This is a genomic window from Sphingobacterium multivorum (genome assembly GCF_900457465.1).
GTDB lineage: Bacteria > Bacteroidota > Bacteroidia > Sphingobacteriales > Sphingobacteriaceae > Sphingobacterium > Sphingobacterium multivorum.
On record NZ_UAUU01000005.1, the window covers coordinates 1 to 57,671 of the forward strand.

46 protein-coding genes, 6 tRNA genes, 3 rRNA genes and 1 pseudogene (1 of these 56 running past the window's edge) are annotated in these 57,671 nt (G+C 40.4%); 18 read left to right on the top strand and 38 right to left on the bottom strand.

Annotated features, from left to right (window positions below; genetic code table 11):
• Positions 1-958, top strand: a 958-nt coding sequence (locus DTA23_RS06445; RefSeq protein ID WP_146753016.1) for a transposase, incomplete at its 5' end; no start/stop codon positions are given.
• Between the two features lie 201 nt (positions 959-1,159).
• On the opposite strand, the gene DTA23_RS06450 is transcribed toward DTA23_RS06445, so the two are convergent.
• Positions 1,160-1,474: a hypothetical protein gene (locus DTA23_RS06450; protein WP_146753017.1), complete on the bottom strand. Its 315-nt coding sequence runs from the start codon at positions 1,472-1,474 to the stop codon at positions 1,160-1,162.
• A gap of 375 nt (positions 1,475-1,849) precedes the next feature.
• Here DTA23_RS06450 and DTA23_RS27465 point away from each other — a divergent pair, with 375 nt between their 5' ends.
• A complete protein-coding gene (locus tag DTA23_RS27465; RefSeq protein WP_112374183.1) occupies positions 1,850-2,068 on the top strand; it encodes a hypothetical protein in 219 nt (72 codons plus the stop codon).
• A 450-nt stretch (positions 2,069-2,518) separates the two neighbouring features.
• On the opposite strand, the gene DTA23_RS06460 is transcribed toward DTA23_RS27465, so the two are convergent.
• From DTA23_RS06460 to DTA23_RS30205, 6 genes are all read right to left on the bottom strand, one after another.
• Positions 2,519-2,602 (bottom strand) — tRNA-Leu (locus DTA23_RS06460).
• Positions 2,603-2,890: 288 nt separating this feature from the next.
• Entirely contained in the window at positions 2,891-3,556 is a 666-nt protein-coding gene (locus tag DTA23_RS06465) for a Ppx/GppA phosphatase family protein (RefSeq protein ID WP_370445062.1), read from the bottom strand.
• Between the two features lie 364 nt (positions 3,557-3,920).
• Entirely contained in the window at positions 3,921-4,463 is a 543-nt protein-coding gene (locus DTA23_RS06470) for a hypothetical protein (RefSeq protein ID WP_070570475.1), read from the bottom strand.
• 75 nt (positions 4,464-4,538) lie between these two features.
• Positions 4,539-4,985 (bottom strand): phosphoenolpyruvate carboxylase, encoded by a 447-nt coding sequence (locus tag DTA23_RS30195; protein ID WP_370445063.1) that lies wholly within the window; start codon positions 4,983-4,985, stop codon positions 4,539-4,541.
• Entirely contained in the window at positions 4,945-6,606 is a 1,662-nt protein-coding gene (locus tag DTA23_RS30200) for a phosphoenolpyruvate carboxylase (protein WP_370445064.1), read from the bottom strand. The genes DTA23_RS30195 and DTA23_RS30200 overlap by 41 nt, the downstream gene beginning before the upstream one ends.
• Positions 6,545-7,117 (bottom strand): hypothetical protein, encoded by a 573-nt coding sequence (locus DTA23_RS30205; RefSeq protein ID WP_370445065.1) that lies wholly within the window; start codon positions 7,115-7,117, stop codon positions 6,545-6,547. Before DTA23_RS30205 ends, DTA23_RS30200 begins: the two co-directional genes overlap by 62 nt.
• A gap of 384 nt (positions 7,118-7,501) precedes the next feature.
• On the opposite strand from DTA23_RS30205, the gene DTA23_RS06480 reads away from it, so the two are divergent.
• Complete coding sequence (locus DTA23_RS06480; RefSeq protein ID WP_239468716.1) at positions 7,502-9,694, top strand: FUSC family protein; 2,193 nt, start codon at positions 7,502-7,504, stop codon at positions 9,692-9,694.
• A gap of 31 nt (positions 9,695-9,725) precedes the next feature.
• The gene (locus DTA23_RS06485) at positions 9,726-10,706 is read left to right on the top strand and encodes a YpdA family putative bacillithiol disulfide reductase (protein WP_070570470.1); all 981 of its coding nucleotides are present in this window, start codon (positions 9,726-9,728) and stop codon (positions 10,704-10,706) included.
• On the opposite strand, the gene DTA23_RS06490 is transcribed toward DTA23_RS06485, so the two are convergent.
• Entirely contained in the window at positions 10,699-11,316 is a 618-nt protein-coding gene (locus DTA23_RS06490; protein WP_112374184.1) for a TetR/AcrR family transcriptional regulator, read from the bottom strand. The genes DTA23_RS06485 and DTA23_RS06490 overlap by 8 nt on opposite strands.
• Positions 11,317-11,420: 104 nt before the next feature.
• Between DTA23_RS06490 and murB the strand changes: the two genes are divergently transcribed.
• From murB to DTA23_RS06505, 3 genes and pseudogenes are all read left to right on the top strand, one after another.
• Positions 11,421-12,437 (top strand): UDP-N-acetylmuramate dehydrogenase, encoded by a 1,017-nt coding sequence (gene murB, locus DTA23_RS06495; protein WP_112374314.1) that lies wholly within the window; start codon positions 11,421-11,423, stop codon positions 12,435-12,437.
• A gap of 260 nt (positions 12,438-12,697) precedes the next feature.
• A pseudogene (locus DTA23_RS06500) lies at positions 12,698-13,206 on the top strand (RNA polymerase sigma factor).
• Positions 13,207-13,236: 30 nt separating this feature from the next.
• Positions 13,237-13,482 (top strand): cytochrome b5 domain-containing protein, encoded by a 246-nt coding sequence (locus tag DTA23_RS06505; protein WP_112374185.1) that lies wholly within the window; start codon positions 13,237-13,239, stop codon positions 13,480-13,482.
• Here DTA23_RS06505 and DTA23_RS06510 read toward each other — a convergent pair whose 3' ends face one another.
• From DTA23_RS06510 to mgtE, 5 genes are all read right to left on the bottom strand, one after another.
• Complete coding sequence (locus DTA23_RS06510) at positions 13,483-14,397, bottom strand: PfkB family carbohydrate kinase (protein ID WP_070570461.1); 915 nt, start codon at positions 14,395-14,397, stop codon at positions 13,483-13,485.
• A 57-nt stretch (positions 14,398-14,454) separates the two neighbouring features.
• Positions 14,455-14,528, bottom strand: a tRNA-Asn gene (locus tag DTA23_RS06515).
• Positions 14,529-14,616: 88 nt separating this feature from the next.
• A tRNA-Asn gene (locus DTA23_RS06520) sits at positions 14,617-14,690 on the bottom strand.
• 51 nt (positions 14,691-14,741) lie between these two features.
• Positions 14,742-14,815: transfer RNA gene (locus DTA23_RS06525), tRNA-Asn, on the bottom strand.
• Between the two features lie 247 nt (positions 14,816-15,062).
• Complete coding sequence (gene mgtE / locus DTA23_RS06530; RefSeq protein ID WP_112374186.1) at positions 15,063-16,439, bottom strand: magnesium transporter; 1,377 nt, start codon at positions 16,437-16,439, stop codon at positions 15,063-15,065.
• A gap of 809 nt (positions 16,440-17,248) precedes the next feature.
• On the opposite strand from mgtE, the gene DTA23_RS06535 reads away from it, so the two are divergent.
• Positions 17,249-17,728, top strand: a complete 480-nt coding sequence (locus DTA23_RS06535) for a hypothetical protein (protein ID WP_146753018.1) — start codon at positions 17,249-17,251, stop codon at positions 17,726-17,728.
• On the top strand, positions 17,707-19,935 hold the full coding sequence (locus DTA23_RS06540) for a TolB-like translocation protein (protein ID WP_112374188.1): 2,229 nt from the start codon (positions 17,707-17,709) through the stop codon (positions 19,933-19,935). Before DTA23_RS06535 ends, DTA23_RS06540 begins: the two co-directional genes overlap by 22 nt.
• Before the next feature lie 11 nt (positions 19,936-19,946).
• Here DTA23_RS06540 and DTA23_RS06545 read toward each other — a convergent pair whose 3' ends face one another.
• The 3 genes from DTA23_RS06545 to sppA all read right to left on the bottom strand — a co-directional run bounded on the left by DTA23_RS06545 (position 19,947) and on the right by sppA (position 24,154).
• Positions 19,947-20,816, bottom strand: a complete 870-nt coding sequence (locus DTA23_RS06545) for an endonuclease/exonuclease/phosphatase family protein (RefSeq protein ID WP_083296135.1) — start codon at positions 20,814-20,816, stop codon at positions 19,947-19,949.
• A gap of 164 nt (positions 20,817-20,980) precedes the next feature.
• Complete coding sequence (locus tag DTA23_RS06550) at positions 20,981-22,171, bottom strand: phosphoglycerate kinase (RefSeq protein WP_070570453.1); 1,191 nt, start codon at positions 22,169-22,171, stop codon at positions 20,981-20,983.
• A 216-nt stretch (positions 22,172-22,387) separates the two neighbouring features.
• Positions 22,388-24,154: a signal peptide peptidase SppA gene (gene sppA / locus DTA23_RS06555; protein WP_070570450.1), complete on the bottom strand. Its 1,767-nt coding sequence runs from the start codon at positions 24,152-24,154 to the stop codon at positions 22,388-22,390.
• A gap of 239 nt (positions 24,155-24,393) precedes the next feature.
• On the opposite strand from sppA, the gene folK reads away from it, so the two are divergent.
• Together folK and DTA23_RS06565 are read left to right on the top strand one after the other, a co-directional pair.
• On the top strand, positions 24,394-24,897 hold the full coding sequence (gene folK, locus DTA23_RS06560; RefSeq protein ID WP_070570448.1) for a 2-amino-4-hydroxy-6-hydroxymethyldihydropteridine diphosphokinase: 504 nt from the start codon (positions 24,394-24,396) through the stop codon (positions 24,895-24,897).
• On the top strand, positions 24,878-25,105 hold the full coding sequence (locus DTA23_RS06565) for an Hpt domain-containing protein (RefSeq protein ID WP_112374189.1): 228 nt from the start codon (positions 24,878-24,880) through the stop codon (positions 25,103-25,105). The genes folK and DTA23_RS06565 overlap by 20 nt, the downstream gene beginning before the upstream one ends.
• Positions 25,106-25,217: 112 nt before the next feature.
• On the opposite strand, the gene pssA is transcribed toward DTA23_RS06565, so the two are convergent.
• Positions 25,218-25,904 (bottom strand): CDP-diacylglycerol--serine O-phosphatidyltransferase, encoded by a 687-nt coding sequence (gene pssA / locus DTA23_RS06570; protein ID WP_070570444.1) that lies wholly within the window; start codon positions 25,902-25,904, stop codon positions 25,218-25,220.
• A gap of 74 nt (positions 25,905-25,978) precedes the next feature.
• Positions 25,979-27,478: a transcription termination factor Rho gene (gene rho, locus DTA23_RS06575; RefSeq protein WP_112374315.1), complete on the bottom strand. Its 1,500-nt coding sequence runs from the start codon at positions 27,476-27,478 to the stop codon at positions 25,979-25,981.
• A gap of 303 nt (positions 27,479-27,781) precedes the next feature.
• Between rho and DTA23_RS06580 the strand changes: the two genes are divergently transcribed.
• The 3 genes from DTA23_RS06580 to DTA23_RS06590 all read left to right on the top strand — a co-directional run bounded on the left by DTA23_RS06580 (position 27,782) and on the right by DTA23_RS06590 (position 31,850).
• Entirely contained in the window at positions 27,782-29,509 is a 1,728-nt protein-coding gene (locus DTA23_RS06580) for an MFS transporter (protein WP_112374190.1), read from the top strand.
• A 241-nt stretch (positions 29,510-29,750) separates the two neighbouring features.
• Entirely contained in the window at positions 29,751-30,614 is an 864-nt protein-coding gene (locus tag DTA23_RS06585; protein WP_046671899.1) for an N-acetylglucosamine kinase, read from the top strand.
• A gap of 417 nt (positions 30,615-31,031) precedes the next feature.
• Positions 31,032-31,850, top strand: coding sequence for a UDP-2,3-diacylglucosamine diphosphatase (locus DTA23_RS06590; protein WP_112374191.1), 819 nt, complete (start codon positions 31,032-31,034; stop codon positions 31,848-31,850).
• A gap of 93 nt (positions 31,851-31,943) precedes the next feature.
• Here DTA23_RS06590 and DTA23_RS06595 read toward each other — a convergent pair whose 3' ends face one another.
• Positions 31,944-32,627 (bottom strand): metal-dependent hydrolase, encoded by a 684-nt coding sequence (locus tag DTA23_RS06595; RefSeq protein WP_112374192.1) that lies wholly within the window; start codon positions 32,625-32,627, stop codon positions 31,944-31,946.
• Between the two features lie 10 nt (positions 32,628-32,637).
• Entirely contained in the window at positions 32,638-32,952 is a 315-nt protein-coding gene (locus tag DTA23_RS06600) for a YbaB/EbfC family nucleoid-associated protein (protein ID WP_046671896.1), read from the bottom strand.
• Positions 32,953-33,138: 186 nt separating this feature from the next.
• Between DTA23_RS06600 and DTA23_RS06605 the strand changes: the two genes are divergently transcribed.
• Positions 33,139-33,765 carry a substrate-binding domain-containing protein gene (locus DTA23_RS06605; protein WP_112374193.1) on the top strand — a complete coding sequence of 209 codons (627 nt, stop codon included), beginning with the start codon at positions 33,139-33,141 and terminating at the stop codon, positions 33,763-33,765.
• Positions 33,766-33,836: 71 nt separating this feature from the next.
• Here the strand turns inward: DTA23_RS06605 and DTA23_RS06610 are convergent, their stop codons facing one another.
• Positions 33,837-34,922 (bottom strand): DUF8457 domain-containing protein, encoded by a 1,086-nt coding sequence (locus DTA23_RS06610; protein ID WP_146753019.1) that lies wholly within the window; start codon positions 34,920-34,922, stop codon positions 33,837-33,839.
• 215 nt (positions 34,923-35,137) lie between these two features.
• Between DTA23_RS06610 and DTA23_RS06615 the strand changes: the two genes are divergently transcribed.
• On the top strand, positions 35,138-35,719 hold the full coding sequence (locus DTA23_RS06615) for a thymidine kinase (RefSeq protein ID WP_112374195.1): 582 nt from the start codon (positions 35,138-35,140) through the stop codon (positions 35,717-35,719).
• 252 nt (positions 35,720-35,971) lie between these two features.
• Here DTA23_RS06615 and DTA23_RS06620 read toward each other — a convergent pair whose 3' ends face one another.
• From DTA23_RS06620 to DTA23_RS06680, 13 genes are all read right to left on the bottom strand, one after another.
• Positions 35,972-38,695 (bottom strand): carboxypeptidase regulatory-like domain-containing protein, encoded by a 2,724-nt coding sequence (locus DTA23_RS06620; protein WP_112374196.1) that lies wholly within the window; start codon positions 38,693-38,695, stop codon positions 35,972-35,974.
• A 127-nt stretch (positions 38,696-38,822) separates the two neighbouring features.
• Positions 38,823-40,286, bottom strand: coding sequence for a cardiolipin synthase (gene cls / locus DTA23_RS06625; RefSeq protein ID WP_046671891.1), 1,464 nt, complete (start codon positions 40,284-40,286; stop codon positions 38,823-38,825).
• 57 nt (positions 40,287-40,343) lie between these two features.
• Positions 40,344-41,060, bottom strand: coding sequence for a sulfite exporter TauE/SafE family protein (locus DTA23_RS06630; RefSeq protein WP_239468718.1), 717 nt, complete (start codon positions 41,058-41,060; stop codon positions 40,344-40,346).
• A complete protein-coding gene (locus tag DTA23_RS06635; protein WP_046671889.1) occupies positions 41,038-41,460 on the bottom strand; it encodes a FixH family protein in 423 nt (140 codons plus the stop codon). Before DTA23_RS06635 ends, DTA23_RS06630 begins: the two co-directional genes overlap by 23 nt.
• Before the next feature lie 11 nt (positions 41,461-41,471).
• Positions 41,472-42,860, bottom strand: a complete 1,389-nt coding sequence (gene ccoG / locus DTA23_RS06640; protein ID WP_112374198.1) for a cytochrome c oxidase accessory protein CcoG — start codon at positions 42,858-42,860, stop codon at positions 41,472-41,474.
• A gap of 15 nt (positions 42,861-42,875) precedes the next feature.
• Entirely contained in the window at positions 42,876-43,790 is a 915-nt protein-coding gene (locus DTA23_RS06645; RefSeq protein WP_112374199.1) for a cbb3-type cytochrome c oxidase N-terminal domain-containing protein, read from the bottom strand.
• A gap of 3 nt (positions 43,791-43,793) precedes the next feature.
• The gene (locus tag DTA23_RS06650; protein WP_046671935.1) at positions 43,794-43,991 is read right to left on the bottom strand and encodes a hypothetical protein; all 198 of its coding nucleotides are present in this window, start codon (positions 43,989-43,991) and stop codon (positions 43,794-43,796) included.
• Between the two features lie 4 nt (positions 43,992-43,995).
• The gene (gene ccoN / locus DTA23_RS06655) at positions 43,996-46,134 is read right to left on the bottom strand and encodes a cytochrome-c oxidase, cbb3-type subunit I (protein ID WP_112374200.1); all 2,139 of its coding nucleotides are present in this window, start codon (positions 46,132-46,134) and stop codon (positions 43,996-43,998) included.
• A gap of 596 nt (positions 46,135-46,730) precedes the next feature.
• Positions 46,731-46,842, bottom strand: a 5S ribosomal RNA gene (rrf, locus tag DTA23_RS06660).
• Positions 46,843-46,980: 138 nt separating this feature from the next.
• Positions 46,981-49,861, bottom strand: a 23S ribosomal RNA gene (locus DTA23_RS06665).
• Positions 49,862-50,092: 231 nt separating this feature from the next.
• Positions 50,093-50,166: transfer RNA gene (locus tag DTA23_RS06670), tRNA-Ala, on the bottom strand.
• An 11-nt stretch (positions 50,167-50,177) separates the two neighbouring features.
• Positions 50,178-50,251: transfer RNA gene (locus DTA23_RS06675), tRNA-Ile, on the bottom strand.
• Between the two features lie 122 nt (positions 50,252-50,373).
• Positions 50,374-51,902: ribosomal RNA gene (locus tag DTA23_RS06680) — 16S ribosomal RNA — on the bottom strand.
• Together the 16S, 23S and 5S rRNA genes with 2 tRNA genes alongside form the textbook arrangement of a ribosomal RNA operon.
• Before the next feature lie 529 nt (positions 51,903-52,431).
• On the opposite strand from DTA23_RS06680, the gene DTA23_RS06685 reads away from it, so the two are divergent.
• The gene (locus DTA23_RS06685) at positions 52,432-52,662 is read left to right on the top strand and encodes a hypothetical protein (protein ID WP_112374201.1); all 231 of its coding nucleotides are present in this window, start codon (positions 52,432-52,434) and stop codon (positions 52,660-52,662) included.
• Positions 52,663-53,557: 895 nt separating this feature from the next.
• Complete coding sequence (locus DTA23_RS06690) at positions 53,558-54,580, top strand: LacI family DNA-binding transcriptional regulator (protein ID WP_112374202.1); 1,023 nt, start codon at positions 53,558-53,560, stop codon at positions 54,578-54,580.
• 142 nt (positions 54,581-54,722) lie between these two features.
• On the opposite strand, the gene uxuA is transcribed toward DTA23_RS06690, so the two are convergent.
• From uxuA to DTA23_RS06710, 4 genes are all read right to left on the bottom strand, one after another.
• Positions 54,723-55,883, bottom strand: coding sequence for a mannonate dehydratase (gene uxuA, locus DTA23_RS06695; RefSeq protein ID WP_112374203.1), 1,161 nt, complete (start codon positions 55,881-55,883; stop codon positions 54,723-54,725).
• A 12-nt stretch (positions 55,884-55,895) separates the two neighbouring features.
• A complete protein-coding gene (locus tag DTA23_RS06700; RefSeq protein WP_070567614.1) occupies positions 55,896-56,714 on the bottom strand; it encodes an SDR family oxidoreductase in 819 nt (272 codons plus the stop codon).
• Between the two features lie 79 nt (positions 56,715-56,793).
• On the bottom strand, positions 56,794-56,982 hold the full coding sequence (gene ccoS, locus DTA23_RS06705) for a cbb3-type cytochrome oxidase assembly protein CcoS (protein ID WP_075991720.1): 189 nt from the start codon (positions 56,980-56,982) through the stop codon (positions 56,794-56,796).
• Positions 56,983-56,987: 5 nt separating this feature from the next.
• A protein-coding gene (locus DTA23_RS06710; protein WP_112374204.1) for a heavy metal translocating P-type ATPase crosses the window boundary here: on the bottom strand, positions 56,988-57,671 show its 3' portion. Its footprint extends 1,710 nt past the window's final position; only the last 684 of its 2,394 coding nucleotides appear in the window; the start codon falls outside the window, past its right edge; its stop codon occupies positions 56,988-56,990.

Below are 57,671 nucleotides of genomic sequence, written 5' to 3' on the forward strand. Positions count from 1 at the left end.
ACCTCCCGATCTGACAACAATTGACCGCGAAAAAGTTCAGGCTACGGTCGATAACCTGAACCGGGTCTTGTCCGATAAACCTTCGGTAAGCAAGAAGATGAGGGCAAAGTTGCGCTATGCGACTAAAAACTACCCGGCCAAGATTGTTCAATATGAAGAGCAGGAAGTAACGCTTGGAGATAGAAATAGTTATAGCAAGACAGATCCCGATGCTACTTTTATGCGCATGAAAGAGGATCATATGAAAAATGGCCAGCTCAAACCAGGTTATAACATTCAGATATCTACTTCCAATCAATACATCGTCAATTACACCATACATCCCACCCCCACAGATACCACAACGCTACCCGGTCATCTGGCACAACATGAGGCGAGCTTTGGGGAAATACTGAAAACCATTACCGCAGATGCTGGCTATGGCAGCCAGGAGAACTATGCGTTACTAGAAGGGAAAAACATTGGGGCCTATGTGAAATATGGTATGTTTGACAAGGAGCAGAAAAAGAGTTATTCGGGCAAGAAGCCATTCTCCGTTGATAAACTACATTATAACCCTGCAAAAGATTGCTATATCTGTCCAATGGGACAGGAAATGAACTGCATAGGTCTATTTACACAAAAGACCTCCACAGGTTTCGAGCAAAAAATAAAAAGATATCAGGCAAAAAACTGCACAAACTGCCCATTGAACGGTGCTTGCCACAAATCACAGGGCAATAGAATCATCCAGATAAATGAACAGCTTGAGGCTTATAAAGATAGAGCATACGGATTGCTTAACAGCGATGTCGGTATAGCCAAAAGAAAACAGCGATGTCACGATGTCGAACCAGTCTTTGGAAACATAAAACAGAACCACGGGTTCCGAAGATTTATGCTCCGCGGTAAGGAAAAAGTGTCCATAGAATGGGGTTTATTGGCTATAGCGCAAAATCTAAGGAAAAAAGCAGCTTAAAAAGCTACTTTTTGTTCTTTTTCTTCCCAAATGAACAGTTCTGTGAAATAATCAACAAACAACTCACAAATCTATCGCATAGCCATATTTAATAAAAAGCTGCCTCAATAAATTTGAGACAGCTTCTTAAATTAATCGTTTGTAACAGCGCGAAAACGCCGAAACCTATCTGCCGGTTGAAACCAACAGGGATCGACTGCATTAAACACCCCAAAATGCCCTGCATGCTTTAAAGAAAGATCCACAACCACCATTTGTATAGGTGTCTGAAGTATGTGTACCGACCAGTTGCGCCGTGTCATAATCATAAAAACTCAACACAAAAATACAGTGTGTCAATTTTCCTTCGCTTTCTTTGACCTCTTCGGTGACTTTCACGAGTGTATTCGTGTTAGGAAGACGGTAAGTCGTTGTCTTAGCATTGACATTTTCTTTCGGTGCCTTTTCCGTTGTCTTTGCAGAAGCGGCTGTAGATAGCAGTGCAACAGCCATCAAACTCATCATTAATTTTTTCATTGTTTCTATCTTTTTATTAAACCATAACATGCTTTTGAAGCAAGTCTTTATTTTATGGAAGTAAAAATAAAAACACCATTAATTAATTTTACGGTTATTTATTATCTGTTGCAGTTCGTTCAATATTCGTGGTTTTTAGTCTATTATTCGCAATACAACTGTTTGTTAGGGTAATCTTAACCGCAAGTCCTATTTTTACAAATTGCATGTCTCTACCATTATTTATATTTTTAGAAATCTGATTCAAAATATTCTGTGGTTCAGCTGCCTAATTATAACAGCATCGGACAAATTCGGTAACAATATCCAAATATGCCGGCGCAAATGGCGGTAAAATTAGGGTAGCGAGCTGCAAACATTATTATTTAAAAGAAAATGGAAAATAATCGAGAAAGCAGAAAGATAAGGGACAAACAAAGAAAACAAAACGATAGAGGTTCTCGCGGCTTACACATGATTTGGCGCGTTACCATACTCGTTTATATTGTTGTCCTACTCTATTTTCTAGTTACTTGTGGCGGTAATGGCGCTAACTGGTTTTCCCGGAAAAACCTATCTATACAAGATAAAGACCACGAGCAAGTTACAGAATAGCTTCTTATAAGATTTAGGGTCCATAAACATCAAAACGACCTCGGTACAAAACAACAGATAGGCAATAAAAGGGAGCAAACAGACTGTCAAAACGACTACATTTGGACTTTATTACCAAGAAAACTAGCCAAACTAAAGTCCGACAAAAACTATCAGTTACGAACCTGGTACCAGCAAGGTATACTCCTTTAAAATCATCCACATACAGCCCTGAATGGATTAAGACCTTAGTTCTACGCTAAATAATCTTTAGTTTCTTAACGCGTATTTTATATTCATTCAATGTTTTGAAAAGCGGGAAACAAATAAGGCTTTATTATTCTCAAATTTATCATATGCCTTCAGCTTGATCCCAAAAAATCAAACTGTGCTCAATTGCCCCTATGATCTGAGTGACAATATTTTTGTTCATAAAAAAAGGAGACAACTATTGACTAGTGTCTCCTTAAGTGCCCAGGAGCAGATTCGAACTGCCACGCCCATGCGAGCGCCACCCCCTCAAGATGGTGCGTCTACCAATTTCGCCACCTGGGCTCATATTCACCTTTGGTATCACAAAAATAAAGATTTTTCGCTCTTTACAAGTCGAAAATCGCTTTTTTACAGCATTATTTTACTAAATTCCTATTGATCAAGGTTCTAATTACACCGTCGACAAGCCCAACCCTTGGAACAATGATTTGTTTTAGACGACCATGCTTCATAATCGTTAGAAAAAATCTCACTCGCAGGAATAATGACATCGGCACGATCTTCGTTTAAACCCAATAAGATAATGCGTTCTTTCAAAGAAAATGAAGATAAAATGCTCATACACGGCTTTTAATTTAGCATAGGATAATGGTTTATCCAATTTTCATTGGAAAGGCGCGCAAGCTTATTAATATTGCCGCCAGTACCAATACCAACCACTTGCTTATACATATGCGTATTGCTACGTACCCATTCCCTCAGTTCATCCCAGGTTTCTGCCTTGTCCTGATTGTCGAGGATACGGATTGTGCCCAAGTTGAAGGACCTGGAATTAACCAAAACACCATTGGCAAATAACGATAATTCTGTACTACCCCCACCTACATCAATGTAAAGGTAAACTTTGTCCTTTTCCATCTTATTATCCCAATGGCTATTGTAAATAATCTCTGCCTCCTTTGCCCCTTCTATAATATCGATGTTGATACCGTTTTTCTTGACCTCCGCAACAATATCAGCGCCATTTCGTGCATCACGCATGGCCGAAGTCGCGCAGGCCATATAATCCTCCACGTTATAAACATCCATCAACTCCCGAAAGGCCTTCATCGTTTTAACCAAACTCTCGGCTTTCCTAGGTGAAATTTCCTGATGAATAAACGCATCATCCCCCAAACGAAGTGGAACACGTAACAGTGTATTTTTCTTAAAATTATATTGGTCTTTCTGTCCAATAATGTCAGCTATCAAAAGACGGACTGCATTGGAACCTATATCTATTGCGGCGTATCTCACTTTATATACGATTTCATTAAATTACGCTAAAATAAACACAGTTATTAAAAACTGTGTTATATAAATGTTAAGTTATCATTAATTTAACAAATAACAAACGATTATTCCATGGAATTTTTGTGTACACAACACTGATATGTCTTACAATAACTAAAATTTCCATTTTATCAAGAATACAAACTCATTTCCTGCCAAAATCATCTCGCTGGCAATCAACTGAGTCGGAATACAGATAGCACATCCTATCGAAACTCAGTACCTATCACAATTCCATGCAGAAAATCTAGTATTGTCAACAAAAAAATCATAAAAAAAGGAATATTCATCTTAATGAATACTCCTTTCCTTTTATTTATCTTATTTCTTAGTGATGGTGTTCTTCAACTTTACCGCCAGCTAATTTGTAGATCTCTTCCACTTTTTTCAAAGACTCCTCCGAAAGGTGAATAACATCCTTGTTTGTATTGTGCTCTTCATGAGACAATCTAGTATTGATCTCACCTTGTTTTTCAACCACTAGCGCTAAAAATGCTTTATCATTGAATGCCGCTGTACTGTCCGAACCAATTGAAGCAGGAACTTGAAATGCAGGCACGCCACGTTGCGCATCGCCAACATGCAATTCTTTTGCTAAATTGTCCAATTCTGGTAACACTGTTGCGTAAGCTTCTTTAATCTTTGCAGCTACATTTTTCACCTCTGCTGAGGTAGATTGTTTTGCAGCTACATCAGCAAGATTTACCAAGTAGTTTCCATTTTCGCCAACGAATTTAATCATTGCAAAGGCATCACCATCCGCTAAGGATGCATTAGAGTATTGACGCTGTCTATCTGCAGCTGTTTGACCACAAGATGCAAATAATGTACCCGCACAAGCCGCAACAATAAATAACTTATTAATCTTCATATCAATTTTGTTAACTATACAAAAGTAGATAAAATATATGTTCTCCGAAACCCTATCCGTGAAAAGAAAGAAAAATTACGCAACATTTCTTCCGGCATTCACCACGCCAAAGATTGTACGCGCTATTAATTTCGAATAATCTTCACGTTGTGCATCAGTCAGCTGATCCGAATTCAATGCACGAATCGCAAAATGCTGTATAACCAATAACGGTAATACAATTCCCTCGCGCGCTAAAATAGACTCACGATCCACAGGATAGTTTTCCATCAATTTTGAGGTTCCGCTCAGCTTTAACAGATATTCTTTTGTTATTTGGTACTCGGCATACAAAGTTTTCCAAAAGTCACCATAAATAGGATCATCTTTCATGTATGCTGTAATATCAAAGTTGGACTTTGTCATCGACATCATACAATTGTCGATCAATGTTTGGAAAAATCCAGATGACACATACAATTGCTGCACGTCTTTCCAAAGGTTATTTTTTTTCAGCCCATTGCAATGCTGTTCCGACACCATAAAACCCAGGAATATTTTGTTTCAGCTGGCTCCATGAAGTTACGAAACTAATCGCCCGCAAATCTTCCAATCGCAATTCACGGCCTGAGTTACGTTTTACAGGTCTACTTGAAATATTGATCGACGATAGCGCTTTCAATGGCGACATCGTTTCCAGATAAGGTAAAAACAATTCATTCGTCCGTAGATCCATAAACTTATGATGACTCAGCTCAGCCAGCTTATCAATGATCTCCTGTTGATGTTTGGTTAAGGTATCGCCTACGCGTTGTTTCAAATCTGAAATAATTCCAGCGTGCAACAATTGCTCTATATTAAATCGTGCCGTATCTAAAGAACCATACTGACTACTGATTGTTTGTCCTTGAATCGTCAATTGAATATGATCGTTGGCAATCTCTTTACCCATCGATGCATAAAAACGCTGTGTCTTACCACCGCCACGTGCCGGAGGTCCACCACGACCGTCAAAAAACACCAAATCGACATCGTACTCGCGAGATATCGCCGTAAGTTCGATTTTTGCACGATAAATCGACCAGTTCGCCATCAAGTATCCACCGTCTTTGGTACTATCTGAATAGCCCAACATAATGGTCTGTTTGTTTCCTCTACGCTTCAAATGCGCTTTATACTCCTTGTTACTATACAAGGTTTTCATCACATCTGCTGCTCTCGTCAAATCATCAACGGTCTCAAACAAGGGTACAAAATCGATCGTTAAAGCATCCTTCTTCCATCCAGACCACAAGAATAACTGACGCAGTCCCAAAATATCACTTGCCTGTTGGCAATTGCTGATGATAAAGCGTTGCGCAGCTCGCTCAGAACCGGAACGTTGAATCTCCTTTAACAATTTGATCACACCAGATGTATCTTTCGTCAACGGATCTGCATCTTCTCCCACCGTTAAGTCAAGTTCTTTGAATTTTAATGCTTTTTGCTTATCATTTTCACTGAGCTCCAGATAATCCAATGGCATTCCAGTCTTTTCCTGATTGTGCTGAATCAGATAATTGGTAGCCTCACGTAATATCCGACTGTCTTGTCTGATATCCAATGTGGTAAAGAAACAACCAAAAGTCATCACTTTGCGGAGTAAGTCATCAACGATTTCTACAAAAAGTCCATTGTGATATTCCTCCAAAACATTTTTGATTGCTTTCAGATTTGTGATAATATTATCAGTTTCGTCTGCTGGATGTTCGACTGGATTAAAACTGTTTTCGTAGAACAATGTTTGGAGATTTTCCATATATTCCTCTACACCTCTAAATGTGATGCGCCGTCTAACAATACGAAAATCCCTATAGTAACATCTAAACAAAATGGTACGTAGCAATGCGGCAACTTTCTTGGTGCTATCAACACTTACGTTGGGATTACCATCACGGTCACCTCCAGGCCAAAAGCCCAGTTCAATCAATTGTTTGACTTCTTCGGTATCCACGTCCAATTCATCATCAATAAAAGACTGAATTTCCGATGCTACTTTATAAAATACGTTTTCCAAAAACCAAGCTAAGCTCGCAGCCTCATCAACTGGAGTCGGTTTATTTTTATTGATGAAAGGCGTTTTTACCCAGTTGCTGTAGCAATAAATGTATACTATGGATATCATTGGTCTTGATTGCATCGATCAGGTCGTTGATAATACCCAATACTGGTCCCGGATAGAATTGCGTAGGATGTGCAGTCAACACAAGACGTACAGAAAAATCCTTCAATTTTGACACGATCTTACGGCGCATATCATCGCTGCCTTCGGCATTTTTTATTAATGCCCCCAAGACATTTTCGTCATCGCCACGGCCCACCATCTGAAAGGATGAGTCTTCGATCGCATCAAATAAAACAACCTGACGCTCTATATATTGAACAAATCTAAACAACAAATCAATCCGTTGTTCTTCCGAAGAAAATTCTTCATGCTGATCGAAGAAACTTTTTATGATCTCATCAGGAGTTAAATGCTGATCCACACCCTTTTCACATTGCTTTGCAAAAAATGGTAATAAAGTACCTGTATCTTTAACACGTTGAAATGGCAATGTTAAAAACAAACTTTTGAAAAGCTCAAAGCGTGTCAATACCTCGTCCTGAAAGACGGCTTCATTTTTACTTTGCTTCATATTTAAATCTTTGAAAGTGGTCAAGAGAGTTTAGGTGACTCTTGAAAATTTGTAATGTCTCTGAAATAACCCTATGGTTCCAAATATAACAATATTATAGCTAAACAAATAAAAAATATAAATTAATCAAAAAAACAATTGAAATATTATAAACATACTAACAAATTTTAGTAAATTTTCATTTTTAACACATTAATGCAATGCAGTATAGCAACGAAGACCTTGAGAACCTGATCCTGTTAAGCCCCGCTACAAAATGAACCATCCCTGATCTGACAGGAACGGAACAGCTATCTCGCTTTCATCCGTACTAAAAAGGGCAAACATAGCCGAACAATTGTTTTTAATATGAAAAGCAATTTATCTAAGTTTGTACTATACATTATGAAACAGACACAAGAAATAAAAAGTTTTTTCTATAGCCAATATTTTGCGGATGGACTCCGAATTACCATCGGATGTATTGTGCCTGTCCTAATCTTTGCAACTATCGGGCAATTTACCAATGGAACCATTGTTTCCCTGGGAGCGCTCTTGGTAGGTCTCTCCGATACGCCCGGAGCACCTAGCCATAGAAGGAAAGGCATGATTGCGGGTGCGATTTTGACTACGTTAACTTTTATTTTAACCAATATAGTTAATCAAAATGTCTATCTACTGGCGATTTTTATCGGCGTAGCCTGCTTTATATTTGCCATGTTTGCAGTATTCAATAGCAGGGCCGCCAACGTAGGCCTTATGTGTATTCTGATGATGTTGATCCATGTGCAGATTCACTATCCTCTTGCTGAAGCCATCAACTATTTAGGCTTCTATACATTAGGTGGTCTATGGTATATCGCCATTAGTCTTTCCATCACCCAGGCACGCCCTTACAGGCTCGCCGAACAGGAGCTATCCGAAACAATTCGCTATGTGGCTGATTACATCCGGCTGAAAGCTAATTTTTACGATGCTAAAATTGATAATGATAAAAACTACCTCAAACTGATCGACAAACAAGTTGAAGTCAATCAGCATCAGGAAAACCTACGGGATGTATTGTTTCAAAGTAAACGATCAATTAAAGACACCACAAAGGTGGGACGTTATTTAACCCTCGTCTTCAACGATATTGTCGATCTCTTTGAGCAAAGTATGGCGGCACACTATGATTACAACACCATCAGCGAACGCTTTGGTCCTACCGGAATCTTGGAAGATTTCAAAAACGTGATCCTAAAATATACCAATGAGCTTGACAATTTGGCTTATCAGCTCAATACCAATACACAGCCAAAACCACTGTACGATTTCGATTCGGATCTCAGTCGCCTTCACACTAAAATCGATCAGCTGGATAAAAATCAAGAGTATAGCACCTTTGCTTTACGCAAAGTGTTGATCAATTTGCGTGATCTGGTTCGCCGAATCAAAAATATCTATGGTTACTCGCATCTACAACCGGACGATGTCAAACGAAAAGAAATTGACGACGCAAAACGCTTTGTCCAAAGTTCTGCAATTGATTTCAAAAAGTTCCGCGAAAATCTTACCCTAAAATCCACCATCTTTCGACATGCGTGCCGCATGGCAATTGTCATGTCGGTCACTTATTACGTGTTTGAGGTCACCAATATCACAAATAATGTATATTGGATTCTCCTGACTATCATGGTTATCCTAAAGCCTGGCTTCGGGCTCACAAAGGAGAGGAATATCCAGCGTCTAATTGGTACAACGATCGGTGGACTCATCGGAGCCCTCATCCTGTTAACCATTCATGACCCAACGGTCCTTTTCGTTCTACTGGTATTCTTTTTTCTGACGGCATATAGCTTATTCCGGGTCAATTATGTCATTGCCGTACTTTTTATGACCCCTTATGTATTAATTATGCTGAGCTTCGTCAGCGCCAATACATTGGACGTCACCAAAGAACGCATACTGGACACCTTTATCGGCGGCATGATTGCATTCTTATCCAGTTATATTATTTTTCCAAATTGGGAAAGCATGCAAGTCAAGGAATCCATGCGAAAGCTACTGATAGCCAACTACAATTACATCTTTCAGGCATTGAAAGAAATTGCAGGCCAAGCGCCTTCCATCACCGACTACAAACTAACACGCAAGGCAGTCTATGTGGAAACAGCCAACATGGGTTCCACATTCCAACGTATGCTTACGGAACCCAAGAAACGTCAAAAATATAGTAAGGAAGTCAACAAATTCGTCATATTCAACCATATTCTAGCTTCTTTTTCGGTGACATTGATGAACCATCTCGACGAAATGGACAATAATTATATCAATAAGGACCATGTCCGGACAATTCGAAAAATATTAAGCTCCTTGGAGCAATCCATTCAGCTGCTGCATTCTGCCGATAGTGTCAATGCATTTGTTCCTTTGGCAATCGAAATTCCAAACAACCAATTTGATAATACAGATGTCAGTTCAGTTGATGGACAGTTATTGAGCGAACAGCTGGACTTTCTCAGTAAAATTGCACAGGACCTCCATAAAATAGTTCAGGATCTTCACGCTAAAAGCACAGCAATGTCAGAAAATGAACTGCCTAAAGCTTTAAGCTGATTTATTCTTTAAAATTCTCGACATTTATACCATGAGCGATACGATAACACGGTACGACCTGATCATAGTTGGCGGCGGGCCAATTGGCTTAGCTTGCGCCTTAGAAGCCAAAGAAGCAAATTTAAACTACCTTATTCTCGAAAAGGGCTGTTTGGTCAACTCATTATATAATTACCCCCAAAATATGACCTTCTTCTCTTCCTCCGAAAGATTAGAAATAGGTGATATTCCATTTGTCACCACCAATCCCAAGCCAAAACGCATGGAGGCGCTGGAATATTACAGACGTATACAGCAAAAGTTCGCACTGGATACCCATCTTTTTGAAGAAGTACTGGAAATTAAGAAAGAGGACACGGAGTTTCTGGTCAGCAGTAGCAAAAGCATATACCTGAGCAAGAAAGTCATCATCGCCACGGGTTTTTATGACATACCGATGTTGCTCAATATCCCGGGCGAAGAACTTCCCAAAGTGAGGCATTACTACGACGATCCACATTATTATAGCAGCCAAAAGGTGATCGTTGTCGGCGCCAGTAATTCATCCATTGATGCCGCCCTTGAAACCTACCGAAAAGGAGCACAAGTTTCTTTGGTAATCCGCGGTAGCGAAATCAGCCGCCGGGTAAAATATTGGGTAAAACCTGATATTGAAAATCGAATTGCCGCGGGTGAAATCGATGTCTATTATAACAGCCACTTAACAGAAGTTACTCCAACTACTGCGCATATCCAAACCCCAGATGGTATCGTCGAACTCGATAATGATTTTGTACTGGCTTTAACCGGCTATCGCCCAAATTTTGATTTTTTGAAAAAGATCGGAATTGATATTCCCCAAGAAGCACCTTGCATTCCCAGCCATAATGAAGAAACAATGGAAACAAATATTGCCGGGATTTATTTGGCAGGTGTCGTTTGCGGTGGCTTAAATACCCACCTTTGGTTTATTGAAAATTCACGAATTCATGCCAAACAGATTATCGGACATATTCGCTCAACACTTACTTGAAGACTTGAAAACGTAAGCCATTTAAGAAGATTTTCATCATTTTCTTCTGTAAACTGAGAATATGATCGAATTCTTCTTTTGTTGGGAACAACATGTTTTTCATATCCTTTAATATGCCCATACGCATACCGAATAGTGAATACAAAAGAATCCGCGCAGTTTCATTGATATCTTCCACCTGTATCTCGCCGGCATCGATACCAATCTTGAGAATCTTCTCAATAATTTCTACCTCACGGAGATAAGACTCTTTGAACACCTGTTCCAGCTCGTCCGGAAGCTCTTTGACCATCTTCATGGTGTATTCAAATAAATTATAATACTGATTGATGATCTTGACACGCATATCAATGGAGTACATCATAATCTCCTCAAAGTCTCCCCCTTTTCCAATGACATCCTCAAGGTCCTCGATCATTTTGTCGATGACATATTCGAAAACCGCAGAATATAAGCTATTCTTATCCGGAAAATAATAATACAGCAATGCTTTTGAAAAATTGAGATCCTTGGCTATTTCCGACATCGTTGTCTTAGCCATTCCAAAATGTGCAAAGCGCCTTGTCGCAGCTTCTAGAATTTTGATTCTTTTTACATCTGCATTACCCATTAAACTTATATTTTTTATCGTTAAATAAACGGTTTATACTATCTTTACCGATTATCATGCTAAAGATAGCTGATTTTTTTGAATTTCTGAAAACTAAAGTCAACATGAAGTTAAACATTCAATCGAATATATCTTTAAAAGCTTTCAATACGTTTGGAATTGAAGAAAAGACAAATTTTCTAATCGAAGTGAATGACAATGAAACATTGACCGAAATTTTTAAAAATGGTATTTTTAAGGAGAACTTCTTTGTTCTTGGCGCAGGTAGCAATGTCCTTTTCACCAAAGCATTCGACGGCTATATTATTCGTATGACGAGCAAGGGCATACAGTCAAAAATTGATGGCGATGATGTCTATGTCACAGCGCAAGCGGGAGAAATCTGGAATGACTTCGTTTGGTATTGTATCGAACATAATTACGCGGGTATTGAAAACATGGCCCTCATTCCCGGCACTGTTGGTGCTTCACCTGTGCAAAACATCGGTGCCTATGGTACCGAGTTGATGCATGTTTTTCACGAATGTCAGGCTTTCGATACGCATACCGGTAACTTTGCGACCTTCAAAAAAGAAGATTGCGATTTCTCCTATCGCGACAGTATCTTTAAAACAGCACACAAAGGGCGTTTTATCATTACTCAGGTCACTTATAAGCTAAGTCAAACAGCTCATATCAATACAACTTATGGTGCAATTGAAGCCGAACTCGCCAAAGAAAACATAACAAACCCGAGCATTGCCGACATTGCAACCATTGTCTCCAAAATCCGCGTAGAAAAGCTTCCTGACCCAAGTACAGTGGGAAATGCAGGTAGCTTCTTTAAAAACCCTGTAGTGACAGCATCAACTTTTGGACCTCTTCAGAAAGAATACCCTACAATACCGCATTATCCAATGCCCAATAATGAAACAAAATTGGCTGCTGGATGGTTAATAGAACAATGTGGTTGGAAAGGAAAAGAATATGGACAAGCAGGTGTATGGAAAAATCAGGCACTTGTACTAATAAATAGACAAAACGCTACAGGACAGGAAATTTACAATCTATCGGAACAAATTATAAGTGATGTAGCCAACAAATTTGGCATCAAGCTAGAGCGTGAAGTTAATTTACTGTAAAGATTTAAAAAAAGTATTTTTACTCTTTTTAATTTGAAAGCAAAAGAAAAACAGGCTTCACTTTAGCTAAACATCACTTTGAGCTAATTTTATTTACTTAAAGTTAGCTTACACACACGTTTGCTTTGCTTAAAATAATCTTAAAATTATATTAACAAATCTAATTTTGTCATTTTTGGCGCATTTTTTGCCTCATACTTAATGAACCGCATTTATAAACGTACTGTTTTGTAAAAAGAACAGTTATAATTCATTAAGCTATGACAAAGAATGAATTTGACACCATGGTTATTGAGCAATCGGACTCATTAAAACTCTACGCCAGAAATTTTACCAGTGATTACGAAGATGCCAACGATCTCGTTCAGGACACAATCCTGAAAGCTGTAACCTATTTTAAAAATTTCAAAGAAGGAACCAATTTGAAAGGATGGCTTTACACCATCATGAAAAATACGTTTATTAACAACTATAGACGTATTGTGAAAACCAACTCTTTCATTACGAAAGACGAGGATATTTCTAACGCTAACCTCCTATTATCCGCTTCCTCAAATCAGGGCGAAAGCAAATTTGTCATGGAAGACATCCATGAAGCTTTATCTAGTCTTTCCGAAGAATATTACATCCCTTTTTCATTGTACTTCGAAGGTTTTAAATACCACGAGATATCGGAACATTTAAATATCCCATCGGAACGGTAAAAACAAGAATACATGTCGCTAGAAAATTAATGAAGAGATCACTATCGGCCTATAAAGTAGCTTAGTTTTCTATCTTCGCCTTTTTAAAATGACGAATGGCAGAAGAATTATCGGAATACAGCAAAAGCCAACTGGCTTTACGTAATGGTCAGGACAAACCACAGATCTGGGTTGCTTATCGCGGACTTATCTACGATGTCGGAGAAAGTAGACTGTGGAAAAACGGAATGCACTACGAACATTGGGCCGGACAAGATCTAACTGAGGAGCTCCAAGAAGCCCCTCATTCAGCATCTGTATTTTCAAAATTTCAGATCGTCGGAAAACTAAAAGATCAATGATTATAAATTAAACTGAGATAGGGCAACAAAAGCATTCAAACGCTTTTGTATGTCCTCTTCGGTAAGATCAACCAACCGATCTGTTCCAAATTTCTCTACACAGAATGAAGCTAGCGCAGAACCAAAAATCAATGCGTTCTTCATGTTTGTAAAGTTGATACTTTTTACTTTGGCAAGATAGCCAATAAAACCTCCAGCAAAGGAATCTCCCGCACCAGTTGGATCAAAAACATCTGCTAATGGTAGCGCCGGAGCAGAAAAAATCTGATTCTCTCCAAAAAGAAGCGCACCGTGTTCACCTTTTTTGATAATTAAATATTTAGGTCCCATTGCTAAAATGACTTTTGCAGCTTTAACCAGCGAATACTCTCCAGAAAGTTGCCTTGCCTCTGAATCATTGATGGCTAAAACATCAACCTTGAGAAGCACTTTTCTTAAGTCATCCATGGCAACATTCATCCAGTAGTTCATGGTATCCAGAACAACCAACTTAGGCTTGTGTGCCAAGCGCTCCAACGTAGTCAATTGTATTTGAGGCGTAAGATTGCCCAAGAGAAGATACTCGCAATCCTGGTAACTTTCAGGAATAATAGGATCAAAATCAGCCAATACATTTAAGTCTGTCGCCAAGGTATCACGGCTATTCATATCGTTATGATACCTGCCAGACCAAGAAAAAGTTTGCCCACCAGTAATCACCTGAACACCCGTAACATCTATACCACGGCTCCTGATAAGATCGAGATTATCATTTCCAAAATCCTCCCCAACAACACTGACCAATTTGATTTGATCACATAGATATGACGCCGCTAGACTCGCAAATGTACCGGCACCACCTAGAATTTTGTCAGTTTTACCGAACGGTGTTTCTATTGTATCGAAAGCCACCGTACCAATAATTACTAAACTCATAGTTTTTTAATAAGCATGGTAAACAAAAAAACCGGCATAAAGCCGGTTTCAATATTGCTCCTGAAGCTGGGCTCGAACCAGCGACCCTCTGATTAACAGTCAGATGCTCTAACCTGCTGAGCTATTCAGGAATTTATTTTTCGAGAAATTCCTTTCTCATAGAATGTACAAAAGTAGTACATTTTAATATCATTTGCAAATAAAATATTTGCATTGTTGCTCCTGAAGCTGGGCTCGAACCAGCGACCCTCTGATTAACAGTCAGATGCTCTAACCGGCTGAGCTATTCAGGAATGAAAAATTGAATATTTTTAAAAACTCCGGCTATGTAAGTTATTAAATTGCTCCTGAAGCTGGGCTCGAACCAGCGACCCTCTGATTAACAGTCAGATGCTCTAACCTGCTGAGCTATTCAGGAGTGCTTTTCAATTTTTCCGGAGACCCTATTGCGTTTCCGTGATGCAAGTATCGGAAGATTATTAGAATACTACAAATTTTTTGAGCACATTTTTTACAACTTCCTAAATTCCAATTAGAATAATTTATTTTTATTTTTTCAAACAGCTCCACAAAATCCCCTTTTCAGCACTTAAACCAACATTATCCTTCTTTTACCTTCAATCGCCATCAGCGGATGAACGACCAGTATCGGCAATTGCGTACGATTAAAGCAACACACCTTTCAAAATTAGCGCTGCCACACTAAAATAAATCAGCAAACCTGTTACATCGACTAATGTCGACACAAAGGGCGCTGAAGAACTCGCAGGGTCGGCCCCAAGTCGTTTCATCACAAAAGGCAACATAGACCCCATCAACGACCCCCAAAGGACCACACCAACCAAGGACAAAGAGATAACTAATGCAACCAACACCCAATACTGACCATAGCTATGCGCAAAAGATTGCCATGCCATAATCCTTATAAAGCCCAAAGCCCCCAAAATAAGTCCCAGCAGTAAACCCGACAGAATCTCTCTTCGCATCACACGCCACCAGTCACCCAAGGTAACTTCCCCCAGGGCCATCGCTTGAATAATTAATGTTGAGGCTTGCGAACCGCTATTCCCACCACTGGATATAATAACAGGCATCAGTGCAAACAACATAATCGCACTTGCCATTTGCTCCTCGAAATGCTCAATAACCGTAGCGGTCAAAAGTTGTCCCAGAAAAAGCACAATAAGCCATCCAGCTCTCTTCTTCACCAAGTTCTTAATCGACACATCCAGATAAGGTTCATCCAACGCCTCCGTTCCTCCGATACGTTGCATATCTTCCGTGTACTCCTCGTTTGCTACCCAAAGAATATCATCGACAGTCACAATCCCCAACATAACCCCCTGTTCGTCGACAACAGGCAAGGCCACGCGATTATTCATCCGGAAGATGTTGATCGCTTCCTCCTGGGGATCGTAAGCATTCAGCGAGATCAGCCGATGATCGATCAAATCTCCAACGACTCTATCTGGCTCCGCCATCAGCACATCTTTAATCCGAATATCATCAACCAGCTTCCCATTTCCATCAATCACATACAATACATCTATCGTTTCCGAATCTCTTCCATAACGCCTAATATGCCCCAATATCCGTTCAATACTCCAATGTTCTTTTACGGTAATATAATCGGGTGTCATTAGGCGCCCAACGCTGTCTTCCGGATAGCCCAGCAAAGCCAATGCTTCAACACGATCTTTGGGTGGCAACAGTAAAATTAAATGCTTAATATCGTCCTTCATTTCTGAAAAAAAAGAAGTCCGATCATCGGGAGGTAACTCGTTAATTAGTGCGCTAATTTTTGCTTTAGAAAGCTTCTTAAAAATCCTGTTTTGAGTAGGGAAATCCAGAATACGAAAAACGTTAACTGCGCGATTCAAATTTAACGATTCAATAAATAGTGAACCATGTTCGGGCAACTCATCAATCAGCTCCTCAACTTCTGAAATATTTAATTCATTCAAAAATTCTTCCAGCCTAACAAGATCTCCACCTGCTATCAATTGCTCTATTTGATTCACCTGCATTTCCAGTTCTTCCATATCTCCTATCAATTTAAAAATCCTACATCTAAACAAAGTTTATATGTTACAAAAATCGCTTTTTTAAAGTAAATTCTGCATAAAAAAATAAATAATAAAAACCTGCAGTCTGTCGCAGTAATTGGGATAAATACCCCGCGTAACGTTCAATGCCCAATTCAAAAACAAGACATTTTGTCATTAGCAAAAAACTAAGGGAAACCATTCTCGCCAACAACTTCAACAGGTCTCTACAAAAGAAAGACGATGAAATTTATCGTCTAATTACCGATCCATTTTTTTTATCCAATAAAATGAATCAGGCCACACCTAACTCGCCAGCATACTCCCGAAAGCAACACCCCATAGTTGTCTGATTTTTCCACAAAAAAAAACAGACAAATTTTCTCGGCGCAGTCTTAGAATCGCTAATTATTTAAGTATATTCGTCGTATACTTTAACCTGTTCAATATAGTGCTTTTTTTTTTCAGAACAGCCCAATATCATCAGGTTGTTTTACAGAAAAAAAATAGTAAAAAGAAGTAAATCACAAAATCATAAAAGCCTATTATTCAAATATAAATAAATTTGAAACAGAAGTTAAAGTTCATATAAATAGGAATAATAAAACTAAAAAAAATAGCAAACACTCGATATGCAAAAATTAATGAAACATAAAAACATAATTATCAGCATATTATCATTATTATCATTAATAATATATTCACAAAAAAGTTCTGCTCAATTTTTTGAAGACAGCCAAGCGCCCTTAAGCCAAAAATGGTATAAAATTGAAACCAAGAATTTTCAACTAATTTTCCCTGAGGAGATGAAGAGCAAGGCCCCTACCCTAGCTGACCAGGTTAACCGATCGCTGCGTACAACTGCTAGAAATTACAAAATAACACCGCGGAAAATTCCATTCATTATCCATAACACAAATCTACAAACGAATGGTTTTGTACAGCTGTCTCCACGTAAATCTGAACTGTACAGCACAGCCGGCGCAGAACCCGACAACCAGACCTGGCTACCCAATTTGATCCTTCACGAGTCAAGACACGTAAGTCAATTTGACAAATTGACAGGCAAACTACGCGCGCCATTCTTTGAACAATTAGCCCTTGCCTACTACGGACTGACCGTTCCTTCCTGGTATTTTGAAGGCGATGCAACCCTTACAGAAACCATATATTCGGAGGGAGGCGAGGAAGATTACCCGCTTTTGAAATGCCCATCAAAGCGAACTTTCAATCGAATCACAGCTATAGTTTTAATAAATATTTATTGGGGTCCTATAAAGATATAGTCCCGAGTTACTATACAATCGGCTATCTGATGACCTCCACTTTAAAGTCGGAATTACCTTCGAATTATGAAGCCGACCTCTTTTCGGAGCTGAACAAAAAACCATTATATCCCTATAATATCAATCGTGTTTTAAAGAAAAAAATTGGAGGAAATAGTGCCTACTTATACAATAAAACAATAGCAAATTTAGAGACCATATGGAATAAGAAAACAAGCGACTATCAATACCAGAAATACAAAGAAATAGACAAGAAAAACGACAGCTATTACAACAGCAATTTATTACCAAAACACAAGAACGGTCTGATCTATTTCATTAAGCAGAACCCACAAAAGACCAACGCAATTTACACGTATGATGTGGCAACAAAAACAGAAAATAGGCTCGCTAAAACTGGCATACAGTTAACACCACATTTTGACGTAAACAGCAATTACATCGTATGGGACGAGCTCCATAAAGATCCGCGTTTCAACAAAAGAACATACAGCGTTATCAATGTCATGGATCTCAAAACAGGGAAAATTAGCCAGCTCAGCAAACAGACGAGATATTATTCACCCATTTTAAGCCCATTAGACGAAACCATTGCCTGCGTTGAGGTAGATTTATCCAACGACAGCTATCTAACGCTCATAAGCCTTAAAAACAATAGCATCATCAAACGGATAAAAATAGGCAATTCCGAACAGCTGCAACACCCTGCTTTCAACCCCAAAGGCGATAAAATAATAGCAATACGATTATCCGAATCCGGAACCGCACTGTGTGAAATCGATCTGAAAAATGACAAAATCACCAACCTAACACCTTGGGACAACCAGCAATATGAAAGACCGCAATACCTTTCGGGTATGAAAATCATCACAAAAGCTAACTTCAACGGTATCGATAATATTTACAGCATCGACCTCCTATCTGGAAAGAAACAGCTTTTGACAAAGGCACAATTTGGCGCGTTCAACCCTTTTTACGATAACGATACAAGGCAATTATTCTTCAACGACTACCAGTACAACGGCTACAAGATCGCCCAGACATCTATCGATACCGCATTTGATATCGACCCAGAAACGGATTACTTTTCGCATTATTACGCCACCACATTGACCAGAGACAGCGTAAAAAATATCGCTGCAGTCTCCGTAGATACTAGTCAGCACTACCAAATTGTACCCTATCGTGGACTGGGCAGAACGTTCAATTTTCATAGTCTTTCGCTAAGTAGCAGCAATTTTGAAAGCTTCGACAATTTTAAACCCGGAGTCTTCTGGTTATCAAACAACATCTTAAACACCACACAAATTGCTCTGGGGTATGAATATGACACCGACATTCGAAAAGGAGTATACTCGGCAGAACTTACCTACAACAAGTACTTTCCAAAATTCTCGCTACGCTATGAAAACAGAGGGCAAATTGCAGCAGCAAGCATCCCTAACAAACCTGACAGTAGCATCCGTTTCGACTGGCGCGAGCATTATATATCCTCACAGATCTCCATCCCACTCTCCTTTTACAGAAGAGACTACGTCTATTCCACTGGATTCAACCTCGCAACAGCCTATCTAAGGCGCTATGATCTTAGCCGAACAGATGTCAAAAACTTTAATTACGAGACTGCATTTCCATTAACATACCAGCTTTACCTCAATCGCAATGCGCGTATGGCCAGTATGGATCTCTACCCAAGATGGGGGCAAAATTTTAGTGTCACCTACCGACATACGCCTTTTGAAAACAATGCAAAAGGTGAAATTTTATCAGCAAGAACAGTATTCTATCTACCTGGATTTATGAGCAATCACGGTTTTCAAATTAGATTGAGCGCCCAAACAGGATCAGGAATTTATCAATACATCAACGATATCCCTCTTGTGAGTGGATTTAGCTACTACAAATATGAAAAAATAAAAAACACGGTGTTGGTCAACTATCGTTTCCCTATAGCTTATCCCGACCTTGGATTAGGATCTTTAGCCTATATTAAACGTGTAAAAGGAGGAATATTTGCCGATTATCAAAATATACACAAACACAGGGAGATCTCACCAAAAAGCTTTGGAGCCTATCTGTCGCTTGATTTCAATGCTTTCAGATACCCACTTCCAGATTTCGAATTCGTCGTTAAGGGTACCTATATCAATGACAACACGACAACACAACGTGTAGTTCCAACTTTCAGTTTAAACTACACCTATTAAGGATAAGCTGCTTAAGGATGAATCGCCCAGTTAAAATTCAGTGCCAAGGCATAATGATCCGATAAGGGCAATCCTTTGACATTGGTGAATAGATTATTTTCTATTTTATAATCCCGGGCAGCAAGACTGAGGTGACTACTGCTCCGATAGAGGATCTTATCGATAGATTCGCTCTGATTGCTGATAGACAACATATGTGGCGGCTTAAACTCATGTCGCACCTCAGGCACTAAGCCTCCATTTTCGAGCTCAACCCAGCTATCAACCAATGCTGTGGAATCCATAAAATCATGCAGGTTATCATCACAAAAACTATAATGTGCATTAAAATCACCCATTACAATAAGTGGCTTACCACTCGAATGCTCTCCAATATAATCACGTAGCTGATTGAGATTATCCCGGCGTGCACTTGAAGCTTTCCTGCTATTTTGTGCATTTGCATGAACATTATAAACATCCAACCAGACTTCAGGAACGATTTCTATCTGAACTAAGGTGAAGCCCTTGGGTGTCAGAAAATCGGCTCCTGTACGTTTTTTCCAGGGCACACGGACAACATCGGTCATCGGAAAATGAGACAGGGTATTGAGACCATCACCAAAGGGAACACGTCCCTTGGTTCTTGTGCGATATGGATGTGAATTACCACCCCAATATAGACTTCTATTATAATTGAAATCCTCCTGTACATTAACAATGTCAAAAGGATTGATCTTCTTTCCAATTTCAGCAATACTTCTGCTTCTTCCTGTAATCGCAGAGGAAATAATCCCAGGCAACCCCGCTACATTATACGTCAGTACCGAAAAAAAACCAGAACTATCTTTTTCTTTACTCTTATTAGCATCCATCAATATCTGCATATATAACCAAGTCATGATAAATTTAGCAAATACAATAAAAACTCACCAGTGCTACACAAACATTTAACGGATAATTGATTTAATCTGACATTACATCAATAGTTTCGTACAAAACATCGATCTTTTTTAATAAAAAAGGGACAACCTATGTTGTCCCTTTCTAAATATTTTGATTTATATTAATCTTCAAGTGCCTTCACCCCTGGAAGAACTTTTCCTTCCATGTATTCCAAAAGCGCACCACCACCTGTACTGACGTAACTTACATCTTCAGTCATACCAAATTTACTTACCGCAGCAGCAGAATCACCACCTCCTATTAAAGAGAATGCCCCATTCTTCGTTGCTTCCACAACAGCATCAGCTACAGCTTTGGTACCCTTTGCAAAGGTATCAAATTCAAAAACACCCATTGGACCGTTCCAAAGAACTGTTTTAGAATTTTTGATGATCGCAGCGAAATTTGCTGCAGACTCCTGACCAATATCCAGACCTTGCAAATCTGCAGGAATTTGATCATTTGGTCCATCATATACATTGGCATCGTTGGAAAATGCATCTGCAATCTGAGCATCCGTAGGAATAACCAAGTTTACACCTTTTTCCTTCGCTTTTTTCACCAACTCATTCGCTAAATCAAGTTTATCGATTTCAACCAATGATTGACCAATTTCACCCCCTCTAGCTTTGATGAACGTATAAGCCATACCTCCACCAATTAAAAGGTTGTCAACTTTATCCAATAAGGCCTCAATTAACTGAATTTTATCAGAAACTTTTGCTCCACCCATGATAGCCGTAAATGGTCTAACCGGATTGTTTAATACTTTTTCTGCATTTCCGACTTCTGCAGCCATCAAGTAACCGCTATATTTAGCTCCTGGAAAAAATTGCGCAACAATTGCTGTCGAAGCATGAGCTCTGTGGGCTGTACCGAAAGCATCGTTCACATAGATATCGCCTAATTTTGACAACTTCTCAGCAAATTCAACATCTCCTTTTTCTTCTTCTTTATAGAAGCGAAGGTTTTCTAGCAATAAAACCTGACCAGCTTGTAAAGCTGCCGCTTTTTCTACGGCCTCTGTACCGATACAATCATTGGCAAACTGAACATCAGTACCTAAAACCTGTGAAAGATGAGCAACAATATGTTTTAATGAATACTTATCAGTAGGACCATCTTTTGGCCTTCCTAAATGGGACATCAATATCACGCTTCCACCATCGTTCAAGATCTTCTTTATTGTTGGAGCCGCTCCCTGGATACGATTATCATCCGTAATATTGAAATTTTCATCCAAAGGCACGTTGAAATCCACACGTACCAAGGCTTTTTTACCTGCAAAATTTAAATCGTCTACTGTTTTCATTCTGTAACTTTATTGATTTGGGATTAGGTCGTTTTGTCAAACGAACAGCTAAATATAAAAAAAAGCATTTGCTTTCATTAGAAATAATTATTTATTCATGGCAATCCGTACATTGGATCGAACTTCTCCGCACGCAACGTAAGAATTACCGGCATCGTTATAAATTATAATCACCTACAACCATACCACGATTGGACTTCCTTTACGAATCAATTACTAGTGAATCTCAACGCTATAAGGCATTCTCGCCTGCACCCCCGTCTGTGCTGTAGCTTTTCTCACGACATCAAAATAACGATAATATTCGCCCATTTGCTCTTTTGCAATCCAAACTTGGACTTTTTCTTTTGAATTATTTAATATCGAGGTAAAAGGATCTTCTTTCTCCGGATATTGGGACACTTTATATTTATTCAGATTGGCCTTTTTTGCGGCAGCCTGAATAGCGGCATCCAAGTTTCCGAGACGGTCAACCAATTTATTATTCACACCTTGCGCACCGGTCCAAACTCTTCCCTGCCCAATACTATCTACATCAGCAATGGATAATTTACGGCCGTCTGCAACAACTTTAGTAAATGTACCATATACTTTATCCACTTCCCGCTGGATGATATCCCTTTCTTCTGCTGTCAACGGCCGATCGAAAGAAGTCATCAAATCAGCAAACTTACCCGTCTTTACACCATCATAATGCACTCCAATTTTATTGTTCATCAGATTTTGGAAATTAGGAATCACACCAAATACACCAATAGATCCTGTAATTGTAGTTGGTTCAGCAAATATCGAATCTGCTGCCGCCGAGATATAATACCCACCTGATGCAGCTAAATCTCCCATCGACACGATTACGGGTTTCACTTTCTTGGTCAAAATAACCTCCCGCCAAATAATATCGGACGCTAAAGCAGATCCTCCTGGTGAATTCACACGCAAAACAACAGCTTTAACAGCATCATCTTCTCTTAATTTTCGTAGTTCGCGGGAGAATTTATCACCACCGATTTGACCTGGTCCTGTTCCTTCACCATCAACAATTTCTCCGGCAGCATAAAGAACCGCGACTTCAGATCCGCTCGCATCATCTTTTAACTTTTTATTATAATCCAACAGGGAAACAAACGATATCTCATCCTTTTCCGAAATTTTCAAACGTTTTCTCAAATCCGATAAAAGTTCGTCTTTATACAACTTGGCATCTGCAAGCTTATATTTTACCGCGTCGTCCGCATCCCGGACACGATAGTCATTCGCAATAGCCCGTAATGAATCGGCAGCAATATTTCTGCTCGCTGCTATTTCATTAATAAAGGTACTGTATATACTTCCCAAATATGATGTTACCTGCAAGCGATTGGGATCACTCATTTTATTTAAAAAGAAAGGCTCAACAGCACTTTTAAATGTACCTACCTTCACAATTTGCATCTCCACCCCAACCTTGTCCAAAAGGTCTTTATAGAACATCGTAGAACTTGCCAAACCTTTAAAATCAATCGTCCCTTGCGGATTAACGTACACCTTATCGGCGGTGCTCGCTACATAATAGGCCTTTTGGTCATACCCCGCATTATAAGCAACAACAAATTTCCCGGTTTTCTTAAAAGCCAAAAGTTCGTCTCTCACTTCCTTTAAACTTGCAAAGCCAACTCCGATATGACTAGCATCTAAATAGATCCCTTTAATATTCCCATCCGTCGCCGCATACTTGATCCTCGCCAAAATATCGTCTAGACCAATATTTTTAGTGGAATAACCTGGAAGATTGAGACTACCCAAAGGATTCGCTTCGCTTCTCTCTGAAATATCATAATCAAAGGATAGGTATAAAACCGAGTTGCTTTTAACAACAATCTCCTGATCCGAGGATGCCGAGCTGATGATGGCCCCAATAATCCCCATCAAAACAATAAACAACACAACAAAAGAGATCACAATCCCCGTAATTGTTGCCAGTACGTACTTAAAAAATGATTTCATATTTTGTAATTAAATCCGATCCATAATCGATCTTCCTGTGAAAAGACTTATTTTCACTAAAGGTAATGCAATATTTTTTATTCACCCAGTCTTTTATTTCATCTACCCCACATTTTATTCGCGAAATTAAGGCTCATAGCCTGAAAGAAATTTACATATCCATAGACCATTAATACCCTAAATCCAAAAAATAGCCGAAATTCAAACAACTAAGTTTCACAAAATCTTAATTTAGCATCATGAATCAGATTTATATACTATTGGGCACTAACCTTGGGGATCGTTTTCAACAGCTTGATCTAGCGAGAAAACAACTTGAAACACATGTTGGAGCAATTATTGAAGCTTCTTCGATCTATGAAACAGCGGCCTGGGGAGTTGAAGACCAACCGCCCTTTTTAAATCAGGTCGTTTTAGTGGCATCCCGGTTACAGCCTTTAGCATGCTTAAACCTGACACAACACATCGAACAGGAATTAGGACGTATCCGTATAAAAAAATGGGGTGAAAGAGTCATTGATATTGATATACTCTACTTTAACCAGGAAATTATCGATCTGCCATCGTTGCAGATTCCACACCCTTTTATTGCTGATCGCAGGTTTACACTGGAGCCTTTAGTGGAAATAGCACCAGCCTATATCCATCCCGTTTACAAAAAAAATAACGTATATTTATTGAATAAATGCAAAGACGACTTACCTGTAAAGAAAATTAGCGACGATGAACCATATCGATATTGAACTGATCAACCAAAACATGTTTGACAGCCACGAATTAATCAAACAATTTGTATCCATGTATCTTATTCAAACACCTGTAGATCTCGACAAGCTCCGACAAGCGCTGGTTGAAGGTGATCTTCAAAAGATTGGTGATACAGCCCATCACATCAAACCGACAATGGACTATATCGGTGCCTTTCACTTAAAAGAAAATTTGAGGAATTAGAGACCAATTCAAAGAACGAAGCATCTCTTGACAGCCTTCGGGCCACTTTTGGTGTTATCGATATTGAAATGAAAGAGCTTCTATTTGAATTGGAACAATATGAAAAAACGATCTAAACCAGATCGTTTTTTTTATTAAAATGCAATGCTGATAATAGGAAATATAAAATTAAAATAATCGGTAAAGCCATAAATTGACCAACAATAAACAAGATCAGCGTCAGGATCAAAAATATGAAGCGAAATTTATTCGTTTTCCAATCCATCGAACTAAATTTCATCGAAAACAACCTAATTTCACTTACCAAAAGATAACTGGTTAAAAGAACACTACCGATTAATACAATCGGATTTAAAACCAATTGTGGGTATTTGTCTGCGATATAAGGTAGAGAAAGCACATAAAATGTATTCATTGGCGTATTCAAACCAATGAAATCCGAAGTTTGGCGCTCATCCAGGTTGAACTTTGCTAAACGTAAAGCCGAGAAAACAGTAATGATAAACCCTAAATAAGGTAACAGAGAACCATCAGGAAATACCTTTGTCAACAAGGTAAACATAATTGTCCCAGGTAAAAAACCAAAACTGACCATATCAGCCAACGAATCCAGCTCCTTTCCTATTGGCGATTTAACATGAAGTAGTCTCGCTACCATTCCGTCAAAAAAATCGAATATCCCGGAAGCAAATACGCAAATAGTGACAACTTGAATATTGCCTTGCAATGCCATCAATACAGCGATACAGCCACTAAATAAATTTAGACAAGTCAGCAGATTTGGGATATGTTTTTTCATGTACAGGATCTATTTTATAAAAAAAGCCATCATTTGATTAAAAATGATGGCTAAAATATCAAAATTTGATGGAATTACCCATTCATACTGATCAAAAATTCTTCATTTGATTTAGTGCCACGCAATTGACCTAGTAAAAATTCCATGGCCTCTGTAGAATTCATATCCGATAAGTGGTTACGAAGTACCCAAATACGTTGTAATGTTTCTTTGTCAGTCAATAGATCATCACGACGTGTACTCGATGCGGTGATATCGATCGCAGGGAAAATTCGTTTGTTTGCCAACTTACGATCCAACTGTAATTCCATATTACCTGTACCTTTGAATTCCTCAAAGATAACTTCGTCCATTTTAGAACCTGTATCTGTCAATGCTGTTGCTAAGATCGTCAATGAACCACCATTTTCAATATTCCGGGCAGCACCAAAGAAACGTTTTGGTTTGTGTAAAGCATTCGCATCCACACCACCTGACAAAATTTTACCTGACGCAGGCGCCACTGTGTTATAGGCACGTGCCAATCTTGTAATCGAGTCTAACAAGATAACGACATCATGTCCACATTCTACCATACGTTTAGCTTTCTCAAGCACGATGTTTGCAATTTTAACGTGACGGTCAGCCGGCTCATCAAATGTCGAAGAAACAACTTCCGCGCGTACACTTCTCGCCATATCAGTAACCTCCTCAGGGCGCTCATCGATTAATAAGATAATCAAATAAACTTCTGGGTGATTTTTTGCAATAGCATTTGCAACCTCTTTCAACAAGTTTGTTTTACCCGTTTTCGGTTGAGCAACGATTAGTCCACGTTGACCTTTACCTATAGGCGTAAATAAATCCATGATACGTGTAGAGTAATTTCCAACACCCATATCTAAATTTAAACGCTCATCAGGGAATAATGGTGTCAAATAATCAAATGGCACACGATCGCGTACCTCAGCCGGATTTTGTCCATTGATAGCCTCAACCCGTACCAGAGGGAAGTATTTTTCACCCTCTTTAGGCGGACGGATACAACCACGTACCGTATCTCCCGTTTTCAAACCAAATAATTTGATCTGAGATTGTGATACATAAATATCATCAGGAGAAGTCAGATAGTTATAATCTGATGAACGTAAGAAGCCATAACCATCAGGCATGATCTCCAATACACCCTCATTAACGATCACATTATCGAAATCTGTACTTGAAGAAGTGTTTTCTGCTTTAGGAGTTTGTGTTGCTTTTTCAGGTTGGGGGCCTTTATCTGCTGCTGGTGTATCTTCGGTTGCAACCGGGGCTTCGTCATGCTCAGAAACTTCACGTTTTCTTACCGTGACAGGTTCCGCAGTTTTTACGGTCCGCACACGTTTACGTGTACGCTCAGCATGTTCCTGATTATCTTCCTCTACTTTAGCTGCTTTTTCAGCTGGCGCTGGTGCTGCTTCCTCTTCCCCACCAGTATTGCTAATTCTTTCGATTAATTCTTGTTTACGCAATTTATCAGCATCTGCGATACCGATCAACTTAGCAATCTCGCGCAATTCCGATACGAGTTTAGCGTTTAATTCGTTAATATCCATTAATGTGTTGTGTATGATTTTTGGATTTTTTTTTGAGCTTTTTTCTGAATTCTGATTACACACTTAAACAAGTTTCCATGATTAAGTGAGATGAAGAACTTAATGATTTCTTTTAAACCCGAAGTGGATTAAATATTGAGAACCTAGACAAAGAAAAAAACAAATTTTGTTATTTCAAAATATTTCAAAAAAAATATTTACTATTGTAGCTAGTAAAACGATTTAACAACATTTTTAGATTGAATTTTATATTTTTTTTCATAAGTTCGTACCTTTCAAAATTTAAATTTTTAGATCCCTTATATGGAACAGCAACAAACTAAAACCAATTACCCCGCACTCTACACATTGATTATTGTGTTTTTCTTTTGGGGGTTCATTGCGGCAGGGAACAGTGTTTTTATACCGTTCTGCAAAAATTACTTTCATTTAGACCAGTTTCAATCCCAGTTAATAGACTTTGCTTTTTATACAGCCTATTATATTGGTGCATTGTTACTATTTATATTCAGTTCAATCGGGGGAAAGGACCTGGTTGGAAAATGGGGATATAAAAAGAGTATAGTTTACGGTTTACTTTTCTCGGCCTTGGGTGCCGCAGCCATGATTGTTGCTGTCGAAGTAAATTTGTATGTTGGTATGTTATTGGGACTATTCGTTGTAGCCCTTGGTTTTTCTTTACAACAGACTGCAGCAAATCCATTTGCGGTTTTATTGGGCGATCCAAAAACGGGTGCTTCCCGTGTGAACCTAGGCGGTGGTATCAACTCATTTGGTACAACAATAGGCCCTCTTGTTATCGGGTTTTCCTTATTCGGAACTTTTGAGCCTATTTCTGACTCAGAGATCGCCAACCTTCCGCTAAACAAGGTTGTTTATCTTTATATTGGTGTTGGTCTATTGTTCCTGTTAGCTGCAGCATTATTTAATTTCAGTAAAAAAGTTCCTGCTGGAATTAGTGATGAGCCAATGGAAAAAGCGAATAAAGCTTTACGTACCTTGATCATTATGACCATCCTCCTTTTTGGTATGTTCACGCCAGTGTTTTTAAGCTATAAGAGCGACTTAGCCTTGCAGGTAGAGCAGTTACACAAACAGGTTTCAAGTTTAACAGATCAGGTTCAGATCGATCAACTCAAACTGCACATTAAAGAAGTTGCCAAACCACTCGAAATGCAACGCATGTTATGGTTGGCAGGAGCATTGGTCGTTGTGATCGGTGGTTTATTGTTCTCCAATAAGAGCGCGCAAAAAAATCCAGAAGGTTGGGGTGCGATGAAATATCCACAATTGGCTTTGGGTATGCTCGCGCTTTTTATCTATGTCGGTATCGAAGTCGCAATCGGTAGTAACCTCGGCGAATTATTAACATTGAAGGAATTTGGTCATTTGCAATCATCTCAAATTACACCTTATGTATCCATGTATTGGGGAAGTATGATGATCGGTCGTTGGGCTGGTGCTATTACAGCATTTAACTTGAGTAAATCAACTAAAAATGGATTATTGATTATCGTTCCTCTGATTGCATTCTCCATTATCATCGGCGTCAATACGCTTGCAGGATTTCAGATGTCACATCTGTATTATTACGTCATATGTATTATTCTTCAAATTGTAGCATTCTACCTAAGTAAAGAAAAACCTGCTCGTACATTGATTATTTTTGGATTATTTGGAATCATTGCGATGTTAATTGGCCTATTCTCATCGGGTACTATTGCAATCTATGCTTTCTTATCAGGCGGTCTTGCATGTTCAATTATGTGGTCCTCAATTTTCAGTTTGTCCATTGTAGGTTTAGGAAAATATACCGCTCAAGGTTCGGCATTTCTTGTGATGATGATTCTTGGTGGTGGTGTTCTTCCTCCGATACAAGGAAAATTAGCGGATATTATCGGTATCCATAACTCGTATATTCTACCATTAATCGGATTCTGTTATGTTGTTTTCTTTGCGATATTTGTTAAGGGAATATTAACAAAACAAGGAATCAATATTGATGAAATAGAGGCTGAAGGAGGCCATTAACACCCCTCACTAATTGTAAATAGTACACTATTTAAACAATTTTATTACACAGCTCAAAAACTGGCTTAACAACACCGTTAAGCCAGTTTTTTTATATAGTCACCAAAGTACAAAAATTTATTTTTTGAAAAATAAGCGTATAAATTATGATATTTAAAATTAAAAAATGTATTTTCGGGGAATTGATTAATGAATTGATTACTCATTTTATAACGATAAACACAATTAAAACTACTCAATAATGATAATCATTGCTGACGGGGGATCAACAAAAACAAACTGGTGTTTGTTAGACGATTCGAATAAAAAAATCTACTTCAATACGGAAGGGTACAACCCTTATTTTGTTGATAGTGAATACATTGTAAACTCCCTAAAAAAAGGACTACCGCAAGATTTACCTTTTGAAAAAATCTCAGAGGTAAACTATTATGGTGCAGGTGTTCATAACAAGGAAAAAGCACAAATTGTTGTTGATGCTTTAAAACAAGTATTTACTACAGCTGAAGTTGAAGTAGGACACGATCTTCTTGCAGCAGCAAGAGCATTATTAGGAACTCAAGCCGGATTTGCTGCGATCTTAGGAACAGGAACAAATTCTTGTCTATACGATGGTAAAGAAATCACATTAAACATCGACTCAGGTGCTTACATTTTAGGTGATGAAGGTTCTGGTAGTTATATTGGTAAAAAATTACTGGCAGATTATGTTCGTAATTTGATGCCTAAAGATGTTAAAGAAGTATTTTATAACACGTATAAAATGACAAAGGACGAAATTATGGACGCGGTTTATACCAAACCAATGCCAAATCGTTTCTGTGCAAGCTTTAGCAAATTTGTCTATGACAACAATGTAAATATCGAATACACACGCAATATTGTTGATGAAGCTTTTGAAGCATTTTTCAGAAATCTTGTCAGCAAATACCCTAACTATCAAAGCTATACTTTCAACTGTATCGGTTCGGTTGGTTACAATTTCAGAAATGTATTAGCAGAAAAAGCTGAGCAATATGGAATGAAAGTAGGCAAGATCTTGCGCTCCCCTATCGACGATTTAGTACAATTCCACATCGATAGAGCAGCAGCGACTGCCAAATAGAAAAAGAAAAATAATCTTTAACATAAGGAAAGGTATTCAATAAAATTGGATACCTTTTTTATTGCTCTTCCCCCAGTCCTCCGACCTCCCAATATTCTCCGTACCGAAAATTCCCTACTAATATTAATTTCCAATTAACTAACTCATACCGTTTTACAAGACATTTTAATGATTTAATAACAGGAATTTCATCGGTACAAAATAAAAGTATCTTTTTTTTGTAATAGAAGTTAACAGATTGATTAAATGAAATATTGCGGCTTAGAATAACTTCAAAAACGGTAAAAAAGGTCGTTTATGATCGATTCATTTCAGACAAATCCGGCAAAAGTCAAATATAGTCCTCAACAGACGCATAGAAAAAAAATCTACAAAGGACATCTTGGTAGACAAGATGAATAAACAAATTTATTGCAAATGAAAAGAAGCCTTGATATACTTGTAATCTCAGATTTACACCTAGGTACTTACGGTAGTAGAGCTAAAGAGCTTTTACTTTATCTAGAGTCCGTATCTCCCAAAATACTGATACTCAATGGAGACATCGTAGACATTTGGCAATTTAAAAAAAGCTATTTTCCGCAAGAACATCTAAAAGTCATCAAAAAAATCATTGACATGAGCTCTTCGGGGACAGAAGTACATTACATCACGGGCAACCACGATGAAATGTTGCGCAAGTTTACCGATCTAAAATTAGGTAATATCAAGCTGAGCAATAAACTCCTTCTTTCACTCAATAATCAAAAAGTGTGGATCTTTCATGGAGACGTTTTCGACGCATCCATTCATCATTCTAAATGGTTGGCCAAACTCGGTGGATGGGGTTACGACAAACTTATCCAGCTCAATAATATCATTAATTATTGCCTAGATAAAATGGGTAAGGAGAAATATTCTCTTTCTAAAAAGATCAAAAACTCCGTTAAAAAGGCCGTCAAGTATATATCAGATTTTGAACATACAGCGACTGAACTAGCGATTGATAAAAATTACGATTTCGTCATCTGTGGACACATCCACCAGCCTCAAATCAAAGAAATCATTACCCGAAAAGGAACCTGCACGTATATGAACTCAGGAGATTGGATTGAAAACCTCAGTAGTTTAGAATATAAAAATGGGGAATGGAAGCTGTTCTATTTTGAAGAAAATAAAGAACAAATCCTGAAGAATAAAATCATCGATATCCCTCTTTTCAGCCTGGAAGATCTTAAAAAGATTGTCATCTCATAAAGATTGTCATGTCTTAATGAACACAACAGAGATCTGCATATAATCAGGAAAACACTAAAACAAAGCCGAGCAAGCTCGGCTTTGTTTTAGTGTTTATAGTTCAAATGTTGCACCGATTTTCGGCAATGACAATGAAATACCCTCATTTTGGAATTTATCCAAAGCTTGTTGTTTATCGATCGTTATTGGCGGAAATGAATCGTAATGGATACCAACTACCCGAGCACAATTCACAAACTCAGCCGCTTTAATTGCATCATCCACATCCATTGTATAGTGCCCACCTATAGGTAAAAATGCCCAATCCAGGTTCATGTCTGCCAGCAATTTCATTTCCATAGTCAGTGCGGTATCGCCGGCAAAATAAATTTTTTTGCCTTTTACATGGAAGACAAATCCCACAGGAAACCCGCCGTATTGACCATCAGGTGTACTATTGGTATGTGCAGCATACACCATCTTCACCGAACCAAAAGGCAGTTGAACTGTTCCGCCCAAGTTGAATTCGATCACCTTATCGTCAGGTACGCCCTGTCTTCTCACCCAGCCTGCAGTTTCAACAATCGCTAAAACAGTGGCATCGCTGTTTTTTTGAATCGTCGCCATATCGGCCACATGGTCCTGATGTCCATGACTTAAAAAGATATAATCCGGTTTAATTGTATTGACATCGATTTCTTTTGCAAGTGGATTATAAGTAACAAATGGATCTAAAAGAACCTTCGTTCCGTCAAAATCAAACTCTACACAAGACTGTCCGTAATAAGTTGCTTTCATGATAATATCGCTATTGATTAAATAATCCGCCTAGTCCTCCTAGTCCACCCAACATATCTTTACTTGCCGCCTGCATTTCAGCCTGGCTGATATTCTCAGCTTGCGCAATTGCCTTATTCAGAGCAACCACAAGCAACTCCTCCAATTCTTCCTTATCTGCGTTTGATAAAAATACAGGATCGATGGTAACCTCTTTTATCTCTTTGTTTGCTGTCGCTACCACACGGATTAAACCACCTTCCACTTCACCAGACACAGAAATTGAATCCAATCTTTTCTTGATTTCCTCCGCCTTTTGCTGGGCTTGAAATAATTTGTCAAACATATTTATATCATTTATTTCAGGCCAATTTACAAAAATCTGCGCATACCTACTATTGCTAATTTACTTTCGCCAATGCTTCCCTTTTTTTCTGAAGGTTGTCTGATCTTATTGGCCAGAAAGAACCTTCAGTTCGCTTTCATTGCTCTTGGTGTCTGCGAAGTCAGGAAGGTTTTGTATTTTTGCAACATGCAAAGCAATCAAGAAAAACTAGTCGCCCATATTTTGGACCAGTTGGACCTAAATCCGGCAGCTATTCCAGCTGAAACCTACGACACATTAATTTCAGATCGCCCTCAACTTGTCGACATTGACGATATGATCTCCTATATCAAACGTATCGGGACTGATCTCGATGCCATTGATAAAACAGTTGAACTGGTTGAAAAAATTGAAGACGAAACAAGTATTCTTATCCATAAGCTTAAGTTTATTTCGGCTACTGACAGGCCCAAGGTATTGGTACTGGACCAAATACAGCCGCTTGAAATAAACCGTTCTGCCTATCTGCAGGAAGCCATAAAAATAGCCGGTGGTATTCCAGTTACAACAGAAAATGAAGCCGATAAAATCATTGTCATCGGTCAGGGAGAACAGACATTTATCCAAATTCCACAATTGTTGAATTCGGCAGCTATCGCATCATCCAAAGCTATCGAGCTCGATCAGGTCTTCATCATGACCAATAAACAATTTGCACAGATTCCCGGATATAATTATTTGAGCGAACTTGAATCTTTAGCCGAAATTCTTCAGCCAAAGTATTTTGTGTATGGTCATGAAGGAAACGATTGGCTACAATTTCAACTAAGCTAAAAAACCAAAAATATAGGTATAAAAAAACAGCTCCAGTAGAACGGGAGCTGTTTTTTTTATACTTTAGAATTTTAGTTGTATCTTCTGCGTAGGACGTTGTATAATTTTTCAACGGTATGCGGTTTATCTGCCCATTTATTTTTAATCGCATAATTTGTCTGCAAAAATGCATCCGCTTCCGCATAGCTTGTAAATCTATTCAATAATTCGACAGCCTCACTATACGCTAAACTATACCCATTAAACAAATCCTTAATAAATAAGAGCTTATCATTTAAGCTTATTCCTGCTTTAATATCTGTGAGTTTATCGCTATGTCCAGATTGATTTACCTGATAAACACGGTTCTGCACGCCAGCTTGCTTCTGTTGAGAGATAATTTCATTTAAGGTCAATGGTCTCGCGGGAGCTTCTTCAATGACCGTATTGATTTCTTCCTGAATAAACACTTCTTGCGGCTGCTCAATTACGACTTCTTTTGGTTCTTCGATGACTTCTGTAACGAAGACAGTAGGTTCTTCAACTTGCGCTGTAACTTCCTTTTCTGCCTGATAAGCTAATTCCTCCACTGGAGCAGCCTCAAAAACCGGTGGCGTTGCAACAACTGGCGGAGCGACAGGTTCAGCAATTGCAGGGCTAGGCTCTCCCGATTGTATCGGTTCACGTTCAGAAACAAACGAGGTTTCTGGCTCTTCCAATTTTACAGGTTCACGTTCAGAAACAAATGGGACTTCGTTTTCCTCCACACTGGTTTCTTCATTTGCTACAATGGCTTCTTCATTTCCACGGTTGAAATCTTCAACTGGTTGAGCTTCTTGAATCTCGCTTTCAGTGGGTTCAGCAACAACTTGCTGCGCTGAAGATCTAAGGGTGGAAGGCGGTGTAAAATAGTCGTTGAAAGCAATCTTCTTACTGTCTAAGGCAGCAGTACTTAACGTATGCTGCGATTGAGCTCCCTGAAGAACGGCCTTGGTCTTAAGTAAAGTTATGTAGGCAGCCACAGCCTGTGCCTTCGCTTCTAGTGTTACTAATTCGTTAATTTCGGACAAGCTGCCCTGTTCCGACAAGGTCAGATACTGTCCATTTAAATCCTGTAATAAATCGCCTATCGTATTAAAAATTTCCTCTTTAGTACCCATAATTCTATTTGAAATCACCAATTAATTATTTATAACACTTATACCTGCAACCGATCAAAAAGTGGAAAACCCAATCCTTTGATTTAGAAATATTTGGATTTACGCCCAATTTTTGCTACCCAAATTTAATATTTAATTCTGATATTAGCGGTGTCAAAAACAGAATATAATGGGAGGTCATTTTACAAAAATCACCTTATTTGCGGACCTTCCGACAAAATTAAATTAATCAAATGCTTTTTTCCGAACATAATTTGGCTTTGCGCCCCGCACAATATGGTAGCATTGAAATTGTCTGTGGATCGATGTTCTCGGGCAAGACTGAAGAACTGATTCGCAGGCTAAAACGAGCACAATATGCACGTTTGAATGTCGAAATCTTTAAACCAGCGGTTGATAAGCGATATGATGAAAAGTTGGTCGTTTCTCACGATAGCAATAGCATCCCATCAACACCCGTTGATCATTCTTCAGCGATCCTACTCTTAAGTTCATCGACCCAAGTTGTCGGAATCGATGAAGCACAATTTTTTGATGACGGTTTGACAGAGGTATGTGTCAAATTGGCAAATAGTGGTATCTGGGTGATCGTTGCCGGTCTCGATATGGATTTTCAAGGGCAACCATTTGGTCCAATTCCCAATTTAATGGCAGTAGCCGAACACGTCACGAAGGTGCATGCGGTTTGCATACAATGTGGCGCTCCAGCGAATTATTCCTACCGCCTGACCAAGGATACGGAAACCGTGCTTTTGGGTGAAAAAGAAGCTTATGAACCACGGTGTAGACCTTGTTATTTCGGCTTGAATAAGTAAATGATCCAAAAAGTTAACTAAAATCTGCCAAAAGGACCATAAACGCTATTTGGCATAGGATTTGAAATATACTTTATAAATAAGAAGATTAACGCTTTTAATAGCGACAAAATACTTTTCATAATTTAGGTTTATAATTGGTTAGTTAGCACCTCCTTGCCCATCAAGGGGGTGTTTTTTTGTTAAAAAAGAACGCTGTCCCCAGGTTACTGAGCACAGCGTTCTTTTTTCATGAACTCCTATAGGCAAGGCTTAAGGCTGAACACCGTAATTTATAACCTTACGGCCAATGTTACCTGTTTGATCCATTCCCTCGACGATGACCTTGTAATTTCCATTTCCATCGGCATTATAAAATTGAATGGCAGCTTCCCCCGTCTCTGTGATTGAGACTTTCGGATTCCAGTAAATGGTCGTTCTCAAATCGTTTACAGCCTTTCTTTCCGGCGTATCGTATTTTGGAACATAGAATTTGCGTTCTTTAATATAACCTAGAGGATACATATCGATCACATTTGATTTTGGCAACATGCTCTCAATTTCACTCAATGACATTCGCGGCTTCTTCGCTTCCACTTTTTTCGTATAAATGGACACAACACCATTATTTTGATACATTCTGGAGACTGTTCCCAATTCATCACGTAAGAAGATTTCGATTCCTTCGATATCCGCGACATTGATGCTGTTCAATCCAGGCTCATCAATAGCCATACCGTTCAGAAAGAACTGAACAGGCGTACGTCCCCCCGCATTATAATCGCGGGAAACATAATATTTCAATGTCTGCGGATCATAAGTAATGCCAGTCAATACCGTTTGAAGACACATGGTCAACACGTTACAACCGGTCAAACGCTCGGGTTCAATACGGTGTTCCGGCATGGATAAGCCCGAAATAGATGGAAAATCTTTATTGGTGATTGCTTTCTTCACTACGCCTGTCACTTCGACCTCATCCAGAAGGATCGATTTTCGATACTCTTTTCGGCTATTCGCCAAATAAGGAGCAAAAGCCTGGTCTATATTCGGCACAAAATAACTTTTATAGCCATTATTCTTATCGATCTCCGGGTAAAAGCTCTGATCCATATTAATAACCAGGCTCCGGTAATTGTCGTTAGAGCGGGCATTAACCGTTACTTTAGACGAGTCCGGGAACACAAGATCCTTAAAGGTGAATCGTCCATTCTGATCCGTATAAACGTCTTTCTTAATATTACGCGAAGGAACCGATAAAAGTAACCCTCCATTTGGATAAGGGCGTCCAGTATTCATCCGAAGTATACCGGATAATTCAATTCCTTGCTCGGGAAGAAAACTGATCTGTGGCAACTTCTCCGATATAAGTGTCGGGTAGTCAAATCGACGGTATCCCTGTGTCATTAATAGTGCATCCAGCGCTTTATCCCGATTGGGATTCTTTTCATCGAAATATGAATTTGGGTTTTCTACATTTCCTTTGAGGTCCGAAGTCAACAGAAAGTTGCTCACAATAGAGAGATCTGCCTGATCATTATAAGGAACTTTGGATTCGTCTATTACAGCGACTGAATAGCTTCCGGGGAACTTCTGCCCATTGTTGTCCACAGCAAGTTTAAGATTGACCAAGTCTTTAGCCTTATAGCTTTGCTTATCGCTGGTAACTTGAATATTTAAAAGCTTTTCACTTTGAACAAATGCCAAGCGTTCGCTGATAGGTTTTCCGTCCGGACTCAATAAGGTTACCTGAACAATACCATTTGGCAAACGCTCTTTCGGAATATTGACCAATGCAGACGAAGATTTTAAATTCACCTGTGCGCCAAAACAGAGATGGCCATTCGACTGAACCAAAACATAATAAGATTGCCCCGGGTTCTTTGAAAAATTCTCCTCGCTAGTTACCACGGCAAACTCCGCATTCGTGGCATCCTGTTTTACAAAAACAACATTTGCCTTGTCACTGACAACAGCCGGCAATTTGTATTTGCGCTCCTGTCCATTCTCAAACTTCACAACAGCTTGATAATTTTCTCCTGCGAGCGGCAGAAGAGAAAAATAGCCCATTCCAGTTCCAAAGTCTGCAAACTCCGCTACCGACTTGCCCTTTGAATCCAAAATACTACCTTTTACCTTTAGCCCCTTACCATCGGATCCAATGGCTTTAAATGCAACTTTTTTGGCCAATCCAGCGATAATATCACCCCCTTCAGGAAAGAATTGCACATCTGCATCCCACAAGGCATTTTTGAGCAAGAAGGAACTGGACAAAGGTTTTTCATTTTTATTTTCCTGAATGCTAATCTTCAGTTGTCCTTTCTCCAGATTTGCCTTTTCTTTTGCAGACAGGTTTATGGTTACTTTCCCCAGCCCATCGGTCTCAGCTTTGCCCTTGTCGAAGGTTTCCCATCCCGACACAAACTCCCAATTGATTTTTGAATTGATCATCGGTTTTCCCGTACGATCGCGGAACTGTATGACAGCTTGGGTTTTATTACCACCAATGTTATTTTGAAATTCAATGTTCGTAATCAATTTCTTATTGATTACATCCCCGATTGGCACCACTTTGTTAAAAAAGTAAGCATTATCAAAGTTGGCCATCCATTTTGTGTAGGCCCTAAAGCGATAATTGTCCTGAGACATAAATTGAGGATCAAGTACAATCTGCCCATTTCCTACCCCTTTATCCAATGGAATTTTTAGTGTCTGAATCAGGGAATCGCGACTGTTCAGCACTTCCACGTAAGCTATTTTACTCGGCTCATATTCGGCCAAATTGCGGGATAAATAGGTTGAAAACCAGAGAGTATCCCCTACAGCATAATAAGGCTTGTCGAAATGTAAATGTACCTTTTCAACTGGGTAAACCTGAAAATATTTCTGAACTCGTTCTACGATTGTATTAATAGGCAATGTAGGTGTAGTCTGGGCATAAGTGGTCCCTATTCCTAACAGTCCTATCGATAAAGTCAATAGTTTTATGTGCTTCATTGAAAGTCTTAGAATAAAAAATGAATAGCTAAATATATTCAATTTTGAGCAAAGACCAACCGCATTGGGGTATTTTTAACATTTATTATACCTATTCATGGGACGATTTCCGACGCGCTAAAAGTAATTAGAGCAATGGAGCCAAAAGCCTACAGATAGAATCTACTCCTCTTTTCCAGCGGCTTCGCTGCATCCACTTTCGAATTGTAATCAGGTCTGAAACTTCGATATCAGCCAAAAATTGTGCATTAAGACGGTCGCAAAGCGCTTTATCCGATACAATTCCCGAGATTTCAAAGTTGATGTAAAAACTTCTGATATCCAAGTTTGTCGTACCGATATAGGCCAGCTTCCCATCAATGCAGATGGTTTTGGCATGCAGAAATCCCTTTGTATAGAGGTATACATTAACTCCTCTTTCCAGTAGTGGTTTTATAAATGAGAAGGAGGCATGCTGTACAAAAAACGAATCAGACTGGGCCGGCAACATCAAGTCCACACGGACACCGGAAGATACCGCGAGCATTAAAGCAGTCGTCAATTGATCGCTGGGAATAAAATAAGGTGTACACAACTGTATATATTCTTTTGCTTCGTTGATACCGGCAATAATTGCTTCCATATTGAAAGGTGCTGGCGATCCAGGATCACTGGCTGTAAATCCTACTCCACTCTCATCTTCATCGGTAAGTGGAAATCGGTTTAAATAACCGCGGCCCAATTCAAACGGTTCTGCATCTGTCTGGTTCCAGCTGTTCCAAAACTGGATTTGCAAGGTATTTACTGCTGCGCCGACAACCATCATCGCCGTATCCCGCCAGTAAATCTCATTTTTTCCGTTATTGATATATCGATCTGAAATATTGATTCCGCCGACAAAACCGATTTTCCCATCGATCACAGCTATCTTACGGTGATTTCGGTAGTTGCTATTCGCTAAGGAACTAAAGGTCACCGGAAGGAAGGCTTGAAACACAAAATCGGGTTTATGCCGCCGTAAATATTTAATCACATCCGGAGCACCAAAACTATCCAATATCAGGCGAACAGTCACGCCAGCCTTTGCTTTTTCTTCTAGAATATGTAAGATTTCCTGCCCCACATCATCCATTTCCCAGATATAATATTCCATGTGAATGGAATGCTGCGCAGCTTTAAGGCGATCTATAAGTACTGGAAACTTTTCTTCCCCATTGATAAACAGGGTGACATCGTTGTTGAGGGAAAAAGTAGAGATCTTTTGATTTTTAAGGTAGCGGTATACCATAGCCAAACTACCGATCCGCTCATTTAACGTATCGATATGTTCCTCCATAATTTCGGATTCCTTACGCCAGGCATCCATTAACTTTTTGGACTGCTCGCGATACACACGTTTCATCCTTTTGACCTTCTTAAACTTCTGACCAAAGAAATAGTAACTGAGCAAACCAACGCCAGGTAAGAAAACAATGACCATAATCCAGGCAATGGTCTTGGAAGGATTACGGTTTTCGATCAAAATCGTCCCGATTACACCAATATAAAGGATGAGTAAGGGAATCCAATAATAGGTTAATGCAATCTGTAAAATATGATGAAGTACCTCCATATTGTGTGCTAAGGGTTTTACCAAATATAATACTTAGCATCGACATATTGTTTGTCGTTAAACACAGTTTATTGCACCATCGACATCAATGAACGGACTTAAATAGGGAATATCTAAATTGGCACCCCGGAGTATAAACCATATCCCCAATAAGAAATAGAGAAAAGGAATCCATTTCGAAAATCCAATTTTGAAAGATCGGGAGAAATTTCCCAAAAAAGAAAACGCAAACAAGAGCGGGATAGTACCTAAGCCAAAAAACAACATAAAAAAGAAACTCTGCTGTGGGCTATCCGCATTTATGGACGACATAAGCGCCATGTAGACCATACCACAGGGCAACAATCCATTCAGTACACCGGCAACAAAGCTACCGCCCGGTTTATAGAGCCATTTCGACAATAACCGTACGATTGGCTGAACAGCCTTCGTCTGCCAGCTGGCAATTTTTCGATTATGTTTACCAATAAGCTGAAATAAAGCAATTCCAATCAGGATGACACCTGTAGCCCAGCTTAGACTACGCTGCCAGCCCTGGATCTGCGCAAATGTTCCGATCGTACCCAGTAAAAGTCCCAAACAACCATAAGTCAGTACCCTACCGGATTGATACAGTATTTTATTTAAGAAAACGTTCCAACCAAAGCCTTGCCTTCCTTCAATGGCGAAAATTAATGGACCACACATGACCGCACAGTGTATGCTTCCAAACAATCCCATGAAAAATGCAAAGTAGGTATAACTCATTTCCTTAAAATAAAATATGCTCTTCAAACAAAAAATCTTTACCTACACTCTTCCAGTCGATATACAAATTCCACATGCCTTTATCGAACGTGGAAATGGGCAGTGTATATAAATTGCCTGTTGTCTGAAATGGCAATTCTTTATCCAATCGATTGTCCGAAGGTTTTCGAAACAGCAATTTTCCTTTATTTTCTTTGGAGACAAAATGAATATACAAGGTATCTTGCCTGATTTCGATTGTCGGTGATTCTTTCATCATCAAAACATTTTGCTTTTTGTCGTAAGCTTGATCATAATTTAGTCCCTGCTCGTAATAATCGTCTTCTTCCAGACTATCTGAATCGTGACTCACCATGTATATTCCTGCTCCGACTATACACAACATAAATACCGCCAAGGTTAAAAAAATCTTCGTACCCCAATTCATTGTTTTTCATTTTAATTCATACCCGGAGGTGCTATAAAAGTGGTTTTTAAACTTTCCACTTTCTTATCGCCCGAATAGATAGCTAATTTTACATTACTTTTATAAGTCTCAACATCCTTATTTGCGATAATTAGAAAAAAGCTCAGTGTCGCATGCCCATCTTTACTCAATTTTTGAATAGGATTGACCAGTTGAATCTTTAAACGCGGATCATCACAGACCAATTTAAAAGGCATTTCTTTACCAGACTTATTAATCAATTCCAAAGAATACAGGTTGCTTATTGTCTTATCATCGCGAAGCTGGTAGGTACTTCCCTTTGCCCGGAGCAACCTTCCATCCACCTGAGAACGATTGAACAACAGAAAACCAAAGACCGACATTAATGCAACCAACACGACCGAATAAGCTATTGCTCTCGTATTGCTTTTTTTCTTCAGTGTTCCTTCAATCTCACCCATTGGATAAAAGCCTATCAACTTTTTAGGCTTTCCGATTTTGTCCATGACAGCATCACAGGCATCTATACAGGCTGTACAACTTACACATTCCAATTGAAGGCCATTTCGAATATCAATTCCTGTGGGGCATACATGTACACAAAGCTTGCAGTCCACACAATCCCCTTGCGTCGTCACTGCATCCTTTTGCTGTTTTCCTCTTGGCTCTCCACGTCGATGATCATAGGCGACAGTTATACTTTGGTCATCCAGGAGTACGCCCTGCAATCTGCCGTAAGGGCAAATTGCAATACATACAATCTCCCTGACGTAAGCAAACACGCCATAGAAAATCAATGTAAATATGATTATTGATATCAGTCCACCGATATGTTGGTCCAATGGATCAGTGATAATCTTCATCAGCGCATCAACACCGATGATATAAGACAAAAAGATATTTGAAATGAAAAATGATATGATTAAAAATATACCATGTTTCAAGAATTTTTTAAATTGTTTTTGATCCGTATTTGGTCCCGCATCCAATTTCTTTTGTTGCTGCCAATCACCTTCGATCCAATATTCAATTCGTCTAAATATTAATTCCAAAAAAATGGTTTGGGGGCAAGTCCATCCACACCATACCCGTCCAAAGACAACAGTAAACAAAACCACACATACCATCACGATTAACATACCGAATACGAATATGTAGAGATCTTGTGGATAGAACAGATTTCCTAAGATGGAAAACTTTCGCTCAATAATGTTGAACATGAGAAACGGTTCACCATTTATTTTGATAAAAGGAACGATAAACAAGAACAGCAGTAGTGAATACCCAACCCACTGTCTTTTTTTGTAAAGCTCTCCCTGCGGTTTTTTGGCATAAATCCATTGTCTTTTTTTTGACTTAGATTCACCGTTATTGGCATTATTCACGACTGCTGTACTCATTGCTATTTCAATTTACTACTCTGCTTTTTTATCTGCTTCAGCTGGACCTGTTTTGGCATCATCCGCTGCTTTCTCTCCGTTTGCCGCCTGACCACCGCCATAGGATACCTCATCACCTTGCGGAGCTTTAGGGTTAGCAGGGTTTGTATCCCTTAAGGTGACAATATAACTGGCAACCTGTGCGATTTGAGCGGGACTTAACGTTTGTTCCCATGGCACCATTCCTTTATCAGGAACACCATACTTAATGGTTTTGAAGATGTCTTTAATCTCACCACCATGTAGCCAAAACTTATCGGTCAAGTTGGGTCCGATACCTCCCTCACCACTACCTCCGTGACAAGCGACACAGTTTGCTGCAAAGATCGCTTTTCCATCAGCTGCCATTTCCGGCTGAAACTCCACGCTACTTTCGTCTACATTACTCGCAGAAGCAGTAAGATAAGCCTGACGCTCTTTCTCGGCAATGACCATCTCATGTTCATATTCCTGGTCCTGGTTCATTCCGATACCCGACACCTGATAAACAAATAAGTAAACAAGGCCGAAAAAAATCGTTCCATAAAAAAGGAAATTGAACCAGATCGGAATCGGATTGTCCAATTCGCGGATACCATCATACTCATGGTCTATGACAATATCCTTTTCTTCTGAAATCGGTCTGATCCCCATGATCTTGTTCCACGACCTTTTCATCCAGCCCTTATTCGCCACCTTTTTGAGCTTTTCCTCCTGGGCCAATTCAGGCATGGTAATCTTAATGATGGATTTCATCGCGCGATTGACCATCAATGCCGAAGCAAGAAGAGCCAGCATCACAACGATCAATACAACAATTAAGATATCTGTGTATAAATTATCTGTACCGAATCCTATCGTAGATTGAACAACTTCTGCGGTAGCTGGTGCAGTATCCAATAATAAACTCATATATTATAGACTTTCAGGTGAATGATTCAGTTCCTTTTCTGTTTCATCTTCTTCCAAAGGCAATTCCTTCATATAAGTAACATAGTCTTTTTTCATTCGAAACAACATTATTGCTACTGAAATGAAGAACACCAAGAAGATCCAAAGTGATGCAATTAGATAAAGCTCACTGCCGTTTAGATTTGTTATTTGCTTAAACATAGCTTTATTGATTTGCGTTAACATTATCAGCTACTTTTGGAGCTGCTTTTATATCTGTTCCTAATCGCTGTAAGTATGCAATTACAGCTACAATCTCACGGTCAGCTAACACATTCACTTGATTTTGTTTTAGATCATCAGCAATTTTTTGTGCCTGTTTGGTGAGATCCTGCTCAGCATGTTCAATTTCCGCATCGGTATAAGGGATTCCCAATTTCCGTAATGCTTTCATTTTATCTTGCAGAATAGCATTATCCAGCTTCTGATCGATCAACCAAGGATATGTTGGCATGATACTTCCTGGCGAGGTAATCGTCGGATCCAACAGGTGATCAAAGTGCCATTTATTAGGATATTTTCCACCGATTCGATGCAGATCTGGTCCCGTCCGCTTCGAACCCCATAAAAACGGTGTATCGTAAACAAACTCTCCCGCCTTACTATACTCTCCGTAACGGGCAGTTTCGGATCTAAATGGACGAATAGTTTGCGTGTGACAGTTTACACAACCTTCTCTCACGTAGAGATCCCTTCCCTGCAGTTCCAATGCTGTATAAGGTTTTACACTCGCAATCGTTGGAACGTTTTTAGAAATTGTAAAAGTCGGCACCATCTCCACCATACCCCCGATGAGGATCGCAATAAGAGCCAGTACCATAAATAAAATTGGCTTACGTTCAAGGCGACGGTGTTGAGACTGTTCGTTTACTTGAACCGGCAATAATGCAGGAGCTTCTGCAGGCTCATTGGCCAAAAGCTTCCCTTTTTGCATAGTTTTGATCAAGTTGAACGTCATTAGGAACACGCCCGATAGATAAAGTGCACCACCTAGTGCACGCATCATGTGCATTGGCAAAATTTCCAATGTTGTCGCAAGGAAGTTTGGATATTTCAAGACCCCTTCCGGTGTAAATTCCTTCCACATCAAGCCTTGTACTACAGCTGCCCAATACATCGGGATCGCATAGAACAAAATACCCAAGGTACCTATCCAAAAGTGGGTTGATGCCAACTTCTTAGAATATAACTCCGTTTTATAAATACGTGGTATCAACCAGTACAGAATACCGAATGTCATAAAGCCGTTCCATCCCAATGCACCTACGTGTACGTGTGCTACGATCCAGTCGGTAAAGTGAGCTATTGCATTCACCTGCTTTAAAGATAGCATAGGGCCTTCGAAAGTCGCCATACCATAACAAGTAAGGGCCACGACCATGAATTTTAACATAGGCTCTGTCCGTACCTTATCCCAAGCACCACGCAAGGTCAACAAGCCATTGATCATACCGCCCCAACTCGGAGCAATCAACATAATGGAGAATACAACCCCTAAAGACTGTACCCAACCAGGTAGCGCCGTATAGAGCAAATGGTGAGGACCTGCCCAGATATAAATAAAGATTAAAGACCAAAAGTGAAGAATACTTAACTTATAAGAGTAAACTGGACGGTTGGCCATCTTAGGAAGGAAATAATACATCATTCCCAAATAAGGAGTTGTCAAGAAAAAAGCAACAGCATTGTGACCATACCACCATTGTACCAGCGCATCCTGTACGCCTTTGTAGACATAATAGCTTTTCCAGCCCGCTACAGGCAATTGGATGGAGTTAACAATATGCAATACGGCTACTGTAACAAATGTGGCAATATAGAACCAAACAGCGACATACATGTGACGTTCGCGCCGTTTGATAATAGTACCGAACATATTGATTCCGAATACGACCCAAATGAGGGTAATTGCGATATCAATAGGCCATTCCATTTCGGCATACTCATGGCTTGAAGTAAGACCGAGTGGGAGTGTAATAGCCGAGGCAACAATAATTAATTGCCAACCCCAAAAATGGAGCTTACTCAAAGCATCACTGAACATTCTTGCTTTAAGCACCCGCTGTAAGGAGTAATAAACTCCCATAAAAATACCATTACCTACGAAAGCAAAAATCACCGCATTGGTATGCACAGGACGTACACGGCCAAATGTTGTAAATTGCAATCCAAAGTTCATCTGGGGCCAAACAAGCTGCGTTGCCACAAGCAATCCTATGGTCATACCAACTATCCCCCAAATAATGGTAGCGATTCCGAAATTCCTGACAATCTTGTTGTCGTAATTAAATTGCTCTAACTGCATTACTTAAATTGTTGATTCTGGTTCAAAAGTAAGCAGCAATTTATGACAATCTAATGATGGGTAATGCGTAAAAAAGTGATGTACGTCACTTTTGTATTACAGTATTACAAGGCTTAGTTACTAATTTCGGCTACTGGTTCTAAATGACTTAGCGAAAATTGAGATTCTGAAAGGTACTTTTCACCAGTATATCTGACATCAAAAGTGACCATAATCAAATTTCCTACCGTACAGTGCGCTATTTTAATAGCGATATGGATTGAAATCAATGCTATATTCACAAATTTATTCCGAAAACATCGAGGACTATCCGCATGAAGCGAATTGCATCTATAGCGTATCTAATCTTATCAAAGTCGCAAACCTTAATCTTTCAATGTATTGTACTATCCAACTGTAGCCAGTGAGCCAAAGCCTTTTCGAAAAGGAGCAGTGATGGCCTGAGCTTGAGCAGACACAATAAAGGCTGCGGGGCGGCTCCGGTCGGGGAAGTATGGAAGATAGGTAATAGCATTGTACGGGGAAGTAGCGGGTAGTACGGGGAGTATCTAAACGAAAGAAGCCCTTGACTGTTTCCAGCAAGGGCTTCCGTGTAAAAAAGGCACCGACCTACTCTCCCACCTGTTACGGCAATACCATCGGCTCTGGCGGGCTTGACTGCTCTGTTCGGAATGGGAAGAGGTAGACACCGCCGATATAGGCACCTAAAAATCTTTATTGGATGATCTATGATATTCTTATCATGTGATTCATGCCAAATGACATATGTATTGAAAGAGGTTCGTTTCCTGTTTGTTATTCTTTTCGTTTCTAAAAATTAAAGAGGAAGACAACAGTGTTATCTGCTTGAGAAAGCTTCGGGCTATTAGTACCACTTGGCTTTGGTCTCTCAACCTTTACACCTATGGCCTATCAACGTAGTCATCTTCTACGACCCTATAAGGAAGTCTCATCTCGTGGCTAGTTTCGCACTTAGATGCTTTCAGCGCTTATCTATTCCAGACGTAGCTACCCTGCCGTACACCTGGCGGCATAACAGGTTCACCAGAGGTCTGTCCAACCCGGTCCTCTCGTACTAAGGTCAGATCCACTCAAACTTCCAACGCCCACAACAGATAGGGACCGAACTGTCTCGCGACGTTCTGAACCCAGCTCGCGTGCCACTTTAATGGGCGAACAGCCCAACCCTTGGGACCTTCTCCAGCCCCAGGATGTGACGAGCCGACATCGAGGTGCCAAACCTCCCCGTCGATATGAGCTCTTGGGGGAGATCAGCCTGTTATCCCCAGCGTACCTTTTATCCTTTGAGCGATGGCCCTTCCATACAGAACCACCGGATCACTATGTCCGTCTTTCGACCCTGTTCGACTTGTCGGTCTCACAGTCAAGCAAGCTTATGCCATTGCACTCCACGTACGGTTACCAAGCGTACTGAGCTTACCTTTGAAAGCCTCCGTTACCTTTTTGGAGGCGACCACCCCAGTCAAACTACCCACCAAACAATGTCCTCGGAAATACCGAGTTAGAAACCGAATACAGAAAGGGCGGTATTTCAAGGTTGATTCCATGACTCCTGGCGAAGCCACTTCAACATCTCCCGCCTATCCTACACATCCTGTACCCAATCTCAATGTTAAGCTATAGTGAAGGTGCATGGGGTCTTTCCGTCCCGTTGCGGGTAATCGGCGTCTTCACCGATACCACAATTTCACCGAGCTCATGGCTGAGACAGCGCCCAGATCGTTACACCATTCGTGCAGGTCGGAACTTACCCGACAAGGAATTTCGCTACCTTAGGACCGTTATAGTTACGGCCGCCGTTTACTGGGGCTTCGATTCAATGCTTCTCTTGCGATGACATCCCCTCTTAACCTTCCAGCACCGGGCAGGTGTCAGGCCTTATACTTCATCTTGCGATTTTGCAAAGCCATATGTTTTTGTTAAACAGTCGCCTGGGCCTTTTCACTGCGGCTGCTCTTTCGAGACAGCGCCCCTTCTCCCGAAGTTACAGGGCCATTTTGCCGAGTTCCTTAGCCATGACTCACTCGAGCACCTTAGGATTCTCTCCTCGACCACCTGTGTCGGTTTGCGGTACGGGTCTTCATAACCTGAAGCTTAGCGGGTTTTCTTGGAAGTCTGTTACCTGCTCTATCAGCGCCACCGGAGCTTTGCTGTACTATTGGGTTTCAGCAGGGTCGGCGGATTTGCCTACCGTCCCTATACCTACGCCTTTCAACGAACTATTCCGTCAGTTCGCGGCAGTGTCACTACTCCGTCACCACATCGCAGTTATGAAGAGTACTGGAATATTAACCAGTTGTCCATCGGCTTGCCCCCTTCGGGTGCGCCTTAGGTCCCGACTGACCCTGATCCGATTAACGTTGATCAGGAAACCTTGGTCTTTCGGTGGGCGGGTTTCTCACCCGCCTTATCGTTACTTATGCCTACATTTGCTTTTCCATAACCTCCACACAGCATTACCACTGTGCTTCCCCGGCGATGGAATGCTCCCCTACCAGATGCATATCTTTCAGTGCAAATCCATAGCTTCGGTACCGTTCTTGATGCCCGTTTATTATCCACGCCCGGCCGCTCGACTAGTGAGCTGTTACGCACTCTTTAAATGAATGGCTGCTTCCAAGCCAACATCCTAGCTGTCTGGGCAACCGGACCTCGTTAGTTCAACTTAGAACGAATTTGGGGACCTTAGCTGATGGTCTGGGTTCTTTCCCTCTCGGCCTTGGACCTTAGCACCCAAAGCCTCACTGCCGGCTATATTTGATAGCATTCGGAGTTCGTCTGGATTTGGTAGGATTTGACTCCCCCGCACCCAATCGGTAGCTCTACCTCTATCAAACTCTACGCCGACGCTGTTCCTAAAAACATTTCGGGGAGTACGAGCTATTTCCCAGTTTGATTGGCCTTTCACCCCTACCCTCAGGTCATCCGGAAACTTTTCAACGTTTATCGGTTCGGTCCTCCATTACATGTTACTGCAACTTCAACCTGCCCAAGGGTAGATCACAAGGTTTCGCGTCTACCTCATCTGACTATGCGCCCTATTAAGACTCGCTTTCGCTTCGGCTGCGTCCCTGAAGGACTTAACCTTGCCAGACAAGAGTAACTCGTAGGCTCATTATGCAAAAGGCACGCTGTCACAGAACTCGTCTGCTCCAACCGCTTGTAAGCACACGGTTTCAGGTTCTTTTCACTCCCCTGTTCGGGGTTCTTTTCACCTTTCCCTCACGGTACTGGTTCACTATCGGTCTCTCAGGAGTATTTAGCCTTACCAGATGGTGCTGGTGGATTCCCACAGGATTTCTCCGGTCCCGCGGTACTCAGGATACCACTATGTCAACATTCTTTACCTGTACGGGGCTATCACCCTTGTCGCGCAGTTTCCCACCTGCTTCCAGTTCATAGCGCTGTACAATGTCGTGGTCCTACAACCCCGTCTATGCCGTAACATAAACGGTTTGGGCTCTTTCCCGTTCGCTCGCCACTACTTGGGAAATCATTGTTATTTTCTTCTCCTACGCCTACTTAGATGTTTCAGTTCAGCGCGTTCGCGTTTTATACGACTATTCTTCAAATAGTCAGGTTGCCCCATTCGGAAATCTACGGATCGGTTCGCATTTGCCAATCCCCGTAGCTTATCGCAGCTTATCACGTCCTTCTTCGCCTCTGAGAGCCTAGGCATCCCCCGTGTGCCCTTATTTACTTTCTTCACCGGCATAGCCTTTTGCTACTATGCGGCTGCTTTTGATATATATACCCATATGCTACGCAGAGATTCGTTCGGCATTCACCGAGGGTCTCCTCTCTACATCAAACACATACACGTATTGTCTCTATACTGTTGTCTTCTCTTGTAATTTTTTTTCTCTTTCAATATGTCAAAGAACTCTTTTTCCGGTTTGTTTCTTCGGAGCATCTGTCGATGTTCCTCCCGGAGATGTGGAGAATAACGGATTCGAACCGTTGACCCCCTGCGTGCAAGGCAGGTGCTCTAGCCAGCTGAGCTAATTCCCCTTAACTTTTCGTAGTCCCGAGCAGATTTGAACTGCTGACCCCTACATTATCAGTGTAGTGCTCTAACCAACTGAGCTACGGGACTAGCTATTTCCTGTTCATCTATCTCTCTCGGTCCTGCTCCTTTCGGGGCGGGCACTTTCTTCTGATGTTTTTTCTTCTTGCAATCATATGTAACGTGACGAGCACCGATCTTCGATACTCTAGAAAGGAGGTATTCCAGCCGCACCTTCCGGTACGGCTACCTTGTTACGACTTAGCCCCAATTATCGGTTTTACCCTAACACGCTCCTTGCGGTAACATGCTTTAGGTACCCCCAACTTTCATGGCTTGACGGGCGGTGTGTACAAGGCCCGGGAACGTATTCACCGCGTCATTGCTGATACGCGATTACTAGCGAATCCAACTTCATGGGGTCGAGTTGCAGACCCCAATCCGAACTGTGAATGGCTTTTAGAGATTAGCATCATATTGCTATGTAGCTGCCCGCTGTACCATCCATTGTAGCACGTGTGTAGCCCCGGACGTAAGGGCCATGATGACTTGACGTCGTCCCCACCTTCCTCTCTGTTTGCACAGGCAGTCTGTTTAGAGTCCCCACCTTAAATGCTGGCAACTAAACATAGGGGTTGCGCTCGTTGCGGGACTTAACCCAACACCTCACGGCACGAGCTGACGACAGCCATGCAGCACCTAGTTTCGTGTCCCGAAGGACGAGTGCGTCTCTGCACTCTTCACTAACTTTCAAGCCCGGGTAAGGTTCCTCGCGTATCATCGAATTAAACCACATGCTCCTCCGCTTGTGCGGGCCCCCGTCAATTCCTTTGAGTTTCACCCTTGCGGGCGTACTCCCCAGGTGGATAACTTAACGCTTTCGCTGGGACGCTGGCTGTCTATCGCCAACATCGAGTTATCATCGTTTAGGGCGTGGACTACCAGGGTATCTAATCCTGTTCGATCCCCACGCTTTCGTGCATCAGCGTCAATACCAGCTTAGTGAGCTGCCTTCGCAATCGGAGTTCTAAGACATATCTATGCATTTCACCGCTACTTGTCTTATTCCGCCCACTTCAAATGGATTCAAGCCCATCAGTATCAAAGGCACTGCGATGGTTGAGCCACCGTATTTCACCCCTGACTTAATAGGCCGCCTACGCACCCTTTAAACCCAATAAATCCGGATAACGCTCGGATCCTCCGTATTACCGCGGCTGCTGGCACGGAGTTAGCCGATCCTTATTCTTCCAGTACATTCAGCTAAATACACGTATTTAGGTTTATTCCTGGACAAAAGCAGTTTACAACCCATAGGGCAGTCATCCTGCACGCGGCATGGCTGGTTCAGGCTTCCGCCCATTGACCAATATTCCTTACTGCTGCCTCCCGTAGGAGTCTGGTCCGTGTCTCAGTACCAGTGTGGGGGATTCTCCTCTCAGAGCCCCTAGACATCGTCGCCTTGGTAAGCCGTTACCCTACCAACTAGCTAATGTCACGCGAGCCCATCTCTATCCTATAAATATTTAATAATACTCCGATGCCGGAGAATTATGTTATGCGGTGTTAATCTCTCTTTCGAGAGGCTATCCCCCTGATAGAGGTAGGTTGCTCACGCGTTACGCACCCGTGCGCCACTCTCACCATCTTCGAGCAAGCTCTCCGATGGATCCCGTCCGACTTGCATGTATTAGGCCTGCCGCTAGCGTTCATCCTGAGCCAGGATCAAACTCTCCATTGTAAAATGAAGTTTTTGATTCCAACTATTTACATAATCAGAATTCTTTTTTTATCTCTGATCTTGGATCGAATTGAACGAATTACTTGAATTTGTTCATGACTTTTGTTTGTCTACTCGTCACGCTTACATGATTGTGTTTTCTTAAAGAACTTTTGCCGCTTCAACTTCCGTATCCGCTATATTCCGATGGCATTGCGCCCTCTTTATCTTTTTTGTTTTTCCCTTCGTTTCCGTTGGGACTGCAAAGGTAGAAATCTTTTCTGAACTTCCAAAAACTTTCTGAAGTTTTTTTTCTTTTCTCTTTTTCCGATTTCCGCGTTTAAAATAAAATCAGCGGGATTTTAAATCCTGCCCGACCTGCTCAAACCCTTCTTTTTTCATGGTTCCTTCTTTTGAAGTAACCGTCCCTCCCTTGCGGAGTGGTGCAAAGATAGGGAGTTTATAAACAAACTTCCAAGCCTTTTGTTCTTATTATTTTCATTTTGTCCTTAACTACCTGTAACGGTGCGAGATTCTTTTTGTAAAGCAGGTGATCGGAAGGCTGGGAACGCCGGATCCGGCACAGAATGGGGACGGGAACCGGGATCTAACCTGGACATTGCAGGGGAACCGCGGCGCGCTGCGTACATACCGGGAACCGGGCTTTGGCACAGGCTTCCCTGGGGAAAAAGGAATGGTGCTGGAAATTGGATCGTACCGCGGAAACCGGGCTAACCCTGCTGTGTTCCCACTTCCCGGGGAAAGAGAAACGGTATCGTGAACAGTAAAGGTGGTATTGTTAGGCCTGAAAGATGCAAAGGGCATTCTTCGCTCTGCTTTTGCCCAATTGAAAACGGTGTGCCGGCTATTGATAAAGCCAGAACAATGGCAGAACACAGGCTGCCGGAATACCTTCTTCTGTAGCTATACTTTTGTACCGTTTTACTTAGGTTTAGTTTAGGTTTTAGTTAGGTTTTGTTTAGGTATAGTATAGGTTATAGCTAAACAAAACCTAACTTATTGCTAAGCTAAATATAAACAAAAGCTAGCCTAAGGAATAAGAAGCCCTCAACTTTTCTTTATTTACTGGGGAAGCACGGCTCATTTAGGGCAAACTTGGGTTCCGCCCCGTGGACAGGGCTCCGGCTGCTACGCAGGGCTTGCGGGAACCTTCGGCTCCCCTCCCCACCTGCTTCGTACCATGCTCGGGGTAGGTTTGCCCTGCAACCGTGTCCTGTCCGTGTTGAGTCCGTGTTGAGTCCAACTCTGGCACGGATTCAGGTTACTTTTAAGGTAGCCGCACCCTGCCCGCAGGGCGAAACTAAGCCCTAGCTAAACCCTCGCTAGGCTCATTCAGGATAGATTCTGGACTGGTTCAAGATCGAAAACGAAACGAACCGCAGCGCGACATCTTACCTAGAAATACCGAAAAATAGCCAAAAAAACACCAAACACTCGGACTCGCATAGGTTACATGGGCCAAAAAGCCCTTCGTTAGCTTCGAGTATGTTGAACTTCTTTTTAATTTTGAAGAGGGATTAGAAAAAGGAAATCCTGCCAATCAAATCCATTGACTAAGTCCCAGCCGACCATAGATAATGGCTAATTATGAAGATAAAAACACATTTATACATTTTTTTATGTAGATTTATCTTCTTAAAATAACCACCAAAGCGATGAGCAGAACTACCCTGAAAGATATAGCGTTGGCACTCAATATTTCTGTTTCGACGGTTTCCAAAGCATTATCAGACAGCTACGAAATAAGTGAAGCGACTAAAAAGATGGTTCAGGAATATGCCAAAAAGCATAATTTCCACCCAAATAAGTTGGCACGGAGCTTAAAAATAGGAAAATCCAATACAATAGGGGTTATTGTATCCAACATTAGTAATACATTCGTTTCACAAATCCTCGATGGAATTCAAATAGCCTCTCAACAGACTGTCTATGACGTTATTTTCATGCAAAGCCGGGAAGACGAACGGATCGAAAAAAATTGTATTGACGTCTTACGCATGCGCGGTATTGATGGCTTAATGATATCTCCGGTTTCTTCCGATTCAAATATTGAAGAGCTAAAAGCATTGATAAAATCGCAGATCCCCGTCGTTATTTTTGATCGTATCAATCACCAGCTCGACACATTCAAGGTTGGTGTCGATAATTTCCAGGGTTCATATAATGCCACAAAGCATCTCATCGAACAAGGTAAAAAGAATATTTTGCATATCACCGGAAAGAACTTAGGGGTCGCAGCTGAACGATTAAATGGCTTTAAATCTGCTTTATCAGATGCGGGGATTCCTTTTGATACTAGACATTATATCGAATGTAGTTTTAATAATACCACCGATATAGACGAAACAATTCGGGAGATTTTGCGCAAAGAATATCTTGAGCATAAAAATATAGATGCAATTTTTGGAGCAACAGATATTATTACAACCCGAACATTGGGTATTTTGGCTGAGCTTCAGATTCAGGTTCCTTCCGAAGTTGCCGTTATCGGTTTTTCAAACACACAAATTGCTGCTTCGTTAAATCCAGCGCTATCCACCGTTGTACAGCCTGCAACAGAAATTGGAGAATTAGCAACAAATAAATTAATCGCCACCATTAACCAAACAAGACCAATACATGAATTTGAAACGATTGAGCTTCCAACACAGCTCATCATTCGCAAATCATCCTTATAATTCTTTCGATCATAGTATTCGTCGACAGACTTAAAACAAAACAGTCGGGAAATAAGAAGTTAGCTCCCCTATTTCCCGACCGTCTTTATGCTAGACCTTCATTACAGGTCATAATCTCCAATCTTCGCCCGAATTATTGGTATTATTCACCAACAATACCATACTCCAGACCCCGTAATTCCGCAAGTCCTCTCAGTCTTCCAATGGCAGAATACCCTGGATTTGTTACTTTATTCAGATCATCCAGCATCTGATGGCCGTGATCTGGTCTGAATGGGATCGCTGTAGATCTCAATTGATTTTCAGCAACCAGGATTTTCATGATTTTATACATATTGACATCCCCATCCAAATGGTCTGCCTCATAAAAGCTTCCGATCGCATCTTTCCTCACATTCCGTAAGTGAACAAAGTTTACCCGCCCTTTGATATTTTCCAAGATCGCTGGCAAATCGTTGGTCTGACTGGCCCCCAAGGATCCTGTACAAAAGCAGACACCATTAAATCGTTGTGGAACCGCATTCAAAAAATAATCGAAATCCGCACCATTACTGGCGATGCGGGGCAAACCTAAAATAGGATACGGTGGATCATCGGGATGAATGGTCATACATATACCGTTATCCTCACAAGTTGCCGCAATTCCCTGAAGGAAATAAACCAAATTACCGCGTAAACCATCTTTCCCAATATGTTTATAGGTATCAATGCTCGCTTTTAACGCTTCCAATTCCACATTCTTCTCTCCGGGGATCCCCATTAAGACAACATTTGCCAATTCTTCTTTTTGCTGTTCGGAAATTTCATCAAATCGTAAAGTTGCACGTTTTACAACATCCTCTGGATACGCTGTCTGTGCTTCATCACGTTTCAATATAAAAATATCAAAAAGTGCCAGATCAATCCAGTCAAAATACAATGCTTTTGAACCATCCGCCATGGTTAAATCCAATTGTGTACGTGTCCAGTCCAGCACCGGCATAAAATTATAACAAATTGTTTTGATGCCGCATTGTGCGAGATTGGTTAAAGTCTCATTATATTTCTGGAGGTATTCATCGACCCTAGCACCTTTTGTCTTAATCTCCTCGTGTACTGTCACACTTTCCACAACAGACCAGGTAAGACCAGCATCTTCTATAATGCGTTTTCTTTCTTGAATATCGGCAAGTGGCCATACCTCACCGTGTGGAATATGATGTAATGCCGTAACAATACCAGTAGCTCCAGCCTGTTTGATATCTTGTAAAGATACCGGGTCATTGGGGCCATACCAACGCCAGGTTTGTTCTAATTTTCTCATCTTAAAGTTTAATTAAACGCCACACCATGCATTAAAACCACCATCGACAAAAACCGTCTCCCCTGTCACAAAGGCCGATGCATCACTCAATAGATAGATTAAAGTTCCTTTTAACTCACGCGGGTCGCCCAAACGGTTATAGGGAGTTCCGTTAAGAATACGTTTGGTACGGTCGCTATACGTACCGTCTGGATTGATCAATAAGTTTTTGTTCTGCTTGGTTAAGAATACGCCGGGAGCGATTGCATTGACACGAACTTGATCACCATAACGCTGAGCGAGTTCGGTGGCCATCCATTTTGTATACCCATCGATACCGTGTTTTGCAACAGTATAGCCCAAAACACGTGTAAAAGGACGACTGGCTGTAAGAGAAGATATATTGATGATGACACCTTTTCCGCTTTCAGCAATCACACGACCAATAATATGCGTAGGAATCATTGTACCATACAAATTAAGCTCTATTGCTTTAATGGTATCCTGAATATTGCTCGCAAATAAATCTTGATCGGCACCAATTGTTGCACCGGGAATGTTGCCTCCAACGGCGTTTACTAAAGCGTCTATCCTACCCCACTTTTGCAAAACTTCATCTTTCGCCCGAGTGACATCCTGTTCGTTCATGATGTCAACTTCAATAAATATAGCTTCGCCACCAACAGACTCTACCTGCTGGACACGCTCCGCTCCGATTTGTCCATTACGTCCAAGGATTGCGACTTTGGCTTCTGCCTCGGCCAAAGCCTCAACAAATGCTTCGCCTAAAATCCCTGTACCTCCCGTAATTACAACTACCTTATCTTTTAATGAAAATGGATTATTATGCATATATTTTTTTTTCAAATTGGTATTTACCCCCAATTTTATTGATAATAACCTTAATTACAAAAAAAAGTAATTGATTTAATTACGATAACGTTTTAGTTACGTCACCTTCTTTATCTTCTCCTTCTGTCGTTTCATCATCAAACAGAATCCGTATAGAAGGTGTATAGGTATCGTTATGCTGACCGGTTTTATTTGCCCAGAAAAAAGCACATAAGAAAACCAAAGCCAACAAAACACTACAACCGATCAAAATATACATTATTTCCATAACAACTAGAGTTTACGGCGTTTGGCATACCATCTCGTCATGAGACTTGTAAAGGAGATGATCGTTACCGTACTGATTGGCATTAGAATCGCTGCAAATAATGGCGACATAATACCCTGCACGGCAAAGCTCAATCCAATTACATTATATAAAAGAGATATTCCAAAGCTCATATGTATTACTTTCACCGCATCTTTACTAAAAGCAAAGAAATCTGGCATTTTTGAAAACGACTCCCCATCCAGTATTGCATCGCAACCAGGGGAGAAGTTATTGATATCATCACTCACGGCGATGCCCAAATCTGCTTTACGCAATGCCCCTGCATCATTAAGGCCATCACCAATCATACAGACATGCTTTCCGTCTACCTGAAAATTTTGAATTGTTTTCAGTTTTTCCATGGGTGATTGATTAAAAAGCAAACTTGCGTTTGACGGAAAAATTAACTGCAGCGCATCCAGGCGTCTATCGTTATCGCCCGAGATCAAATGAAGGTCATATTCAACTTTAAAATCTTCAATCAACGCCGAAAGGCCATCACGCCAGGATTGCTCCATGGTAAAATACCCCTTTAACTCCTCACCTATACGAATAAAAACCACTGAACCATCTGTTTTAATGTTACCGATATTCAAAAAGTTAGCACTACCGATTTTAATTTCCTTGCCACTTACATTAGCCTGCAT

Excerpts from the sequence above, each read along its gene's own strand:
- DTA23_RS06650 (WP_046671935.1), bottom strand. The coding sequence starts at position 43,991 with ATGTTTAAGCAAATAACAAATCTAAACGGCAGTGAGCTTTATCTAATT.
- DTA23_RS30195 (WP_370445063.1), bottom strand. The coding sequence starts at position 4,985 with ATGGTGTCGGAACAGCATTGCAATGGGCTGAAAAAAAATAACCTTTGG.
- DTA23_RS06545 (WP_083296135.1), bottom strand. The coding sequence starts at position 20,816 with ATGACTTGGTTATATATGCAGATATTGATGGATGCTAATAAGAGTAAA.
- DTA23_RS06615 (WP_112374195.1), top strand. The coding sequence starts at position 35,138 with ATGCTTTTTTCCGAACATAATTTGGCTTTGCGCCCCGCACAATATGGT.
- DTA23_RS06605 (WP_112374193.1), top strand. The coding sequence starts at position 33,139 with ATGCAAAGCAATCAAGAAAAACTAGTCGCCCATATTTTGGACCAGTTG.
- DTA23_RS06490 (WP_112374184.1), bottom strand. The coding sequence starts at position 11,316 with ATGGGTAATGCAGATGTAAAAAGAATCAAAATTCTAGAAGCTGCGACA.
- ccoG (WP_112374198.1), bottom strand. The coding sequence starts at position 42,860 with ATGAGTACAGCAGTCGTGAATAATGCCAATAACGGTGAATCTAAGTCA.
- DTA23_RS06600 (WP_046671896.1), bottom strand. The coding sequence starts at position 32,952 with ATGTTTGACAAATTATTTCAAGCCCAGCAAAAGGCGGAGGAAATCAAG.
- DTA23_RS06595 (WP_112374192.1), bottom strand. The coding sequence starts at position 32,627 with ATGAAAGCAACTTATTACGGACAGTCTTGTGTAGAGTTTGATTTTGAC.
- DTA23_RS30200 (WP_370445064.1), bottom strand. The coding sequence starts at position 6,606 with ATGATATCCATAGTATACATTTATTGCTACAGCAACTGGGTAAAAACG.
- ccoN (WP_112374200.1), bottom strand. The coding sequence starts at position 46,134 with ATGCAGTTAGAGCAATTTAATTACGACAACAAGATTGTCAGGAATTTC.
- DTA23_RS06700 (WP_070567614.1), bottom strand. The coding sequence starts at position 56,714 with ATGCATAATAATCCATTTTCATTAAAAGATAAGGTAGTTGTAATTACG.
- DTA23_RS30205 (WP_370445065.1), bottom strand. The coding sequence starts at position 7,117 with ATGAAGCAAAGTAAAAATGAAGCCGTCTTTCAGGACGAGGTATTGACA.
- DTA23_RS06485 (WP_070570470.1), top strand. The coding sequence starts at position 9,726 with ATGAGCGATACGATAACACGGTACGACCTGATCATAGTTGGCGGCGGG.
- mgtE (WP_112374186.1), bottom strand. The coding sequence starts at position 16,439 with ATGGAAGAACTGGAAATGCAGGTGAATCAAATAGAGCAATTGATAGCA.
- DTA23_RS06480 (WP_239468716.1), top strand. The coding sequence starts at position 7,502 with ATGAAACAGACACAAGAAATAAAAAGTTTTTTCTATAGCCAATATTTT.
- ccoS (WP_075991720.1), bottom strand. The coding sequence starts at position 56,982 with ATGGAAATAATGTATATTTTGATCGGTTGTAGTGTTTTGTTGGCTTTG.
- uxuA (WP_112374203.1), bottom strand. The coding sequence starts at position 55,883 with ATGAGAAAATTAGAACAAACCTGGCGTTGGTATGGCCCCAATGACCCG.
- DTA23_RS06645 (WP_112374199.1), bottom strand. The coding sequence starts at position 43,790 with ATGAGTTTATTATTGGATACTGCACCAGCTACCGCAGAAGTTGTTCAA.
- DTA23_RS06620 (WP_112374196.1), bottom strand. The coding sequence starts at position 38,695 with ATGAAGCACATAAAACTATTGACTTTATCGATAGGACTGTTAGGAATA.
- DTA23_RS06585 (WP_046671899.1), top strand. The coding sequence starts at position 29,751 with ATGATAATCATTGCTGACGGGGGATCAACAAAAACAAACTGGTGTTTG.
- DTA23_RS06470 (WP_070570475.1), bottom strand. The coding sequence starts at position 4,463 with ATGAAGATTAATAAGTTATTTATTGTTGCGGCTTGTGCGGGTACATTA.
- DTA23_RS06550 (WP_070570453.1), bottom strand. The coding sequence starts at position 22,171 with ATGAAAACAGTAGACGATTTAAATTTTGCAGGTAAAAAAGCCTTGGTA.
- DTA23_RS06690 (WP_112374202.1), top strand. The coding sequence starts at position 53,558 with ATGAGCAGAACTACCCTGAAAGATATAGCGTTGGCACTCAATATTTCT.
- DTA23_RS06505 (WP_112374185.1), top strand. The coding sequence starts at position 13,237 with ATGGCAGAAGAATTATCGGAATACAGCAAAAGCCAACTGGCTTTACGT.
- cls (WP_046671891.1), bottom strand. The coding sequence starts at position 40,286 with ATGGAGGTACTTCATCATATTTTACAGATTGCATTAACCTATTATTGG.
- pssA (WP_070570444.1), bottom strand. The coding sequence starts at position 25,904 with ATGAAAAAACATATCCCAAATCTGCTGACTTGTCTAAATTTATTTAGT.
- DTA23_RS06635 (WP_046671889.1), bottom strand. The coding sequence starts at position 41,460 with ATGAATTGGGGTACGAAGATTTTTTTAACCTTGGCGGTATTTATGTTG.
- DTA23_RS06565 (WP_112374189.1), top strand. The coding sequence starts at position 24,878 with ATGAACCATATCGATATTGAACTGATCAACCAAAACATGTTTGACAGC.
- DTA23_RS06580 (WP_112374190.1), top strand. The coding sequence starts at position 27,782 with ATGGAACAGCAACAAACTAAAACCAATTACCCCGCACTCTACACATTG.
- DTA23_RS06510 (WP_070570461.1), bottom strand. The coding sequence starts at position 14,397 with ATGAGTTTAGTAATTATTGGTACGGTGGCTTTCGATACAATAGAAACA.
- rho (WP_112374315.1), bottom strand. The coding sequence starts at position 27,478 with ATGGATATTAACGAATTAAACGCTAAACTCGTATCGGAATTGCGCGAG.
- murB (WP_112374314.1), top strand. The coding sequence starts at position 11,421 with ATGAAGTTAAACATTCAATCGAATATATCTTTAAAAGCTTTCAATACG.
- DTA23_RS06450 (WP_146753017.1), bottom strand. The coding sequence starts at position 1,474 with ATGAAAAAATTAATGATGAGTTTGATGGCTGTTGCACTGCTATCTACA.
- DTA23_RS06590 (WP_112374191.1), top strand. The coding sequence starts at position 31,032 with ATGAAAAGAAGCCTTGATATACTTGTAATCTCAGATTTACACCTAGGT.
- DTA23_RS27465 (WP_112374183.1), top strand. The coding sequence starts at position 1,850 with ATGGAAAATAATCGAGAAAGCAGAAAGATAAGGGACAAACAAAGAAAA.
- folK (WP_070570448.1), top strand. The coding sequence starts at position 24,394 with ATGAATCAGATTTATATACTATTGGGCACTAACCTTGGGGATCGTTTT.
- sppA (WP_070570450.1), bottom strand. The coding sequence starts at position 24,154 with ATGAAATCATTTTTTAAGTACGTACTGGCAACAATTACGGGGATTGTG.
- DTA23_RS06535 (WP_146753018.1), top strand. The coding sequence starts at position 17,249 with ATGAAGAGCAAGGCCCCTACCCTAGCTGACCAGGTTAACCGATCGCTG.